We start from the raw sequence: 57,671 nt of genomic DNA, 5'->3' as shown, positions 1-57,671 counted from the left end.
GCCCGGGCCACACGGTCCTCGCGGCCGCCGACACCTATGGCGCGCGAGGGCTGCGCGTGCTGCTGCTCGTCCGCTGCTCGCGGCCGCTCGCCGACCTCCTGCGGGACCCCTCCGCGGTGCCGGACGCGGTGGTGCCCTGCGCGCTCGTCACCATCAGGCAGCGCGTCCGCGAGGAAGTCCCGGGCGCCCTGCGGTACTTCGCCGAGCAGGGCGTCACGACGAAGGTGCTGTCCGGCGACAGCGCGGTCTCCGTCGGCGCGGTCGCCACCGCACTCGACCTGCCGGGCGCCCACCACCCGGTCGACGCCCGCTATCTGCCGGAGGCCCCGGCCGAACTGGCCGATGCCGTCGGGCGCGGCACCGTGTTCGGGCGGGTCGGCCCGCGCCAGAAGCGGGACATGGTCAAGGCGTTGCAGGCCAAGGGGCACACGGTGGCGATGACCGGCGACGGCGTCAACGACGTGCTGGCCGTCGGGGACGCCGACATCGGTGTGGCGCTGGGCTCCGGCTCCCCCGCGACCCGGTCGGCCGCCCGGATCGTGCTGCTCGACAACAGCTTCGCGGCGCTGCCCCCGGTCGTCGCCGAGGGCCGCCGCATCATCGGCAACATCGAGCGCGTCGCCCATCTCTTCCTCACCAAGACCGTCTACTCGGTGCTCCTTGCGATCGCCGTCGTCTGTGCGCGGGCGCCCTATCCGTTCCTGCCCCGGCACATCACGCTGGTCGGCACGCTGACCATCGGCGTCCCCGCGTTCTTCCTCGCGCTCGCGCCGGGCAAGGAGCGTGCGCGGCCGGACTTCGTGGGCCGGGTGCTGCGCTTCGCGGTCCCCGCGGGCACGCTCGCCGCCGTCGCGACATCCGTCGCGTATCTCGCCGCGCGGCGGATGTACGACGGCGACCTGGACGCGCAGACGTCCGCAGCGACGCTCGCGCTGTTCCTCGTCGCGCTGTGGGCGCTCGCCATCATCGCCCGCCCCTACACGTGGTGGCGGATCCTGCTGGTCCTCACGATGGCGGCCGGCTTCGTCCTGGTCCTCGTCGTGCCCCGGCTGCAGGAGTTCTTCCAGCTGCGCCTCGTCGGCGCCGCCGCACCGTGGACCTCGGTCGGCTGCGCGGCGGTCGCGGGACTCGCCCTCGAACTCGTCTGGGCGTACGGCAGGCGCACCCGGGCCGCGGTGCGCACCCTCTGAACCATCTGAAGCAGGAGCGGTCCCCCCGTGCCGCTCCGAAAGGGAAGGGCCGTCCGGCACAGCGCCGGACGGCCCTTCTCCTGTGCGCCCGCTTCCCGCGGGCGCGCGTTCAGTCCTCCTGCGTTCAGTTCTCCTGGCAGGCGCGCCGCACCTGGTCGAGGTAGGGCAGCGCGTCGAGCGTCACGGGGCCGGGCGCCCCGAAGTCGATCAGCGAGGCCACCTCGGTGACGCCCGCGTCCCGCAGGTCGCGGACGAAGTCGGTGCACTTGCCGACGGAGCCGAGCAGCGCCGACGTACGGAAGTAGCGTTCGAAGGCGTAGCTCAGGAGCTTGTCGCCGGAGAAGCGGCCGAGGTCCTGCCAGTGGTCCTTCCACAGGTCCACGGAGGATTCCAGATACTCCAGGAACGGCTCGCGGACCGTCTCGCGGACCGCCTCGTCGCTCTCCCCCACGAAGGTGTGCACCATGACGGTGACCTTGCCGGTGTCGGGGTCGTGGCCCGCCTTCTCGCGCGCCTCGCGGTACGCCTGGATGCGCGGCGCCAGGTCGTCGACGCGCTGGAAGAGCAGTGCGGTCAGGACGTTGAGGCCGAGCGCGCCCGCCTCGGCGAAGCCCGCGGGGTTGGCGGCGCAGGTGAGCCACATGTCCAGGTCGGGCTGCACGGGGCGCGGGTAGGTGCCGACCTCGACGTCGGCGCCCTTGCCGCTGCGCCGCGTGACGGTCTTGCCCGCCCACAGGTCGCGCAGGACCGGCACGTTGTCCATGGTGTACGCGCGGCGGTCCGCGTAGCGGTCGGGCGCGAGCGTGAAGTCGTTGGCGTTCCAGCCGGTGGCCAGGGCCAGGTCGACGCGGCCGCGCGAGAGGTTGTCGACGAACGCCCAGTCCTCGACGACGGTCAGCGGGTCGTGCAGCGGGAGCACCACGCTGCCCGCGCGCAGCCTGAGGCGGCTCGTGCGGGTGGCGAGCGCGGCCGCGGCGAGCGCCGGGTTGGGGTAGGCGCCGCCGAAGGGGTGGAAGTGCCGCTCGGGCAGCCACACCGCGGTGAAGCCGTGCTCGTCGGCGAACCGGGCCGCGTCGAAGAGCAGGTCGTACTCGGCGGGCGGGTCGTCGACCTTGCGGTTGGCGAAGTACAACAGGCTGAAGTCCATGGTCAGTTCACCGTCCCGAAGAACTCGATGACGCGCTTGTTGACCTCTTCGGGCCGCTCCAGATAGCCGTAGTGCCCGCAGTCGGGGACCACGTCGAAGCTCGCGCCGGGTATCGCGTCGGCGACCTCGCGGCACAGCTGCGGCGGGGTGAGCAGGTCGTCCTGGAAGGCGACGACGAGGCAGGGCACGGCGATGTCCCGGTAGGCCGTGAGGCGGTCCTGCTCGGAGTTGAGGCCGAGCTGGGCCCGGTGGCCCGCGCCCGAACGGCGGGTGAGCTCGAAGACGTCCAGCCAGTCGCGCACCTGCTCGGGGTCGTTGAGGGTGCGCGGCGACAGGTTCTGCATCGCCTGGATGGCCGCTTCGTACGCGGCGGGCAGCTGGGCGCCCGAGTCGTACAGCTCGACCTCGGCGCGGCCGAGGGCGGCGCGCAGCACATCGGCGCGGCCGCGCGTCGCGAGCAGGACGGCGCGCTCGACGAGGCCGGGCCTGGCCAGCATCAGCTCCTGGGCGACGCGCGCGCCCAGCGAGGTGCCGACCAGCTTGCAGGGGCCGATGCCGAGCGCCTCGATGAGTCCTGCGGTGTCGCCGACGAGGTCGTCGATGGTGAAGCCCTCGCCGCACTCGTCGGTCGGCGGGATGCCGCGGTTGTCGAAGGTGATCACCCGGTATCCGGCGGCGGTCAGCGCGGGCACCTGGTGCAGGTGCCAGGCGCGGCCGCCGGATCCGCTGCCCATGACGAGCAGCACGGGAGGGGCCGAACTCGGCCCGGAGTCCTCGTAGTTGAGGTTGATGCCGTTCACCTTGACGAGAGGCATGAGGTAGTCCTTCGGGTGCGGGGCGGGCGGTTCAGAGCCGGTCGGCGAGGGTGTCGCCGATGCGGGCGAGTGCGGAGTCGGAGGCCAGCAGGTCGGCGTGGGCGGCGTCGACGTCGACGATCTCGATGTCGCCGCCGACGTAGGGCCGCCAGGCCGCCTCGCCGCGCGGGCGGTCGTCCCCCGGGCGGTCGGCCCGGGCCGCGGACGCGGCCGGGATCCGGGTCGCGGAGAACAGCAGCACGCCGTCGTCGGTGGGTTCGGGCCGGTGGGCGCGGAGCAGCTGCACGTTGTTGGCGTACACCCGTGACACGGCGGTCAGTTCGCGCTCGTCGAGTTCGCCGAGCGGGTCGCCGCGCTCCGCGAGGTGCGCCTTGTAGCGGGCCGCGGGGAAGCCGCTGTCGAGGAGTTCGGCGGCGTCGACGTCGAAGCCGTCGGCGCGCAGGTTGCGGGCGAGGAGTCCGGCGCGGTCGCGCTCGTCCAGGGCCGCGGGCGCGGTGGTGTCCGCGGCGCCGGAGCTCGGGTAGGCGTCGAGGAGCGCGAGGAGTTCGACGCGCTCCCCCTTGGCCCGCAGCAGCGAGGCCATGGCGTAGGCCACGTTGCCGCCGAGCGACCAGCCGAGCAGCCGGTAGGGGCCCTCCGGGCAGACCGCCCTGATCTCGTCGACGTAGTCGGCGGCCATCCGCTCGATGGAGTCGGGCAGCAGGTCGCCGTCGGCGAAGCCGCGCGCCTGCAGTCCGTACACCGGCACGTCGGCCGGTATGCGGCGCAGGAGTCCCGCGTAGCTCCAGCTCAGGCCGAGGCCCGGGTGGACGCAGAACAGCGGGGCCGCGCTGCCGCGCGGGCGCAGCGGGAGCAGCACGCCCAGCGGGTCGTGGCTCGCGCCGTCGCCCGCGACGCGGTCGGCGAGGGCCGCGACGGTGGGCGAGCCGAACACGTCACGGACCGCGAGGCGCACCCCGAAGGCCGTGCGGATGCGTTCCGCGAGCCGGGGCGCGAGCAGCGAATGCCCGCCCAGGTCGAAGAAGTTGTCGTCGATGCCGACCTTGTCGATGCCGAGGACCTCGCGGAAGAGGCCGCACAGCACGTCCTCGACGGGTCCGCGCGGGCCGCGCCCGCCGGCCGTGTCGTAGACGGGGGCGGGCAGCGCCTTCTTGTCGACCTTGCCGTTCGGGGTGAGCGGCAGCGCGTCGACGGGGGTGATCGCCACGGGCACCATGTAGTCGGGCAGTGTCTGAGCGGCGTACGCGCGCAGTGCCGCGGCGTCGACCGGGGTGTCGGGCTCCGCGGCGACCACGTGGGCGACCAGGCGCTTGTCGCCGGGCTGCGGCTCGTGCACGGTGACCACGGCGTGCGCCACCGCGTCGTGCCGGGTCAGGACGGTCTCGATCTCGCCGGGTTCGATGCGGAAGCCGCGGATCTTGACCTGCTGGTCGCTGCGGCCGATGAACTCGATCCGCCCCTCGGCGTTCCACCGCACCAGGTCGCCGGTGCGGTACATGCGCTCGCCGGGTCCGGCGAACGGCACGGCGACGAACCGCTCGGCGGTCAGGGCGGCGCGGCCCAGATAGCCGCGGGCGAGGCCGGACGCCGCGAGGTAGAGCTCGCCGGGGACGCCGGGCGGCACGGGCCGCAGCCGGTCGTCGAGCACATAGGCACGGGTGTTGGCCATCGGCCCGCCGATCGGCACGGTGCCCTCGATGGGCTCCTCGCCGTCCAGCGCGTGGAAGGTGGCGAACGTCGTCGTCTCGGTGGGGCCGTAGACGTGGGTCACGACGGTGTCGGGGCATGCGGCGACGGCCCGCCGCATGGCGTCGGGCGAGACGCCCTCGCCGCCGGTCCACACCTGCTGGAGTCCGCGGAGCGCCTCGACGCGTTCCTGGACGAGGAAGTTGAACAGCGCGGTCGTCAGGAACACGCAGGTGACGTCGTTCTCCTGGATGACCTGTTCCAGTTCGGGCGCGCCGAGTTCGCCGGGCGGTGCGACGACGACGGTGCGGCCCGAGAGCAGGGGCACCCACAGTTCGTACGTGGCGGCGTCGAAGGAGTGCGGCGAGTGGGCCAGGACCCGCTGCTGCGCCGCGCCCTCCCAGCACGGGTCGAAGGCCAGGCCGACGATGTTCTCGTGGCTGACCGCGACGCCCTTGGGGCGGCCCGTGGAGCCGGAGGTGAACATGACGTACGCGAGCTGCCCCGGCCGCACGGGCCCGCGGGCCGTGCCGCCGCCGCCCGCGGGTGCGGTGTCGGACACCGCGACGACCTGCGCGGAGGGCGCGTACGCGAGCAGGCTCTCGGCGCGCTCCCGTTCGGCGTCGTCCGTGAGGAACACGGCGGGCGTGGTCTCGCCGATGACCTGCTCCATGCGGCGCTGGGGGTAGCGCGGGTCGAGCGGCACATAGGCGGCGCCGGTCTTGAGCACGGCGAGCAGCGCCACGACGAGGTCGGCGGAGCGTTGCATCAGGACGGCCACCAGGGCCTCGGGGCCCGCCCCCTCGGCGGCGAGGCGGTCCGCCAGCTCCTCGGCGCGCGCGTCGAGTTCGGCGTACGTGAGCGGGGTGCCCGCGAAGAGCACGGCGGTGGCGTCCGGGGTGCGCCGGGCCTGCTCGGCGAAGAGTTCGGGGACGCTCGCGCCCGGTGCGGGGCGCGCGGTGTCGTTCCACTCGGTGAGCACGCGCCCGCGCTCGCCCTCGTCCCACAGGTCGAAGCCGCTGACCGTGGTGGTGGGGCTCGCGACGGCCTGGGCGAGCAGGCGGGTGTAGCGGCGGGCGATGGTCTCGACCGTGCCGGCGTCGAGGACGTCGGTGGAGAAGTCGACGGCGCCGACGAGGCCTGCCGGGGTGCCGTCCTCGGTGTAGCGCTCGGTGAGGCTGAAGCCGAGGTCGAACTTGTTGGACCCGTCGGTGACCTGCACGGTGTTCGCGGTGAGGCCCGGCAGGTCGAGGGTGGAGCGCGCGGTGTTCTGCAGGACCAGGGTCACCTGGAACAGGGGGTGCGTGGCGGCGGACCGGACCGGGTTGAGGACCTCGACGAGCCGCTCGAAGGGCACGTCCTGGTGGCCGTAGGCGGCCAGGTCCGTCTCCCGTGTGCGGCGCAGGAGTTCGCGGAAGGCCGGGTCGCCGGAGACGTCGTTGCGCAGCACCAGGGTGTTGACGAAGAAGCCGACGAGGTTGTCGAGCGCCTCGTCGCCGCGGCCCGCGACCGGCGAGCCGATCGGGATGTCGTCGCCCGCGCCGAGCCGGTTGAGGAGCGCGGCGAGACCCGCCTGGAGCACCATGAACAGGCTGGCGCCCGACTCCCGCGCCAGGGCGAGGAGTTGGCGGTGCTGCTCGGCGTCGACGGTCAGGTGCACCTGGGCGCCGCGCTGCGACGAGGCCGCGGTGCGCGGCCGGTCAAGGGGCAGGTCGATCTGCTCGGGAAGACCGGCGAGCGCCTCGCGCCAGTGGGCGAGCTGCCGGGAGATCAGGCTGTCCGCCGCGCCCTCGGAGCCGAGCAGCTCGCGCTGCCACAGGGCGTAGTCGGCGTACTGGACGGGCAGCGCCGTCCAGGTGGGCGCCCGGCCCTCGGCGCGCGCGGTGTAGGCGGCGCCCAGGTCGCGGGCGAGCGGGCCGCGCGACCAGGCGTCGCTGGCGATGTGGTGCACGAGCAGCAGCAGAACGTGATCGTGGCAGTCGTCGCCGCCCGCCGCCCCTTCGGCCCCGACCTCGAACAGGCGGGCCCGCAGCGGCGGTTGCTCGGCGAGGTCGAAGAATGCGCGGGACGCCTCGGCGAGGACCTCGGGCAGCGCGTCCTCGCGCACCCGGTCGGGGCGCAGGTCGAACGGCACGGTGTCGAGGACCCGCTGGTAGGGCTCGCCGTCGGCGGCGGGGAAGACGGTGCGCAGGCTCTCGTGCCGCTCGACGACGTCGGTGAGGGCCGCGGCGAGCGCGTCCCGGTCGAGGCGGCCGCGCAGCCGCAGCGCGATGGGGATGTTGTAGGTGTGGCCGGGGCCCGAGAGCTGGGCGAGGAACCAGAGCCTGCGCTGCGCGAAGGAGAGCGGAAGGCGCTCGGGGCGTTCGTCGCCCCTGCGGATCGCGGGCCGCGCGTCCGGCGCGCTCGCGTCGAGCCGCTCCACGAGCGCGGCGACCGTCGGGGCCTCGAAGAGGCTGCGGATGCCGAGGTCCACGCCGAGCGCCGAGCGGACCCGGCCGACCAGGCGCATCACGAGCAGCGAATGGCCGCCCAGGTCGAAGAAGTTGTCGTCGATGCCGACCCGGCGGCTGGTGCCGAGCACATCGGCGAAGAGCCCGCACAGGATCTCCTCGCGCGGGGTGCGCGGCTCGCGCCCGGCCGTCTGCGCGCCGTAGTCGGGGGCGGGCAGCGCCGCGCGGTCGATCTTGCCGTTGGGGGTGAGCGGGAGCGCGTCCAGGGTGACGTACGCGGCGGGCAGCATGTACTCGGGCAGCACGCCCGCGACATGGCGGCGGGCCACGGACTGGTCCCAGCCGTCGGCGCCCGGCACGACGTACGCGACGATGCGCTGGTCGCCCGGCTCGTCCTCGCGGACGATCACCGAGGTCTGGGTGACGCCCTGGTGGCCGGTCAACGCGGTCTGGATCTCGCCGAGTTCGACGCGGAAGCCGCGGACCTTGACCTGCTCGTCGACGCGGCCCACGTACTCGATGTCGCCGTCGGCGTTGCGGCGCACCAGGTCTCCGGTGCGGTACATGCGGGCGCCGGGGGCCTCGTACGGGCAGGCGACGAAGCGTTCGCCGGTCATCGCGGGGCGGCCGAGATAGCCGCGGGCGAGCTGGGAGCCCGCGATGTACAGCTCGCCGGGCGCGCCGTCCGGCACCTGCCGGAGGGCCGTATCCAGCACGTACAGGCGGGTGTTGGCGTTCGGGCGGCCGATCGGGATGGGGCCCTTGGGGGTCTCCTGGCCGGGCGAGATGCGGTGGTCGACGCAGTGCACGGTGGCCTCGGTGGGCGCGTACACGTTGAAGATGGTGGTGCCAGGGTGGCGCTCGCGCCAGGGGGCGAGGACCTCGCCGCGCAGCTGCTCGCCGCCGAAGGTGATGCTGCCGGTCGGCGACACCTCGTCGGGCAGCTCGTCCAGGAGCGCCAGGTGGGAGGGGCTCGCCTTCATGAACGTGGCCCGTGCCGCGCCGGGCCCGGGGCCCGGCACCGCGCGCTCGTCCAGTTCGGCGAGGCGCACCTGTCCGCCGCTGATCAGCGGGACGTACAGGGCGCCGACGCTCTGGTCGAAGGAGATCGAGGAGTGCAGCAGGCCGACGCCGTCGACGCCCGGGTACTCCTCGCGGCAGCGCTGGGCGTAGGCGGCGAGCGAACGGTGCTCGACGACGACTCCCTTGGGGCGCCCGGTGGATCCCGAGGTGTAGATGACGTACGCGGGGTGGCGCGGCGAGGCGGGCGCGGTCCTGTCGGCATCGGTGACCGGGGCCGCGTCCTGCCGGGCGACGCGCTCGCGCTGCTCGGGGCCGTCGACGGCGACGACCGGCACACCGAGGCCGTCGAGCCGGTCCGCGGCCTCCGCGACGGTCAGCGCGAGGACGGGCGCCGAGTCGTCGATCATGCGCGTGATGCGCTCGTCCGGGTAGCCGAGGTCGACGGGCACGTAGGCGGCGCCCGCCTTGAGGACGGCGAGCATCGCGACGACGAGGTCGTTGACGCGCGGCATGGCGACGGCGACGTACGACTCGGGGCCGACGCCGCGGCCGATCAGGTCGCGCGCCAACCGGTTGGCGCGGGCGTCGAGTTCGCCGTAACCGAGCAGTGCGTCGGGGTCGGAGAGCGCGGGCGCTTCGGGGGTACGGGCGGCCTGCTCCTCGAAGAGGTCGCGGCAGGTCGTCTCGGGCAGCGCGGGGGCGTGCTCCGTACCGGCGTGCCCTGTGCCCGCCGTGCCCGCGAGGGACCGCGCGCCGTCGTCGACGCGTCCCACCGGCAGGTCGGGGTCGGCGAGTACGGCGTCGATGACGTGCCGCAGGCGGTCGGCGACGCGCTCCACCTCCTCGCGCTCGAAGAGGTCGGGCCGGTAGCCGAGCGAGAACCGCATGGGCGGGCGCGGCAGGACGAGCAGGCCGAGCGGGTAGTGCATGGCGTCACTGGAGTGGATCTTCACGACGCGCGGCGCCTCCGCGGCGGGGGCGTCGTCGCCGCCCTGGCCTGCGCCCACCCGGGACGGGAAGTTCTCGAAGACCATCGCGGTGTCGAACAGACGCTTGGAACCGACCCAGTTCTGGATCTCGGCGAGCCCCGCCCACTGGTGGTCGAGGAGCCGCGCCTGCTGGTCCTGGAGCCTGCGCAGGAGCGCGCCGACCGGCTCGGCCGGGTCCAGCCTGGCGCGGACCGGCAGCGTGTTCATGAACAGGCCGACCATGTTCTCCACGCCCGGCAGATCGGTCGGCCGCCCGGAGACGGTCGCGCCGAACACCACGTCGCCGCTGCCCGTGAGGCGGCCGAGGACGACGGCCCACAGGCCCTGCACGACCGTGTTCAGGGTCAGGCCCTGGGAGCGGGCGTACTGGGCGAGTGCGGCGTGCGAGGCGTCCGACAGGGAGAATCCGACGCGCTCCGGGCGCACCGTGAGCGGTCCGGGGTCGGGCGCGGCCAGCGTGGGCCGCTCAAGGCCGTCGAGCGCGGCACGCCAGGCGTCGCGGGCCCCTTCGCGGTCGCGGGCCGCGAGCCAGGCCAGGTAGTCGCGGTACGGGCGCACCGGGGGCAGCGCGGTGACGTCGCCGCGCGAGATGTACAGCGTCATGAGTTCGCGCAGCAGGACCGGCATCGACCAGCCGTCGAGCAGGATGTGATGGCACGTCATGATCAGGCGGTACCGCTCGGGCGCAAGCCGGATCAGCGTGAACCGCACGAGCGGCGGGCGCGCCAGGTCGAAGCGCTGCCAGCGGTCCTGGGCGGCGACGGCCTCGGCCTGCGGCTCGCGGTCCGCGTCCGGCGCCGTGGTCAGGTCCTTCTCGCGCAGTACGGCCGAGACCGTGCGCGGGATGAACTGCACGGGCCGCTTGACGCCCTGGAAACGGAACCCGGCACGCAGGTTCGGGTGGCGCAGGAGCAGCGCGTCCGCGGCGGTGCGCAGCGCCGCCACGTCGACGTGGCCCTCCAGCTCCAGGAACACCTGGACGGTGTACACGTCCAGGGCGTCGTCGGCGTCCGCGTCGTACGCGTGATGGAAGAGCATCCCCTCCTGCAACGGGGTGAGCGGGAGAATGTCTTGCAGGCCGGAGCGTGTGGTCGTCACAGGGACGCCTCCCAATCGGATTCCAAAAGCGCGATCTCGTCGGCGCTGATGGAGCTGAGCGCGACGTCGGACTCGGTGAGGCTGCCGGCGTCGGGCCGGCGGGCGTACTCCACCAGGGCTTCAAGGGCACGGAACCAGGCGTCGGCGAGCCGCTGCACGTCGGCCTCCGCGTGCAGCCTGCGCGCGAAGGTCCATTCGGCGCGCAGCCGCGGGTTGCCGTCCTCGTCGTCGTGCGCGCCCGCCGTCAGTTCGACGGCGTGCGCGACCGGCGCCTGCGGATCCTGCCCGGCGAGACCCCGGCTGACGGCGGCCCAGTCGGCCGCCTCCTGCGCGGTGTCCGAACCGGTGAAGTGACCCAGGTAGTTGAAGCCGAACTCGGGCGCCGGGGTGGCGGCCAGGTCCTGGCGGGTGCGGGGGTTGAGATGGCGGAGCTGGCCGTGGCCCACCCCGTGGTCGGGCACGGCCCGCACCTGCTCCTTGACGTGCTTGACGAGCACGCCGGGGGTGGCGCGTCCGGTGCCCTCCGGGTCGGTGGCGAGGCGCAGCGGGTGCAGCGTGGTGAACCAGCCGACGGTGCGCGACAGATCGGTGCCGGGGTGCAGCTCCTCGTGCCGCCCGTGGTTCTCCAGGTCGAGCAGGACGGCACCCGACGCGCGGCCGCGCGAGCGCTGCCAGGCCCCGGCCGCCTCGGCGAACGCGGCGAGCAGCAGATCCGTGACGCCCGCGTGCAGTTCGCCGGGCACCCAGGTGAGCAGCTCCTTGGTGGTCTCGGGCGACAGGCTCACGGCGAGGCGTCCGGTGTCCTCGCGGGTGTCCTTCAGCGGGTCGGTGCCGGGGTGCCGTGCGCCGTCGAACATGCCCTGCCACAGCGGCAGTTCGGCCTCACGGGCGGGATCGGCCGCGCCCTCGTGGAGGGTGCGGGCCCAGTGCCGCCAGGGCGTGCCCACGGGGGCGAGCGCGGGCTCTTCGCCGCGCGCCGCCGCGTGCCACGCCTCGGCGAGGTCGGGCAGCAGGATGCGCCAGGACACGGCGTCGACGCTGAAGTGGTGGGCGACCAGGACGAGCAGGCCGCGCCGGTCGGTGTCGTCGGCCGGGTCGGTGGGGGTGCCGCGCTCGGCATCGGCGGGGGTGCAGGGCGCGGCGCCGACGGAGGTGCCGGACGCGGCATCCGCGGGGGTACCGGTCGCGGCGCCGACGGAGGTGCCGCGCCCGGCGCCAGCGGGGGTGCACGGCGCGGCATCCGCGGAGGTGCCGCGCTCGGCATCGGCGGGGGTGCCGGTCGCGGCGTCGGCAGCCGCGCCGGACACCTCCTGCGCAGCGGTGCCGTCGGCGGCCTCGGCCACCCTGCCGGTCACCGCGTCAGCCGCCGCGCCGCCCGCCGCGCCCCGGTCCAGCCACACCGCCTCGACCATGCGGCCTTCGGCCGGGGCGAGGCGTCCGCGGGCCTCCTCGGCGGCCGTGCGCAGCGCCCCGGGCAGCTCGTCGGTGCCGAGGCCCGAGACGTCCACGCGGCGCACGTGGTCGGCGGCCCGCACGGCTCCGACGGGCAGGATCTCCACGCCGTCGTCCGTGCCGGTGTCGGTGACCCGCATGCGCAGCGCGTCGTGGTGGTCGAGCACGGCCTGGAGCGCGGCCGTCAGCGTCGGCAGGTCGACATCGGCGGGCACGCGGACGGCGACGGACTGGTTGAACGGGGCGACGGGGCCGCCCTGTTCGGTGAACCAGCGCATGATCGGCGTGGCGGGCAGGGTGCCCGTCCGCTCGCCCGCGCCCGCCGCGGGCCCCTCGTCGCCCGCCTCGGCGACGAACTCCGCGAGCGCCGCGACCGTCTGGTGCTCGAAGACGTTCCGCACGGTGAGGTGCAGTCCGGCCGCGCGGGCCCTGCCGACGAGCTGGATGGAGAGGATGCTGTCGCCGCCGAGGTCGAAGAACCCGTCGTCGACGCCGACCTGGTCCAGGCCGAGCACCTCGGCGAAGAGGTCGGCGAGCGCCTTCTGCCGGGGCGTGTCCGCGGCCCGGCCGGTGGCGAGTGCCTGGTAGTCGGGGGCGGGCAGGGCCTTGCGGTCGACCTTGCCGTTGCCGGTCAGGGGCAGTGCGTCGAGGACGACGACGGCCGCGGGCACCATGTAGTCGGGCAGCCGCTCGCGCAGCCACCGCACCAGGTCGGCGCCCTGCGGGACACCGTCCTCCGCGCACTCCGCGTAGCCGACGAGGCGGCGGTCGCCCGGGCGGTCCTCGCGCACCACGACGGCGGTCTGGGCGACCTGCGGGTGCTGGTCGAGCACGGCCTCGATCTCGCCGGGCTCGATGCGGAAGCCGCGCAGCTTGACCTGGTCGTCGGTGCGGCCGAGGTATTCGAGGAGGCCGTCCTTGTTCCAGCGGGCGAGGTCGCCGCTGCGGTACATGCGCGCGCCGGGCCCGCCGAACGGGTCGGCGACGAAGCGCTGCGCGGTGAGCGGGGCGCGGCCGAGGTAGCCGCGCGCGAGCTGGGTGCCCGCGATGTACAGCTCGCCGGGGACGCCGTCGGGCACCGGGCGCAGGCCCTCGTCGAGGACGTAGAGCCGGGTGTCGGGGAACGGCGAGCCGATGGGCAGCGAGCCGTCGGGCACCTCGTCGGAGGCGGTGACGCGCCACTCGGTGCAGCCCACGACCGCCTCGGTGGGCCCGTACTCGTTGACGACGGTCACGCCGGGGTGGGCGCGCAGGAGTTCACGGACCGGGCCCGCGGTGAGGTTCTCGCCGCCGAGGACGAGTTCGCCGCGCGGCACGTCCTGCCCGGCCATGCCCTGGATGAGCGGCAGATGGCTGGGCGTGGCCTTGAGGAAGCCGGTCTGCGGGGCGTCGACGGAGGCGCCGTGCAGCTCCTTGAGGTCGCCGACGCGGACGGTGCCGCCGGTCAGGAGCGGCGTGTACAGGCCGGTGACCGTCAGGTCGAAGGCGAGCGGCGAGTGCAGGAGCGCGGTGCGGGCCGCGCCCGCGTAGCGGTCCTTGGCGGTGGTCAAGTACCGCACGAGCGGCAGGTGTTCGACGACGACGCCCTTGGGCAGGCCGGTGGAGCCCGATGTGTAGATCACGTACGCGGCGTTGCCGGGGGTGAGCGGCGCGGTGCGCCCGGCGTCCGTCACCGCGCTTGCGTCGTACGCGGCGAGCGCGTCCCGTGTCTGCGGTGCGTCGAGGTCGACGACGTCGGGCAGGCCGACCGCGTACGGGTCCGTGTCGTCGGGCAACAGCCCCGCGGGAGTGGCGGATGTGGTCAGGACGCAGTGCGGGGCGGCGTCGCGCAGCAGGTGGGCGACGCGGTCGGCCGGGGTCTCCGGGTCGATCGGCAGGTAGGCGGCGCCGGATTTGAGGACGCCGAGGACGGACACGACCGTGTGGGCGGAGAGCGGCATGGCGATGGCCACGACGCTCTCGGGCCCGGCGCCGCGCGCGACGAGGAGGCGCGCCAACCTGCTGGCCCGCGCGTCGAGTTCGGCGTAGGTGAGGGCCGTGTCGCCCGCGAGCACGGCGGTGCTCGCGGGGGTGGCCGCCGCCTGCGCGGCGAACAGGTCGAGCACGGTGGTGGGCGGCAGGTCCCGCACCGGGCCGCCGCGCCCCGCGACGATCCGCTCGCGTTCCGCGGGGTCGAGGATGTCGATGGCGCCGATGGGCCGTTCCGGGTCGTCGACGGCCGCGGCGAGGACGCGGAGGAGCCGGTCGACCAGGGCATCGGCCGTCGCCGCGTCGAACAGTTCGGTGCGGTACTCCAGCCAGCCGTGCAGCCCGTCAGGCTCGCCCGCGCCGTCGCGCCGCTCGCTGAACGTCAGCGACAGGTCGAACTTGGCGGAGGCGGTGCTGGTCTCCATGCGGCTGGCGTCGAGCGCGGTGTCCGGGCCCGCGGCGCCGCCTTCCTGCCGGTCGTTGTTGAAGGTGAGCAGGGTCTGGAAGAGCGGGTGCCTGCCCAGTGAGCGGACCGGGTTGAGGACTTCCACGAGCCGCTCGAAGGGCAGGTCCTGGTGGGCGTACGCCTCCAGGTCGGTGCGCCGCACCCGGTCGAGGAGTTCGCGGAACGTCGGGTCACCTGCTGTGTCGGTGCGCAGGACCAGCGTGTTCACGAAGAAGCCGACGAGGTCGTCGAGCGCGCTGTCGGTGCGTCCGGCGATCGGCGTGCCGATCGGGATGTCGGTGCCCGCGCCAAGCCGGTTCAGGAGGGTGGCGAGCGCGGCCTGCGTCACCATGAACACGCTGGTGCGGCTGGTGCGGGCGAGCGCGCCGAGCCGCTCGTACAGCTCGTTCGGCACGGTGAAGGTGACCCGGTCGCCCTGGTTGCCCGAGACCGCGGGGCGCGGCCGGTCGGTGGGCAGCTCCAACTGCTCGGGCAGACCGGCGAGTTGCCCGCTCCAGTAGGCGAGCTGACGGGCCAGCGGGCTGTCCGCGTCGTTCTCGTCGCCGAGCACCTCGCGCTGCCACAGGGCGTAGTCGGCGTACTGCACGGGCAGCGGAGCCCAGTCGGGCGCGGTGCCGCGCGCACGGGCCGCGTACGCGGTGGTGAGGTCGCGGCCCAGCGGCGCCATGGACCAGCCGTCGCCCGCGATGTGGTGGACGAGGAGCAGCAGGGCGTGCTCGTCGGGGGCGATGCGGAACAGGTGGGCGTGCAGCGGGAGTTCGGCGGTGATGTCGAAGCAGTGCCCGGCCGCGTCGCGCAGGGCGCCCGGCAGGTCGGCCTCGGTGGTGTCCGTGACGTCGAGCCCGGGCACGGCGGCCGCGGCGGCGACGACCACCTGGTGCGGGCCTTCGCCGTCCTCGGCGAAGACGGTGCGCAGGCTCTCGTGCCGGGCCACCACGTCGGCGAGCGCGGCGCGCAGCGCGGTCTCGTCGAGCGCACCCTTCAGACGCAGGGCCGTCGGGATGTTGTACGTCGCGGACGGGCCCTCCAGGTGGTGCAGGAACCACAGCCTGCGCTGGGCGTACGACAGCGGGAGGCGCTCGGGGCGGGGGCGGGCGCGCAGTGCGGCGCGGGCCCGGTCGGCGCGGCCGAGGGCGGCGACGAGGCCCGCCACGGTCGGCGTCTCGAAGAGCCCGCGGACGGCCAGTTCGAGGCCCATGACGTCACGGACGCGGCTGACCAGGCGCGTGGCGCGCAGCGAGTGACCGCCGAGTGCGAAGAAGTCGTCGTCGATGCCGACGCCGTCCACGCCGAGCACCTCGCCGAACAGCGTGCAGAGGATCTCCTCCTGCGGGGTGCGCGGCGTCCGGCCCGCGGGGCGCCCGGAGTGGTCGGGGGCGGGCAGCGCCTTGCGGTCGAGCTTTCCGTTGGGGGTGAGCGGCATCGCGTCGAGGGTGACGAGGGCCGACGGGATCATGTACTCGGGCAGGAAAGCGGCGAGCCGCTCGCGCACCTCGTGCAGTGCGAGGACGGCGCCGTCCTCGGGCACGGCGTACGCGACGAGGAGCTGGTCGCCCGGCTGGTCCTCGCGGACGAGGGCCGCGGCCTTGGCGATGCCGGGGTGGCGGCCGAGCGCGTCCTCGATCTCGCCCAGTTCGATGCGGAAGCCACGCAGCTTGACCTGGTGGTCGGTGCGGCCGAGGTAGTCGAGCTGTCCGTCGCCGCGCCAGCGCGCCAGGTCGCCGGTGCGGTACATCCGCTCCCCCGGCGCCCCGAACGGATCGGCGGTGAACCGCTCGGCGGTCAGGCCCGCACGGCCCAGGTAGCCGCGGGCCAGCTGGGCGCCCGCGATGTACAGCTCCCCGGGCACGCCGGGCGGCACCGGGCGCAGGCCCGCGTCGAGGACGTACATCCGGGTGTTGGCGAGCGGCACACCGATCGGCGGGGCGCCGGTGAGCCCGGTGTCCAGCGGGGACGCGCTGGCCCAGATGGTGGCCTCGGTGGGGCCGTAGACGTTCACGGCGGAGGCGCACGACTCGGCGAGCCTGCGGGCGAGTTCGGCGGGCAGCGCCTCGCCGCCGACCAGGGCGCGCACGCCGCGCAGCGCGTCGGGGACCGTGTCGAGGAGGCCGTGCCAAAGGTTCGGCGTGGCCTGTACGACGGTGGTGCCGCTGTCGACGAGGAGGGCGCCGAGCGCGCTCGGGTCCTGGACGGTGTCCTTGTCGGCGAGCACGAGCGTCGCGCCGTCCAGGAGCGGCAGGAACACCTCAAGACCCGCGATGTCGAAGCCGATGGTGGTGACGGCGAGCAGCCGGTCGGCCGCGCCGACGGGGACGCGTCCGCGCATGTCGCCGAGGAAGTTGGCGAGGCTGCCCCGGCTGACGACGACGCCCTTGGGCCGTCCGGTCGACCCGGAGGTGTAGATGACGTAGGCCGGGTGCCCGGCCGACGCCTCTTCCCGGCCGACCGGTGCGGTGGCGGCCGTCTCCACGGCGTCCGTGTCGAGCAGCAGCCACTCCAGGTCCGAGGCGGTGTCCAGGTCCCGGGCCGTCCCGGTGGTGCCGATGGCCAGCATCGGCCGGCTGTCCGCCAGCATGTACGCGATGCGCTCGCCGGGGTGCCCGGGGTCGATCGGCAGATACGCGGCACCGCTCTTGAGGACGGCGAGCAGGCTCACGATCAGGTCGGCGCCGCGCGGCAGGACCAGCGCGACGAACCGCTCGGGCCCGGCCCCCTTGGACCGCAGCAGGGCCGCCAACTGCTCGGCGCGCGCGTCCAGTTCGGCGTACGTGAGGGTGGTGTCGCCCGCGATCAGCGCGGGGTGTTCCGGGGTGCGGGCGGCCTGCGCGCGGAACGCGTCGGCGACCGACTCGTCGGGGAAGGCGCGCACGGTGGCGCCGTCCCTGCCGAGCAGCCGGTCGCGCTCGGCGGGCGCGAGCAGGTCGACGGCGCCGATGCGCCCGTCCGGGTCCGCCACCGCGGCGCCGAACACCCGCTCAAGACGGGCGACGAGCGCCTCGGCCGTGCCCCGGTCGAAGAGGTCCGTGCTGTAGGTCACCGAGCCGTGCAGGCCCGCGGGCACCCGGCCCTCGGTGAACTGCTCCGTGAACGCGAACGACAGGTCGAAGCGCGCCGCGCCGTCCCCGCCGCCCACCACCGTGACGTCCAGGCCGGGCAGCCCGCCGATCGCGTCGGCGGCCGCGCCCTCGTCGGCGTTGTGCACGGTGAGCAGGATCTGGAAGAGCGGGTGACGGCCCAGCGAACGGGCCGGGTTGAGGACCTCCACGAGCTGCTCGAAGGGCAGGTCCTGGTGGGCGTAGGCGGCCAGGTCGGTGGCGCGCACCCCGGCGAGCAGGTCGCGGAACGTCGGGTCGCCCGCCGTGTCGGTGCGCAGGACCAGCGTGTTCATGAAGAAGCCGACGAGATCGTCGAGCGCGGCGTCGGTGCGGCCCGCGATCGGCGTGCCGATCGGGATGTCGGTGCCCGCGCCGAGCCGGTTCAGGAGCGCCGCGACGGCGGTCTGCGCGACCATGAACACGCTGGTGTGCGTGGACCTGGCCAGCTCGGCGAGCCCCTGGTGCAGTTCGGCGGGCAGCGTGAAGGCCACCCGCTCGCCCCGGTGCGACGCCACGGCGGGCCGCGGCCGGTCGGCGGGCAGCGCAAGCTCCTCCGGCAGATCGGCCAACTGCTGCTTCCAGTAGGTGAGTTGCGTGGCGAGCGCGCTGTCGGCGTCGTCCGCGCTGCCGAGCGTCTCGTACTGCCACAGCGTGTAGTCCGCGTACGCCACGTCGGGCAGCGCCCAGTCCGGCGCGAGCCCCCCGGTGCGCGCGGCGTAGGCGGCGCTCAGGTCACGGGCGAGCGGCGTCATCGACCAGGCGTCACCGGCGATGTGATGCAGCAGCAGAAGCAGCACGTGCTCGTCGGGCGCGACCTTGAACAGCGTGGCCCGCAGCGGGAGTTCGGCGGCCAGGTCGAAGCAGTGCCGGGCCGCATCGCCGAGCGCACGGGCCACGTTCTCCCGGTCGCTGGGCACGAGCTCGACCACGGGCCGCGCCTCCTCGGCCGCGAGGACGATCTGGCGGGGCCCCTCGTCGTCCTCGGCGAAGACGGTCCGCAGGCTCTCGTGCCGGGCCACCACGTCCGTGAGCGCGGCACGCAGCGCGGCCTCGTCGAGCGCACCCGTCAGGCGCAGCGCGGTCGGCATGTTGTACGTCGCCGACGGACCCTCCAACTGGTGCAGGAACCACAGCCTGCGCTGGGCGTACGACAGCGGGACGCGCTCCGGACGGGGCCGCGCGACCAGCGCCGCACGCCCGCGCCCCGCCGTGGCCACGGCCGCCGCGACACCCGCCACCGTCGGCGTCTCGAACAGCTGCCGGATGGGCAGCTCCACGTCGAGCGTCCTGCGGATCCGGCTGACGAGCCGGGTGGCCCGCAGCGAGTGCCCGCCGAGCGTGAAGAAGTCGTCGTCGATGCCGACCCTCTCCAGGCCGAGCACCTCGGCGAAGAGCGAGCAGAGGATCTCCTCCTGCGGCGTCCGCGGACCACGACCGCCCACCGGCCGGTCGGCATGGGCGGGCGCGGGCAGCGCGGCCCGGTCCAGCTTGCCGTTCACCGTCAACGGCAGCGCGTCCAGGACGACGACCGCCGACGGCACCATGTAGTCCGGCAGCCGCCCGCCCAACTCGGCGAGGATGTCGGCCTGTTGTGCCGCACGGCCTTCGGCGGCCACGACGTAGGCCACCAACTGGTGGTCGCCGGGCTCGTCCTCACGCAGGACGAGGGCCGCCTGGGCGACGGCGGGGTGTGCGAGGACGGCGGACTCGATCTCGCCCAGCTCGATGCGGTGACCGCGCAGCTTGACCTGGTGGTCGGTGCGGCCGACGTACTCCAGCTGACCGTCCTGGTTCCAGCGCGCGAGGTCACCCGAGCGATACATCCGGGCGCCGGGCTCGCCGTACGGGTCGGCGGTGAACCGCTCGGCCGTCAGACCGGGACGGCCCCAGTACCCGCGCGCCAACTGCGGACCCGCCAGATAGAGCTCTCCCGCGACACCCACCGGAGCGGGCCGCAGCGCACCATCCAAGACATACATCCGCAAGTGCCCGAAGGGACGCCCGATCGGCACCGGACCGGAACCGACCTCCTGACCCGGCTCGATCACGAACTGGGCGCAGTTCACGGTCGATTCAGTCGGACCATACGCATTGATCACGCGCACGGACGGATGACGCTCACGCCACGCGACAAGCGCCTCACCGGTCAGCTGCTCACCACCGATGATCAGCGTCCCACTCGGGCTCACCGACTCCGGCAGCTCCTGGAGCAGGGGCAGGTGGCTCGGGGTCACCTTCATCAACGACGGCTGCGCACGCGTCACATGATCGTCGCCGTCCAGCGCGGCGAGGTGCACGTGCCCGCCGAGGGTCAGCGGCGTCCACAAAGCGGTGACCGTCAGGTCGAAGGACAGCGGCGAATGCAGCACCGTCGCGCCCCCGGCGTCCGGGTAGGCCGCACCCGCGTGCGCCAAGTACGCGGCCACCGCGCGGTGTTCGACCACCACACCCTTGGGGCGACCGGTCGAACCCGACGTATAGATCACATACGCGGGATCACCCGGCGCGGGAGACGCCAACTCGGCGCCACCATCGGGCAGTTCAAGACCATCGAGTACGACAACCGGGGCCTGCGTCTCCGGCAGCTTGCCCGCCACATCGCGGGACGCGAGCACCAGCACCGGCGCCGCATCCTCCACCATGTACGCGATCCGCTCCACCGGATAGTCCGGATCCACCGGAACATACGCCGCACCGGACTTCACCACCGCGAGCAGGGCCACCACGGCCTCCACCCCACGAGGCATCGCCACGGCGACGAACCGCTCGGCGCCCGCGCCCTGTGCCACGAGATACCGCGCAAGCCGGTCCGCACGCGCGTCCAACTCCGCGTACGACACAGCGGAGTTCTCGTCACTCACAGCCGGTGCGTCCGGCGCGATCCGCGCCCGCGCGGAGACCAGCTCCGGCAGCGACACCGAAGCGACCTCGCCGCCCGTGACCCCGTTCCACTCCCCAAGGACCCGCTCACGCTCGGCCGCACCCAGCAGCCCGATCCGCCCCACCGGCACGTCCGCGTCCGCGACGAACGCCGCGAGGACCCGGGCGACCCGTTCCGCGACCTCGCGGACCTGTTCGTCGGAGAGGAGGTCGGGGCGGTAGTCCACGCGGACGTTGAGGGCGGTGCCGCGCAGGTCGGCGATGAGCTGCAGGGTGAAGTGGCCGCCGCCGCGGATCGCGGCGCTGTCGACGGTGAGTCCTGCGGAGCCGAGTCCGGCGTCCAGCTTGGCGGCGTTGACGGGGTAGTTCTCGAAGACCATGCCGGTGTCGAACAGGCCGGTGGAACCCGCCCAGCTCTGCGCCTCGGCGAGGCTCACCCACTGGTGGTCGAGGAGCTTGGTCTGCTCCGCCTGGAGGCGGCGCAGGTACTGGCCGGCCGACTCGGCGGGGTCGATGCGGGCGCGCAGCGGCACGGTGTTCATGAAGAGGCCGACCATGCTCTCCACGCCGGGGAGTTCGGCGGGACGGCCGGAGACCGTGACGCCGAAGACGGCCTCCGACGCGCCGGTCAGCTGGGCGAGGACCAGGGCCCAGGCGCCCTGGACCATCGTGTTGACGGTGAGTCCCTGGGCGCGGGCCCGGTCGACGAGCGCGGTGCTGACCTCCGGGTCGAGCGGCACGGGCATCTGGCGCGGCAGTTCGCTGATGGGGCCCGCGTCGGGTGCCACGACGGTCGGCGACTCGATGCCGGCGAGGGCCTCGGTCCACGCGGCGCGTGCCGCGTCCTTGTCGCGTTCGCCGAGCCAGGCCAGGTACTCGCGGAAGGGCCGCGGTCGGGGCAGGGCCGCACCGGCCGTACCCGTGTAGAGGGCGGTCAGTTCGCGCAGCAGGATGGGCAGGGACCAGCCGTCGAACAGCATGTGGTGGTTGGTCATGACCAGGCGGTGGCGGTTCTTCGCCAGCTGGATGAGCGTGAAGCGGATCAGCGGCGGGCGCGCGGGGTCGAAGCGGCGCAGCCGGTCCTCCTCGACGGTGCGCCGTGCCTCCTCGTCGCGCTTGTCCGCGTCGAGCGCGGTGAGGTCGACGACCGTCCAGGGCACCCGGACGCCGCGCATGACGATCTGCACCCAGTCGCCGTTCTTGCGCTGGCGGAACGCGGCCCGCAGCGTGGCGTGCCGGTCGATGAGCTGCTGTGCGGCGGCGTGCATGGCCCCCGCGTCGAGCTCGCCGTCCAGGTCGAGGACGAACTGGCGGATGTAGACGTCGAGTCCGGCCTTGTCGAAGAGGCTGAGGAAGAGAAAGCCCTCTTGCAGCGAGGACAGCGGCTGGATGTCCTCGATCTGTGGGGTCTGCTTGCTCACTACTGGTTCTCCCAATCGGACATGAGGTCTTCCTCGAACTCGTCGATCTCTGCCTGGCTCAGCGACGCGTGCGTGATGTCGGACGGTGTGAGGCCCGACGCGTCGGGCCTGCGCGCGTGCTCCACCAGGGCCTCCAGGGCCGTGAACCACAGTTCGGCGAGGCGTCGGATGCCGTCGGCGTCGTACAGGCCGCCCGCGTACGTCCAGTGGGCGGTCAGGAGCGGCCCGTCGGGGCCGTCCTGCGCGGCGCAGTTGATCTCGACGGCGTGGGTGAGCGGTGTCCCCTCGGGGCGGCCCGCGACGCCGCCCGCGACGCGGTCCCAGTCGCCGGGGTCCCCGGCGACGGCTCCGCGGCCCAGGTAGTTGAAGCCGTACTCGGGTGCGGGGAACGCGGCGAGCGCGGTCGCCGTGCGCGGGTTGAGGTGGCGGAGGAGGCCGTAGCCCATGCCGCTGTCGGGGAACGCGCGCAGCTGCTCCTTGACGTGCCGGATCGCGCGGCCCATGGCGGGCCCGCCCTCCCACAGGTCGCCGTCGTTGCGCGGGGCGAGCCGGACGGGGTGGACGCTGGTGAACCAGCCGACGGTGCGGGAGAGTTCGGCGCCGCGCACCGCGTCCTCGTGCCGTCCGTGGCTCTCCAGGTCGACGACGACGGGGCCTTCCTGCTCGCCGCGTTCGCGCCGCCACTCGGCGACGGCGACGGCGAACCCGGTGAGCAGCACGTCGTTGACGCCGCCGGTGAAGACGCCGGGCACCCGGCTCAGGAGCGGCTCGGTGACGTCGGCGGGCAGCGTCAGGGAGAGCGTGCCCGCGTCGTCGTGGCTGCCGTACGCCCGGTCGGGCGCGGTCCTGTCGAGGATGGCGCGCCAGATGTCCAGTTCGCTCTCGCGTTCCGGCGTGGTGGCCATGTCCCGCAGGGTGTGCGCCCACTGCCGCCAGGACGTGCCGACCGGCGCGAGCCGTGCGGCGGTCCCGTCGTGGGCGGCCCGCCAGGCGTCGGCGAGGTCCGGCAGCAGGGTGCGCCAGGAGACCGCGTCGACGGCGAGGTGGTTGGCGACCAGGACGAGCAGGCCGGAGCGTGCGCCGCGGTCCAGCCAGACGGCCTGCAGCATGACGCCGCGGGCCGGGGCGAGCCGGGTGCGGGCGCTCTCGGCCTCGCGCCGTACCGCGTCGTGCAGGGCGTCCTGCGCCAGGTCCGCCACATCCACGCGGACCAGGCAGGCGGCGGCGTCGACGGTGCCGGGCGGCAGGACGTCGAGGTCGGTGTCGGGGGTGAGCCCGCCGACCCGCAGGCGCAGCGCGTCGTGGTGGTCGAGCACCGCCTGCAGGGCCGCGCCGAGCGTGTCGAGCCTGGCCTCCACGGGCACCTGGACCACCGCGGACTGGTTGAACTCGGCGACGGGGCCGCCGGATTCGCCGTACGCGCTGATGACGGGGGTCGCGGGCAGCGGGCCCGTGGGGGCGACGTCCGCCGCGGCCGCTCCGGTGTCGGCCGTCAGGTCGAGTCCGGCGAGCCTCGCCAGCCCTGCGATGGTCTGGTGCTCGAAGACGTCGCGCACGGTGAGCGCGAGGCCCGCCGCGCGGGCGCGGCTGACGAGCTGGATGGAGAGGATGCTGTCGCCGCCGAGGTCGAAGAACCCGTCGTCGACGCCGACCCGCTCCAGGCCGAGCACGTCGGCGAAGAGCGCGGCGAGGCTCTTCTCAAGCACGGTGCCCGCGTCGCGCCCGGTGGCGAGGGCCTGGAAGTCGGGCGCGGGCAGCGCCTTGCGGTCCAGCTTGCCGTTGGTGGTCAGCGGCAGCGCGGGCAGCGTCAGCACGGCCGCGGGGACCATGTAGTCGGGCAGCCGCTCGCGCAGCAGGGCGGTCAGTTCGCCGGGGTCGAGGTCGCCGTCGCTCTGGTCGGACGGCACCGCGTAGGCGACGAGGCGGCGGTCGCCGGGGCGGTCCTCGCGGACCAGGGCCGCGGCCTGCGCCACGCCGGGGATCCGCGCGAGCACGGCCTCGATCTCGCCGAGTTCGATGCGGTAGCCGCGCAGCTTGACCTGGTCGTCGCCGCGGCCGAGGTATTCGAGCTGCCCGGCACGGTTGAACCTGGCCAGGTCGCCGGTGCGGTACATCCGCTCCCCCGGCGCGCCGTGCGGGGCGGCGGTGAAGCGCTCGGCGGTGAGCGCGGCACGGCCGAGGTAGCCGCGGGTGACCTGGGCGCCCGCGACGTACAGCTCGCCGACGACGCCGTCGGGCACCGGCTGCAGCGCGGCGTCGAGCACGTACAGGCGGGTGTGGTCGAGCGGCCTGCCGAGCGGCAGCCGGGCACCGGGCTCGTACGGCGCGGTGACCCCGTGGTGCGCGACGCACAGCGTGGTCTCCGTCGGCCCGTACAGCTGGCGCACCGTGAGGTGCGGCGCGTGCTCGATGACGCGGGCCACGGCGTTCGGCGCGACGACGTCGCCGCCGGTCAGCACCTCCTGGACACCGGCGAAGCAGCCGGGTGCCTCCTCGGCGACGACCCGGAAGAACCCGGCCGTCAGGTGCACCCCTGTGATGCGGTGCCGGTCGAGCAGCTCGCCGAGCGCGGCGGCGTCGAGGGTGCCGGGCGGGGCCACGACGACGGTGCCGCCGGAGAGCAGCGGGACCCACATCTCGTAGTTCGACACGTCGAAGGCGTGCGGCGCGTGCAGCAGCACGCGTGCGCGCGCGGCCGGCGACCAGCAGCCGTCGAGGGCCAGGTCGGCGACGCCGCCGTGGGTGGCGGCGACGCCCTTGGGCACACCGGTCGAGCCCGAGGTGTACATCACGTACGCGAGGTCGGTGGGCGCGAGCGCCACCTCCAGCGCCTCGTGCGGGCCGGAGTGCCCCTCGGTGTCCTCGTCGGCCCTGACGACGGTGAGGCCTTCACCCAACTCGGCCGCGCGGTGCGCCTCTTCGGCGTCGGTGAGCACCAGGCGCGCCGCGGAGTCCTCGACGACGAAGCGCATGCGCTCCACCGGGTACGACTCGTGCAGCGGGACGTAGGCGCCGCCCGCCTTGGCGACGGCGAGCGTCGCCACGATCAGCTCCACCGAGCGGCGCATGAGGAGCACCACGGGGGTGCCGCGCCGCACGCCGTGCGCGCGCAGCCGGTGCGCGAGCCGGTCGGCGCGCGCGTCGAGGTCGGCGTACGACAGGGTCCGGTCGCCGTAGACGACGGCCGGTGCGTCCGGGGTCAGCACGGCCTGCCGCAGGAACAGCTCGGGCAGCGTGGCGGGCCCGGTCGGCCGTCCGGTGTCGTTGCGGCGTACGAGGATGTCGTGGCGCTCGGCGGCGTCGAGGACGTCGACGGCGCCGATCCGCAGGTCGGGGTCGGCGGCGACGGCTTCGAGCAGTCGCAGGAACCGGTCGACGACGGACACCGCGGTGGAGCGGTCGAACAGTGCGGTGGCGAAGTCGAGGATGCCCGAGAGCCCGGCGGGCGTGCCGTCGGAGGACCGCGCGGTGGCGAGCGCCAGGGCGAGGTCCACCTTGGCCGCCGCGGTGCCGAGCCGGTACGGGGCGACGTCGAGGCCCGTGAGACCGGCCTGTTCGACCGGGTCGTCGTCGACGGTGCTGACGCTCAGGAGGACCTGGAAGAGCGGGTGCCTGCCGAGGGACCTGACCGGGTTGACCGCCTCCACCAGCTGCTCGAAGGGCAGGTCCTGGTGGGCGTAGGCCTCCAGGTCGGTGCGCCGCACCCGGTCGAGCAGTTCGCGGAACGTCGGGTCGCCCGCCGTGTCGGTGCGCAGGACCAGGTTGTTGATGAAGAACCCGACGAGGTCGTCGAGTGCGCTGTCGGTGCGTCCGGCGATCGGCGTGCCGATCGGGATGTCGGTGCCCGCGCCGAGCCGGTCGAGCAGCGAGGCGAGCGCGGCCTGGACGACCATGAAGACGCTGGTGTGCGTCTCCCGGGCGAGCCCGGCGAGCCGCCCGTGCAGGTCGGCGGGCACGGTGAAGGTGACCCGGTCGCCCTGGTGTCCGCTCACCGTCGGCCGCGGCCGGTCGGCGGGCAGCTGCAACTCATCGGGCAGATCGGCCAGTTGCTCCGTCCAGTACGCCTGCTGGCGGGCGAGCACGCTGTCCGCGTCGTCGACGCCGCCGAGCGTGTCCCGCTGCCACAGCGCGTAGTCGGCGTAACTCACCGCGAGCGGCGCCCAGTCGGGCTCGGCCCCTCGGGTCCTCGCCCGGTAGGCGGTGCCCAGGTCGCGGGCGAGCGGCCCGGTGGACCAGCCGTCGGTGGCGATGTGGTGGACGAGCAGGAGCAGCACGTGCTCGTCGGGCGCCGTCCTGAACAGCGTGGCCCGCAGCGGCAGGTCGCAGCGCAGGTCGAAGGCGTGCCCGGCGGCGCGCACGACGGCGTCGTCGAGTTCGTCCGCCGCCACGTCCACGACGGTGAGGCCGGGCACGGCGGCATCGGGCGCCAGGACGATCTGCCGGGGCCCGTCCTCGTACTCGGCGAAGACGGTCCGCAGGGTCTCGTGCCGCACGACGACGTCGGCGACCGCCGAACGCAGCGCCTCGACGTCGAGCGTCCCGGACATCCGCAGGGCGGTCGGGATGTTGTACGTCGCCGACGGGCCCTCCAGCTGGTGCAGGAACCACAGCCTGCGCTGGGCGTACGACAGCGGGACGCGCTCGGGACGCGGCCGCGGGGCCAGCGGGGTACGGGCCGCGGCGGCGCCCGTCAGCGCCTCGGCGAGGCCCGCCACGGTCGGCAGGTCGAAGACCTGCCGGATGGAGACCTCCACGTCGAGCGCCTGCCGGATCCGGCTGACGAGCCGGGTGGCCCGCAGCGAGTGCCCGCCGATCGCGAAGAAGTCCTCGTCGATGCCCACCGCCTCGACGCCGAGCACCTCGGCGAAGAGCGAGCAGAGGATCTCCTCCTGCGGCGTCCGCGGCAGCCTGCGCGCCTGCGCGCCGCCGCCGAACTCCGGCGCGGGCAGCGCGGCCCGGTCCAGCTTGCCGTTCACGGTGAGCGGCAGCGCGTCGAGCAGGACGACCGCCGACGGCACCATGTAGTCCGGCAGTTCACCCCGCAGCCGCGCCTGTACGTCGGCGATCGCGAGGTCGGCCCCGTCGACCGGCACGACGTACGCGACGAGCAGCTGGTCGCCCGGCTCGTCCTCGCGCACGACGACGGTGGCCGCGGAGATCCCCGGCTGTGCGAGGACGGCCGACTCGATCTCGCCGAGTTCGATGCGGTGACCGCGCAGCTTGACCTGGTGGTCGGTGCGGCCGAGGTACTGGAGCTGACCGTCGCGGTTCCAGCGGGCGAGGTCACCCGTGCGGTACATGCGCGCACCGGGCTCGCCGTACGGGTCGGCGGTGAACCGCTCGGCCGTCAGACCGGCCCGGCCCCAGTAGCCCCGCGCCAACTGCGGACCCGCGAGGTACAGCTCACCGGCCACGGAGGGCGGCACGGGCTGCAGGGCGGCGTCCAGGACGTACATCCGCAGATGCCCGAAGGGACGCCCGATCGGCACGGGACCGGAGCCGATCTCCTGGCCCGGCTCGATCTCGAACTGGGCGCAGTTGACCGTCGATTCGGTCGGTCCGTACGCGTTGATGACCCGCACGGAGGGGTGCCGCTCCCGCCACGCGGCAAGCGCCTCACCGGTCAGCTGCTCGCCACCGATGATCAGCGTGCCGCTCGGGCTCGCGGAGTCGGGCAGCTCCTGGAGCAGCGGCAGGTGGCTCGGCGTCACCTTCATCAGGGAGGGCTGCGTTCGGGCCGCCACGTCACCCTCGTCGAGGGCGGTCAGGTGGACGTGTCCACCCACCGTCAGCGGCGTCCAGAGCGCGGTCACCGTCAGGTCGAAGGACAGCGGCGAATGCAGCACCGTCGTGCCCGCGGCGTCCGGGTAGGCCGCACCGGCGTGCGCCAAGTACCCGGCCACGGCGCGGTGTTCGACCACCACACCCTTGGGGCGACCGGTCGAACCCGACGTATAGATCACATACGCGGGATCACCCGGCGCAGGAGACGCCAACTCGGCGCCACCGTCCGGCAGTTCAAGACCGTCGAGTACGACGACGGGAACCTGCGACTCGGGCAGCCTCCCCGCCACCTCCGCAGAGGCCAGCACCAGCACCGGCGCCGCATCCTCCACCATGTACGCGACCCGCTCCACCGGATAGTCCGGATCCACCGGCACGTACGCGGCACCGGACTTGGCCACCGCGAGCAGGGCCACCACGGCCTCCACCCCACGAGGCATCGCCACGGCGACGAACCGCTCGGCGCCCGCGCCCAGCGTGATCAGGTGCTGGGCGAGCCGGTCCGCACGCGAGACCAACTGGCCATACGTGAGCGTCGAGTTGTCGTCGCTCACGGCCACCGCGTCCGGCGCGATCCGCGCCCGCGCGGAGACCAGCTCCGGCAGGGACGACGCCGACACCTCGCCACCGGTGACACCGTTCCACTCCACGAGCACCCGCTCGCGGTCCTCCACACCCAGCAGATCGACGCGGCTCAGCGGCCGGTCCGGGTGGGTGACGGCGTCGGTGAGGACGCGCAGGAGACGCTGGGCGAGTTCCTCGGCCGTCGCGGCGTCGAAGAGGTCCGTGCGGTAGTCGAGCGCGCCCATCATGCCGACGGGCTCGCCCTCCTCCGTGCGCTCCTCGGCGAGGCTGAAGGCGAGGTCGAACTTGGCCCCCGTCACCTCGGCGTGCTCGAAGGTCACGTCGAGCCCGGGCAGCCGGGCGACGGAGCCCGCGTCGACGTGGGTGACGTTGAGCGTCACCTGGACGAGCGGGTGACGGCCCGGCGTACGCACGGGGTTGACGATCTCCGCCAACTGCTCGAAGGGCAGGTCCTGGTGGGCGTACGCCTCCAGGTCGGTGCGCCGCACCCGGTCCAGGAGTTCCCGGAAGGTCGGGTCGCCGCTCGTGTCGGTGCGCAGGACGAGGGTGTTGATGAAGTAGCCGACGAGGTCGTCGAGCGCGCTGTCGGTGCGGCCCGCGACCGGGGTGCCGATCGGGATGTCGTCGCCCGCGCCGATCCGGTTCAGGAGCGCGGCGAGCGCGGCCTGGACGACCATGAAGACACTGCTGCCGGACTCCCGCGCGAGCGCGCCCAGCCGCTGGTGCACGTCGCCGGGCACGGTGAAGACGGTCCGGTCGCCCCGCTGGCCGCCGACGGCGGGCCGCGGCCGGTCGGCGGGCAGCCGCAACTCGTCGGGCAGGCCCGCAAGTTGGGTGGCCCAGTAGTCCTGCTGCCGGGCGAGCACGCTGTCCGCGTCGTCCACACTGCCGAGCGCGTCACGCTGCCACAGCGCGTAGTCCACGTAACTCACGGGCAGCGGGGCGAACTCGGGGGCCGAGCCGGCCGCGCGCGCCGTGTAGGCGGCGGTCAGGTCACGGGCCAGCGGGACACGCGACCAGGCGTCGCTCGCGATGTGGTGCACGAGCAGAAGCAGCACGTGCTCGTCGGGAGCGACCTTGAACAGCGTGGCACGCAACGGGAGTTCGGCGGACAGGTCGAAGACGTGCCGCATCGCGTCCGCGAGGCGGTCGGCCACCTGCTCCCTGGCGCACTCCACGACCGGCAGCGCGGGCCGCGCCTCGTCGGCGGCCAGGACGAGCTGGTAGTCGCCCTCCTTGTCCTCCGTGTAGACGGTGCGCAGGCTCTCGTGCCGGGCCACGACGTCCGCGAGCGCGGCGCGCAGCGCCCCGGTGTCGAGGTCGCCCGCCATCCGCAGGGTGGTGGGGATGTTGTACGCCGTCGACTCCGGCTCCAGCTTGTGCAGGAGCCACATGCTGCGCTGGCTGTACGACAGCGGGAGCCGCCCGGGACGCGGCCGCGGCGCGAGCGGCGCCCGCGCCCGGCCCGACGCCGTCAGCGCCTCGGCGAGCCCGGCCACCGTCGGCCGGTCGAAGACCTGCCGGATCGACACCTCCGCGTCGAGGCCCTGCCGGATCCGGCCGACCAGACGCGTGGCGAGCAGTGAGTGCCCGCCGAGCGCGAAGAAGTCGTCGTCGATGCCGACCCGGTCGAGACCGAGCACCTCCGCGAAGAGCGAGCAGAGGATCTCTTCCTGCGGCGTCCGCGGACCACGGCCCGCGGGACGGTCGGCGTAGGCGGGCGCGGGCAGCGCGGCCCGGTCCAGCTTGCCGTTCACCGTCAGCGGCAACGCGTCGAGCACGACGACCGCCGACGGCACCATGTAGTCCGGGAGTTCACCCCGCAGCCGCGCCTGTACGTCGACGGTCGCGAGGTCGGCCCCTTCGACCGGCACGACGTACGCGACGAGCCGCTGGTCACCGGGCTCGTCCTCACGCAGGACGAGGGCCGCCTGGGCGACGGCGGGCTGTGCGAGGACGGCGGACTCGATCTCGCCCAGCTCGATGCGGTGACCGCGCAGCTTGACCTGGTGATCGGTGCGGCCGACGTACTCCAGCTGACCGTCCTGGTTCCAACGCGCGAGGTCACCCGAGCGATACATCCGGGCGCCGGGACCACCGTACGGGTCGGCGGTGAACCGCTCGGCCGTCAGACCGGGACGACCCCAGTAACCGCGCGCCAACTGCGGACCCGCCAGATAGAGCTCTCCCGCGACACCCACCGGAGCGGGCCGCAGCGCACCATCCAGGACGTACATCCGCAGGTGCCCGAAGGGACGCCCGATCGGCACCGGACCCGAGGCGACCTCCTGACCCGGCGCAATCTCGAACTGGGCGCAGTTCACGGTCGATTCAGTCGGACCATACGCATTGATCACGCGCACGGACGGATGACGCTCACGCCACGCGACAAGCGCCTCACCGGTCAGCTGCTCACCACCGATGATCAGCGTCCCACTCGGGCTCACCGACTCCGGCAACTCCTGCAACATCGGCAGGTGGCTCGGCGTCACCTTCATCAGGGAGGGCTGCGGACGGGCCGCCACGTCACCCTCGTCGAGCGCGGTCAGGTGCACGTGACCGCCCACCGTCAGCGGCGTCCACAAAGCGGTCACCGTCAGGTCGAAGGACAGCGGCGAATGCAGCACCGTCCCGCCCGCGGCGTCCGGATAGGCGGCACCGGCATGCGCCAAGTAGGCCGCCACCGCGCGGTGTTCGACCACCACACCCTTCGGCCGACCGGTCGAACCCGACGTATAGATCACATACGCGGGATCACCCGGCGCGGGAGACGCCAACTCGGCGCCAGCGTCCGGCAGTTCAAGACCATCAAGTACGACGATCGGCACCCGCGACTCCGGCAGCCTCCCCGCCACCTCCGCAGAGGCCAGCACCAGCACCGGCGCCGCATCCTCCACCATGTACGCGATCCGCTCCGCCGGATAGTCCGGGTCCACCGGCACGTACGCCGCACCGGACTTCACCACCGCGAGCAGGGCCACCACGGCCTCCACCCCACGAGGCATCGCGACCGCGACGAACCGCTCGGCGCCCACGCCCCGGGTGGCCAGGTACCGGGCGAGCCGGTCCGCACGCGCGACCAACTCGCCATACGTCAGCGTCGAGTTGTCGTCGCTCACGGCCACCGCGTCCGGCGCGACCCGCGCCCGCGCGGAGACCAGCTCCGGCAGCGACACGGACGCGACCTCGCCGCCCGTGACACCGTTCCACTCCCCAAGGACCCGCTCACGCTCGGCCGCGCCCAGCAGCCCGATCCGCCCCACCGGCACGTCCGCGTCCGCGACGAACGCCGCGAGGACCCGGCCGAAGCGGTCGGCGATCTCGCGGACCTGCTCCTCGGTCAGGACGTCGGAGCGGTGGTCGAAGCGGACGTTGAGTTCGGAGTCGCGCAGGTCGGCGACGAGGTTGAGGGCGAAGTGGGTGCTGTCGGCGGTCTGGATGCCGGCGACGGCGAGGCCCGCGGCGTTCAGGGTCTCGTCGAGGGCGTTGCCGTCGAGCGGGTAGTTCTCGAAGACCATGGCGGTGTCGAACAGGCCGGTGGAACCCGCCCAGTTCTGGACCTCGGCCAGGCCCACCCACTGGTGGTCGAGGAGCTGGGTCTGCTCCTCCTGGAGTCGGCGCAGGTACTGACCGACGGGCTCGGCGGGGTCGATGTGCGCCCGCCGCGGCACGGTGTTGATGAACAGGCCGACCATGCTCTCCACGCCGGGGAGTTCGGCGGGGCGGCCGGAGACCGTGACGCCGAAGACGGCGTCCGGGGCGCCGGTCAGCTGGGCGAGGACGAGGGCCCAGGCGCCCTGCACCACCGTGTTGACGGTGAGGCCGTGGGCGCGGGCGAACCGGGTGAGGTCCTCGCTGAGCGCGCGGCCCGCCTGGAAGGGGACCTGGCCGGGGGCCGTGACGACCGGACCGGCGTCCGGCGCGAGGAGCGAGCCCGCCGCGAGGTCGGCGAGGGACCGGGTCCAGGCGTCGCGGGCCGCGTCCTTGTCCTGACGGCCGAGCCAGGCCAAGTGGTCCCGGAAGTCCCGCGCCTTGGGCAGGGCGCGGCTCCGGCCGGAGCCGTCGCGGCGCGCGTACAGGGTGAGCAGGTCGCGGAAGACGACGGGCAGGGACCAGCCGTCGAACAGGATGTGATGGTTCGTCATGACCAGGCGGTGGTGCGTGTCGCCCAGCTTGATCAGGGTGAAGCGGAGCAGCGGCGGGCGGGCCAGGTCGAACTCGGCCCAGCGGTCCTCCTGCGCGATCCGCCCGGCGGCGCCCTCCGCGATCCGTCCCCCGGCCTCGTCCGCGATCCGTCCCGCGGCCCCGTCCGCCTCGGGCGCGGCTTCGGCCGTCAAGTCGACGTGGCGCCACGGGACTTCGGTGGTGCGCGGGACGACCTGGACCCAGGCCCCGTCGCCGCGCTGGTGGAAGCCCGCGCGGAGGTTGGGGTGCCGGTCGAGGAGCTGCTGTGCGGCCGTGCGCAGGCCCTCCGCGTCGACGTCGCCTTCGAGGTCGAGGACGATCTGGCCGACGTACACGTCGAGCGCGGTGTCGTCCGCCAGGTTCAGGAAGACGAAGCCCTCCTGGAGCGGGGTGAGCGGGAGCACGTCGGCGAGCGGGGCCGCCGCGGCCTTCTCCAGGTGGTCGATGTCGGCCCGGGTGATGTCGGGCAGGGTGACGTCGGAGGGGACGAGCGCGCCCGCGTCGGGGCGGCCCGCGTACGCGACGAGGTCCCCGAGCGCCCGGAACCAGCCGTCGGCGAGGCTCCTGACGTCGTCCTCGGTGTACAGGCCGGGGGCGTACGTCCACGCCACGCGCAGGCGCGGCCCTTCGTCGCCGTCCTCGGTGGCGGCGTTCAGCGCCACGGGGTGGTCGAGCGGCATCGCCGGGTCGGTGCCCGCGACGTCGCGCAGGGCGACGCCCCACGCCTCGCCCTCGCCGGATCCGGTGACCCGGCCCAGGTAGTTGAAGAGGAACTCGGGGGCGGTGTGTGCCGCCAACGCGCCCTGGGCGTAGCGGAGTCGGCCGTATCCCGCGCCCTGTCCCGGCACCGCGCGGGTGCACTCCTTGACGTCGCGCACCAGCTCGCCGAGCGTGCCGCGGCCGCGGTCCGTGGTGCCGGTGGGCAGCCGCAGCGGGTACAGCGCGGTGAACCAGCCGAGGGTGCGGGTGAGGTCCACGCCGGTTGCCTCGTCACGTCCGTGCTGCTCGACGTCGACCAGGACGGGGCCGCCGCGCAGTCCGCGCGTGCGCCGCCAGTCGCCGATCGCCGAGCCGAAGGCGGTGAGCAGCACGTCCGAGATGCCCGTGTGCAGGGCGCCGGGCACCCAGGTCAGCAGGTCCCTGGTGAGGTCGGCGGGCAGGCTGAGCTCGATGCGGCCCGCGTTCTCCTGGGTGTCGCGCGCGGGGTCGAGCCGCGGCGTTCCGCGGTCGTCGGCGCCCGCCACGACGCCCTGCCAGTAGGCGAGTTCTGCGGCGTCGTCGGCGGCCGCGTCGGCCTGGGCGCGGGCCCACTGGGTCCACGGGGTGCCGACGGGCGCCAGGATCGTGTAGCTGCCGTGTTCGGCGGCCTCCCACGCCTCGGCGAGGTCCTGGAGCAGGATGCGCCAGGAGACGCCGTCGACGGCGAAGTGGTGGGCGACCAGGGCGAGCAGGCCGTCCTGTCCGCCGCGGTCGAACCAGACGGCGCGCAGCATGCGGCCCGCGGCCGGGTCGAGGAGCGTGCGCTCCTGACCTGCCTCGCGGCGCACCGCTTCGTCGAGTCCGGCGCCTTCGAGACCGGTGGCGTCGAAGCGGCGCACGAGGTCGGTCGCCCGGACCGTGCCCTCGGGCTGGATCTCCACGTCGCCGGGGACGGTGCCGGTGCGCATGCGCAGCGTGTCGTGGTGGTCGACGACGGCCTGGACGGCGGTCGTCACGGCGTCGAGTTCCGCACCGGCCGGGACCTGTACGGCCACGGACTGGTTGAACGGGGCGACGGGCGCGCCGAGTCCGGAGAACCAGCGCATGATCGGCGTCCACTGCGCGGGCCGCGCCGTGTCCGTGCCGTCCGCCGGTGCGGCGGCGGCCTCGGCGGCCGTGGCGGAGCCCGTCGGCTCCGGGGTGCCGGCGGCCGCGAGCGCCTCCTCGACGGACTGTGCGAGCGCGGCGACCGTCTGGCGCTCGAAGACGTCGCGCACGGTGAGCCTGATGTCCTCGGCCCTGGCCCGGCTGATCAGCTGGATGGAGAGGATGCTGTCGCCGCCGAGGTCGAAGAAGCCGTCGTCGACGCCGATCCTGTCGAGTCCGAGGATGTCGGCGAAGAGCGCGCAGAGCACCTCCTCGACGCGGCTCTGCGGTCCGCGGTCGCCGGTGCCCGCGTCCGCCTGGAAGTCCGGGGCGGGCAGGGCCTTCTTGTCGAGCTTGCCGGTGGAGGTCAGCGGCAGCGCGTCGAGGACGACGAGCGCGACGGGGACCATGTACTCGGGCAGCACGTCGCGCAGGTACGCGCGCAGTTCGGCGGCGTCGGGGGCGGTGGCGCCCGGTGTGACGTAGCCGACGAGGCGGCGGTCGCCGGGGCGGTCCTCGCGGACCAGGACGGCGGCCTGGGCCACGGCCTGGTGGCCCTCCAGGACGGTGGCGATCTCGCTGAGCTCGACGCGCAGGCCGTGGATCTTGACCTGGTTGTCGGCGCGGCCCAGGTATTCGAGCGTGCCGTCGGCGCGCCAGCGCACCAGGTCGCCGGTGCGGTACATGCGCTCGCCCGCCGTCCCGAAGGGGTTGGCGACGAAGCGTTCCGAGGTGAGCGCGGGCCGGTCGAAGTAGCCGCGGGCCAGGCCCGCGCCCGCGACGCACAGTTCACCGGGGACGCCGGGCGGCACGGGCTGCAGGCGCTCGTCCAGGACGTACACCTGGGTGGCGGCGATGGGGCGGCCGATCGGCGGCACGGCGCGGCCCGCGAGCGGGGCGCTGATGGTGGCGCAGACGGTGGTCTCGGTCGGGCCGTACGCGTTGAGCATCACGCGCCCCGCCGACCAGCGCTCCACGAGTTCCGGCGAGCACGCCTCGGCGGCCACGACGAGCGTCATCCGCTCGGGCAGCGCCCCTTCGGGGATGAGGGCGAGGACGGCGGGCGGCAGCGTGGCGTGGGTGGCCCCGTGGCGGCGCGCGTACGCGGCGAGGTCGGGGCCCGGTGCGACGGAGGACGGGGCGACGACGAGGGCGGCGCCGGTGAGCAGGCCCATGCACACCTCCCAGAACGCGCCGTCGAAGGCGGGCGCCAGGTTGTGCAGGACGCGGCTCTCCGGGGTGACGCCGACGCTGTCGACGTGGGTGGCCGTCAGGTAGGGCACGCCCGCGTGGGAGACGACAACTCCCTTGGGGCGTCCGGTGGTTCCCGAGGTGTAGATCATGTACGCGGCGTGGTCGGGGCGCACCGGTGCGCCCCGCTCGGCGTCGCCGATGGCGTCCGAGGGCTGCGCGGCGAGCGCGGCGGCCGTCGCCGCGTCGTCGAGCAGGACGCTCGCGCAGCGCGCGTCGGGCAGCCGGGCCGCGGTGTCGGTGGTGGTGACCAGGACGGCGGGGCGTGCGTCGGTGAGCAGGTAGGCGACGCGGTCGTCGGGCTGGTCGGGGTCGACGGGCAGATAGGCGGCGCCCGCCTTGAGCGCGGCGAGCGCGCCGACGACGAGGTCGGCGGAGCGGGGCATGGCGACGGCGACGAACCGCTCGGAGCCCGCGCCGCGCTCGATGAGCAGCCGGGCGAGGCGGTTGGCGCGCGCGTCGAGTTCGGCGTACGTGAGGGTCTGTGCGTCGTCGATGATCGCGGGCCGCTCGGCGTGCGCGGCCGCGACCTGCTCGAACAGCGCGGCGACGGTCGGCTGTGCCGTCGGCGCCGTGGTGCGGTTCCACTCGACGAGCAGCCGCTCGCGCTCGTCGCCGTCGAGCAGGTCGACGGCGCCGACGGGCCCGTCGGGGTCGGCGGTGGCGGCGTCGATGAACCGTACGAGGCGGTCGACGAGGGAGCGGACGGTGGCCGCGTCGAACAGGTCGGTGCTGTACTCGACGGTTCCTTCGAGGCCCGCGGCGGTGCCGTCGTCGGCGCGGTGCTGCTTCAGCTCGAAGGCGAGGTCGAAGCGTGAACTGCCCTGGTCCACCTGGTGGGTGGCGACGGTGATGCCGGGCAGCGCGCCGAGCGCGGCCAGCGCGTCGCGCTGGGTGTCGTGGACGGTCAGCCACACCTGGAACAGCGGGTGCCGGTTGAGCGAGCGCACCGGGTTGAGGACCTCGACGAGCCGTTCGAAGGGCAGGTCCTGGTGGGTGTAGGCGGCCAGGTCCGTCGCGCGGACGCGGTCCACGAGTTCGCGGAACGTCGGGTCGCCGCCGGTGTCGGTGCGCAGCACGAGGCTGTTGATGAAGAACCCGACGAGGTCGTCGAGTGCGCTGTCGGTGCGTCCGGCGATCGGCGAGCCGATCGGGATGTCGTCGCCCGCGCCGAGCCGCGAGAACACGGCGGCGAGGGCGGCCTGGGTGACCATGAAGACGCTGGAGCGGGTGTCCGCGGCGAGCGCGTCCAGGCGGGCGTGCAGATGCGCGGGGACGGTGAAGGTGAGGGTGTCGCCGTCCTGGGTGGCCTGGGCGGGGCGCGGCCTGTCGGTGGGCAGCCGCAGCTGCTCGGGCAGGTCGGCCAAGTGTGCGCGCCAGTACTCCAGTTGGCGGGCGAGGGCGCTGTCCGCGTCGTCCTCGTCGCCGAGCATGTCGTGCTGCCACAGCGCGTAGTCCGCGTACTGGACGGGAAGCGCGTCCCACTCGGGCGCACCACCGGCGAGCCGCGCGGTGTAGGCGGTCGCCAGGTCGCGGGCCAGCGGGCCCATCGACCAGCCGTCACCCGCGATGTGGTGCAGCAGGAGCAGCAGCACATGCTCGTCGTCAGCCGTCTCGAACAGCCAGGTACGCAGCGGGATGTCGGCGGTCAGGTCGATGATGTGGCGTGCGGCGCGGGCCACTTCACCGGCCAGGTCCGCCTCGTCGGTGCGGACGAGGGTCAGTTCGGGGCGCGCGTTCTCGGCGGCCGCGTCCAGGATCACCTGGTGCGGGCCTTCCGCGTCGTCGACGAAGACGGTGCGCAGGCTCTCGTGCCGGGCGACGACGTCGCCGAGCGCCGACTCCAGCGCGGCCACGTCGAGTTCGCCGGTGAGCCGGAGCGCCGCCGGGATGTTGTACGTCGCCGAGGGCCCTTCGAGGCGGTTGAGGAACCACAGGCGGCGCTGCGCGTGGGAGAGCGGAAGCCGCTCGGGCCTGGTCCGGGCGGTGAGCGCCGTCCGCGCCGTGCCCGCGTCGTCCAGGGCGGCGGCGAGGCCCGCCACGGTGGGGGTGTCGAAGAGCTGGCGTACGGGGAGTTCGGCGCCGAGGGCGGAACGGACCCGGCCGACCAGGCGGGTGGCGAGCAGCGAGTGGCCGCCGAGGTCGAAGAAGCTGTCGTCGATGCCGACCTGCTCGACGCCGAGCGCGTCGGCGAACAGACGGCACAGGGCTTCCTCGTTCGGGGTGCGCGGCGCGCGTCCGGCGCCCTGCGGGCCGTACTCGGGCGCGGGCAGCGCCTTGCGGTCCAGCTTGCCGTTGGCGGTCAGCGGCAGCCGGTCCAGGAGGACGACGGCGGACGGCACCATGTGCGAGGGCAGCGCGGCGGCGGCGTGCTCGCGCAGCTCCGCGGGCGTGGTCGTGCCGGTGCGTACGACGGCGTAGGCGGCCAGGCGCTGGTCGCCGGGGGTGTCCTCACGGACGAGGACCGCGGCGTCGGCGACGTCGGGGTGCGCGGCCAACGCGGCCTCGATCTCGCCGAGTTCGATGCGGAAGCCGCGCAGCTTGACCTGCTGGTCGGCGCGGCCCGCGTACTCCAGGACGCCGTCGGCGCCGAGGCGCGCGAGGTCACCGGTGCGGTACATGCGGGTGCCGTGCTCGCCGTAGGCGGCGGCGAACGGGTCGGCGACGAACCGTTCGGCGCTCAGTCCTGGGCGCCCCAGGTAGCCGCGTGCGACACCGGCGCCCGCGACGTACATCTCGCCGACGGATCCGGCGGGCAGCGGCTGCAGGTAGGCGTCGAGGACGTACACCCGCAGGTCGGGGATGCCGGTGCCGATGAGCCCCGCGGGGCCCGTGACGGCGGCCCGGTCGAGGGCGAGGTGGGTGACGTGCACGGTCGTCTCGGTGATGCCGTACATGTTCACCAGGACGGGCGCGTCGTCGGCGTGCCGCGCGTACCAGTCCTGGAGTCGGGTGACGTCGAGGGCCTCGCCGCCGAACACGACGTAACGCAGGGCGAGTTCACGGCCCGAGCGGTCCGAGCGGTCCTCGCGGTCCACGCGGTCGGCCGCGACGAGCTGGTAGAAGGCGGACGGCGTCTGGTTGAGGACGGTGACGCCCTCGTCGGCGAGCAGCGTCCGGAAGGCGCCCGGGTCGCGGCTGACGCGGTGCGGCACGACGACGAGACGCCCGCCGTGCAGCAGCGCGCCCCACAGCTCCCAGACCGAGAAGTCGAAGGCGTAGGAGTGGAAGAGCGTCCACACGTCGCTCTCGTCGAAGCCGAACCAGTGGTCGGTGGCGGAGAACAGCCGCGTCACGTTCTGGTGCGGGATCAGGACGCCCTTGGGCCGGCCCGTCGACCCGGAGGTGTAGATGATGTACGCCGTGTCCAGCGGGTGCACGGCCCTGGTCCGCTCGTGCGGGGCCAGGTCGTGGTCCGGCAGGCCGTCGGCCTCCGGGGTGTCGACGGTGAACTCCACGGCGGTGCGCACCGGGAGCGTCTCGGCCGTCGCGGTGTCGGTGAGGACGGCGGCAGGCGCGGCGTCCGCCAGCATGTACGCGATGCGGTCGGCCGGGTAGTCCGGATCGAGCGGCAGATAGGCCGCGCCGGACTTGACGACGGCGAGCAGCGCCACGACGAGGTCGGCCGAGCGGGGCAGGGCGAGCGCGACGACGGAGCCGGGGCCGATGCCGCGGCCCGCGAGGAGCCGGGCGAGCCGGTTGGCGCGGGCGTTGATCTCCGCGTACGTCAGTGAGCTGCCGTCGAAGGTCAGCGCGGCCCGCGTGGGCGTGCTGCGCGCCTGCGTCTCGAACAGGTCGATGAGCGTGCCGGGGCGGGCGTGCCGCGCCGGGCCCTCCTGGCGGGGCAGGACCTGGTCGCGCTCGGCGGCGTCGAGGATGTCGATGGCGCCGATGCGCAGTTCGGGGTCCCCGGCGACGGCGGCGAGGACCCGCAGGAGGCGTTCGACGAGCGTCTCCACGGTGTGCCGGTCGAACAGGTCGGCGCTGTACTCCAGGAGTCCGCCGAGCCCGTCGGGGCGGCCTTCGTCGTCGGTGCGCTCGTCGAAGGAGAAGGACAGGTCGAACTTGGCGCTGGTGGCGTCGGCCTGCTCCACGGTGACGTCGAGTCCGGGCAGCCCGGCGAGCCCTTCGGCCGCGTCGTGGTGGGTGGACGCGAAGGTCAACAGCGTCTGGAACAGAGGGTGGTGGCCCGCGGAGCGCGCCGGGTTGAGGGCCTCGACGAGCCGCTCGAAGGGCAGGTCCTGGTGGCTGTAGGCGGCCAGGTCGCGGCCGCGCACCTGGTGCAGGAGTTCGCGGAACGTCGGGTTGCCGCTGGTGTCGGTGCGCAGCACGAGGCTGTTGATGAAGAACCCGACGAGGTCGTCGAGCGCCTTGTCGGTGCGTCCGGCGATCGGCGTGCCGATCGGGATGTCGTCGCCCGCGCCGAGCCGGTGCAGGAGGGTGGCGAGGGCGGCCTGGGTGACCATGAAGAGGCTGGAGTGGGTCCCCCGCGCCAGGTCGGTGAGGGCGCCGTGCAGCTCGCGGTCGACGGTGAAGGCCACCGAACCGGCGCGCTGCGTGGGCGAGTCGGGGCGCGGCCTGTCGGTGGGCAGCCGCAGCTGCTCGGGCAGGTCGGCCAAGTGCGCGCGCCAGTAGTCGAGTTGGCGGGCGATCGGGCTGTCCGCGTCGTTCTCGTCGCCGAGCATGTCGTGCTGCCACAGCGCGTAGTCCGCGTACTGCACCGGGAGCGCGTCCCACTCGGGCGCGCCGCCCGCGAGCCGGGCCGTGTACGCCGTCGCCAGGTCACGGGCCAGCGGGCCCATCGACCAGCCGTCACCCGCGATGTGGTGGACGAGCAGCAGCAGGACGTGCTGGTCGTCGGCCGTCTCGAACAGCCAGGCGCGCAGCGGGATGTCGGAGGTCAGGTCGAAGGTGTGCCGGGCGGCCCGCTCGACGCGCTCGTCGACGAGGTGTGCGTCGGTGCGCTCGGTCACGAGCACGGGCCGGGCGTCGGCCGCGGGGAGCACGATCTGGTGCGCGCCGGACTCGTCCTCGGCGAAGACCGTGCGCAGCGTCTCGTGCCGGGCGGCGACGTCGCCGAGCGCCGACTCCAGCGCGGCCGCGTCGAGTTCGCCGTCCAGACGGAGCACGGCGGGCATGTTGTACGTCGCCGAGGGGCCTTCGAGGCGGTGCAGGAACCACAGGCGCTGCTGGGCGGGCGACAGCGGGAGCCGCGCGGGCCGCTCCCCCGCCGTGAGCCGGGCGCGCGCGGTGCCCGCCCGGTCCAGGGCGGCGGAGAGCCCGGCGATGGTGGGCGTGTCGAAGAGCTGGCGGATCGGCACGTCGAAGCCGAGGGCCTCACGGATGTGGCTGCTGAGCCGGGTGGCGAGCAGCGAGTGGCCGCCGAGGTCGAAGAAGCTGTCGTCGATGCCGACCCTGTCGAGGCCGAGCGCGTCGGCGAACAGCTGGCACAGGACCTCTTCGCGCGGGGTGCGCGGCGCGCGTCCCGCGCCCTGCGGGCCGTACTCGGGCGCGGGCAGCGCCGTGCGGTCCAGCTTGCCGTTGGCGGTCAGCGGCAGCCGGTCCAGGACGACGAACGCGGACGGCACCATGTGCGCGGGCAGGTCGTCGGCGAGGGCGAGCGCGAGCCGTTCGGCGTCGGGGGACGCGCCGGGCGCCGCGACGACGTAGGCGACCAGGCGCTGGTCGCCGGGGCGGTCCTCGCGGACCAGGACGGTGGCGTGCGCGACGTCCGCCTCGCGGGCGATCCGCGACTCGATCTCGCCGAGTTCGATGCGGAAGCCACGCAGCTTGACCTGGTGGTCGGTGCGGCCGAGGTAGCCGAGCGTGCCGTCGGTGTTCCAGCGGGCCAGGTCGCCGGTGCGGTAGAGGCGTTCGCCGCCGGTCGAGAAGGGGTCGGCGACGAACCGCTCTGCGGTCAGGGCGCTGCGGCCGAGGTAGCCGCGGGCGAGCTGGACGCCCGCGAGGTAGAGCTCGCCGGGGACGCCCGGCGGCACCGGGCGCAGGGCGGCGTCCAGGACGTAGCAGCGGGTGTTCCACACGGGGCGGCCGATCGGCACGGGCCCGTGCGTGGGCTCGGTGGAGCCGTCCCAGTAGGTGACGTCGACGGCGGCCTCGGTGGGGCCGTACAGGTTGTGCAGCGGCACGTTCCAGGTGGTCTGGAACTCGGCGAGCAGTTCGCGCGGCAGCGCCTCGCCGCTGCAGAACACCCGGCGCAGCGCGCCCTGTCGGGGTTCGGGGTTGGCCCGCAGGAAGGCGTGCAGCATGGACGGCACGAAGTGCAGCGTGGTGACGCGCTCGCGGCGGATCAGCTCGGCGAGGTAGACCGGGTCGCGGTGCCCTTCGGGGCGGGCCACGACGAGGGTGGCGCCGACGATCAGCGGCCAGAAGAACTCCCACACCGACACGTCGAAGCCGGACGGCGTCTTCTGCAGGACCCGGTCGGATTCGTCGAGATCGTAGGTGTCCTGCATCCAGTGCAGGCGGTTCACGATGGCGCCGTGCGAGACGACGGTGCCCTTGGGCCGGCCCGTGGAGCCCGAGGTGTAGATGACGTACGCGGGGTGGCGCAGGTCGGGCGGGCAGGTGCGGGCGGCGGCGGCCGGGTGCGGGTTCTCGCCGTCGGCCGCGGCGCAGTCGCCCGGGGTGTCGGCGCCGAGCACGAGGTGCGGCACGCCCTCGGTGCGCGGCAGCAGGTCCGCGACGTCGGCGCTGGTGAGAAGCAGCGCGGGCGAGGCGTCCTGGAGCATGTACGCGATGCGGTCGGCCGGGTAGTCGGGGTCGACCGGCAGATAGGCGGCGCCCGTCTTGAGGACGGCGAGCAGGCTGACGACGAGGTCGACGGAGCGCGGCACGGCGACGGCGACGAAACGCTCGGGGCCCGCACCGTGCAGCGTCAGGTGCCGGGCGAGCCGGGTGGCGCGGGCGTCGAGTTCGGCGTATGTGAGGGTGGTGTCCTCGAAGGTGAGGGCGGGCCTGTTCGGGGTGCGCGCGGCCTGCCACTCGAAGAGCTCGGGCAGGGTGGCGGCGGACACCTCGTGGGCGGTGTCGTTCCAGGTGGCCAGGACCGCTTCGCGCTCGCTCGGCGCGAGGAGTTCGGGCTCGGACACCGGGCGGTCCGGGTCGTCGGCCAGCGCGCCGAGCAGCCGCAGGAAGCGCTCCTGGTGGGCGTCGGTCTCCTGCTGCGTGTAGAGGCGCGGGTTGGCCTCGAAGTCGACGCGCATGCCGCCGTGCGGGCCGCCGTAGACGGTGACGATGAGGTCGCGCACGCGGCCGCCGGAGAGCGGGCGGATGGTCGCCTCGCTGCCCGCGAAGGACGGGACGCGCACATAGGAGAGGATGTCGACCATCGGGCCCACCAGGCCCGACTCGCCGCCGGACAGGCCCAGTTCGCGGTGCAGGTCCTCGCCGCGGTAGCGGTGGTGCTTGAGCACCTGGCCGACCTCGCGCGAGACCTGCCGGACGAGCTCGGCGAAGGTCGTGCCGGGCGTCACGCGCAGCCGCAGCGGCAGTTCGTTGGCGAGCATGCCGGGCGTGGACAGGGCGGTGCGGCCCGCGCGGGCGCTGACGGGCAGCGCGAGGACGACGTCCTCGGCGGCGGTCATCCGGTGCACATAGGCGGCCATCGCGGCGATCAGCAGCGCCGAGCGGGGCCCGCCCGCGGACTCGGCGGCGCGGGTGAGCAGGTCGGCCCGCTCCTCGGAGAGCGGCACGCTGCCGCGCAGTGCGGTGGGCGCGGCGGGCGCCGACCGGCCCGCGAGGGTCGCGGGTTCGGTGACCTCGGCGAACTGCTCGAGCCAGAAGGCGCGGTCGGCGGCGAAGGCGGCCGACTCGCGGTAGGCGGCGTCCTCGCCGACCAGGTGCTCCAGGGCGCCGAAGGTGCTCGTCGGGTACTCCTCGCCCGCGACGAGCGCGGAGTACACCTCGGCGAGGCGGCGCACGTAGAGCATCAGGCCGAAGCCGTCGAGCAGGATGTGGTGGTAGCGGATGTAGCAGAGGTGGCGTGCCGGGCCCGTGGCGATCAGGGCGTGTGTGAACAGCGGTGCGCGGCGCAGGTCGAGCGGGGTGGTGAGGTCGTGCCGCATCCATGCCTCGGCGGCGGCCCGCGGGTCCTGCTCGTCCGTCATGTCCAGGACGTGGCAGGGGATGTCGCAGTCCGGGGTGAGGACCTGGAAGGGACCGTTCGCGTCGGTGTCGAAGCGGACCCGCAGCGACTCGGTCTCGGCGGCCACCAGGCGCACCGCCTCCGGGAAGCGCTCCGTGTCGACGGGTCCTTCGATCTCCAGGCAGACGCCGACGTTGTAGCGGGAGCTGGCGGGCTCCAGCTGTTGCGCCAGCCATACCCCCAGCTGAGCGCCGGACAAATCGTGCCGCATGGCTGCAACGTCGGACACCTGTCTCCTCGCAATCCTCTTCAAGCTGTGCTGTGCCGCCGGGGCTGGATCTGTGGGGCGCCCGGGCGCGCCCGGGCCGGATCTCCGGGAACGCTCAGGCGCCGGCGAGCTTGCCGGTGAGCAGTTCGCCCAGGGCCGCGGGCGTGGGGTGGTTCCACATCTCCTCGGCGTCGATCTCGACGCCGAAGTGGTCCTCGATGTCGACGGCGAGCGACATGGCGCCCACCGAGTCGAGGCCGTAGTCGGCAAACGGACGCTGCGGATCGATCTCGTCCACGGAGCGCCGCGCGTAACCCGCGAACCTCTCGGTCAGCCAGGCCGTAATGGATTCAACAGAATGCTCGGCGGAAATTGGACGCATGGCGACCCCCCTGTGTCGACAACCCGATACATCCCGCGATAGAACCTGTCGATACAGTTCCCCGACAGTCTTCAGGATGCTCAAGGATTGGATTCGAGCGAGACCGTAGCAGCCACTCGAAGAGAGCGTCAAGATTATTCAAGACCTGGTCATCCTCGCAGGTCAGGGCCCTAATATGGCTTCAATAACGAGGGTATAAACCAAGCTCGTAAAGTAGCTTCCAGGGGCATTAGCGGGATCCTTGAAAAGGCGTATCGATGACCGCCCGCCATGCCAGGAATTTCGCATCGGTAAGCCATCCGCTTGGAGCTGGTATGTCACCAACCACCATTGCCTACTCGGAGCTGTACACCGCGCGCGAGGACGCGGCGACCAGCTATTTCACCGACCGCTTCGGCTTCCGTCTCATCGCCACGGCGGGGCCCGCGACCGGAACGCCCGACCGCCGTTCGTGGGCGCTGCGCAACGGCGCGGTCACCCTGGTCGTCACCGCCCCGGTCGGCGACGACGGCGAGGTCTCCCGCTATCTCGACGCGCACGGCGACTCCTTCGCCGACCTCGCCTTCGTCTGCGAGGACCTCGCCGAGGACTACGCGCGGGCCACCGGCGCGGGCGCCACCGCGCTGCGCGAGCCGAGCGCCGCCGTCGACCCGGCGCGCGAGGACCGCTTCGCGGTCGTCTCGGGCTTCGGCGACCTGCGCCACACCCTGGTCCAGCCGTCCGGCTCGCCCGCGGGGACGCTGCCCCCCGACCGCCGCTGGACCCTCGTCGAACCCGCCGCCGACGCCCCGGCCGCCGCCACCGTCCTCGGCGGGGTCGACCACATCGCGGCCTGCCTGCCCGTCGACACCCTCAAGCAGACCGTCGACTTCTACGACCAGGCGTTCAACCTGCACTACTTCTCCGAGGAGTACATCCTCGTCGGAGACCAGGCCATGGACTCCAAGGTGGTGCGCAATGAATCCGGCGGCATCACCTTCACGCTCATCGAGCCCGACCCGACCCGCAACCCGGGCCAGATCGACCAGTTCCTGAACGCGCACTCCGGCGCGGGCGTGCAGCACCTGGCCTTCCTCGTCGAGGACATCATCGGCTCGGTGCGCGAACTGAACGCCAGCGGCGTGGAGTTCCTCAACACCCCCTCGACGTACTACGACGTGATCCGCGAGCGCGTCGGGGACCTGGAGGAGCACATCGCGGACCTGCGCGACACCAACGTCCTCGTGGACCGCGACGAGTGGGGCCACCTGCTGCAGATCTTCACCCGCTCCCCCTACGAGCGCCGCACCGTCTTCTACGAGCTGATCCAGCGCAACGGCGCCCAGGGCTTCGGCAGTTCGAACATCAAGGCGCTGTACGAGGCCGTCGAGCGCGCCCGGGAGACGGCGAACCGGTGACCTTCCCCGCAGCCACGGCAGGACCACCGCCGCTGACCCTCGACGACTACGCCACGCTCGCCCGCCGCCAACTGCCCCGGCAGGACTGGGACTTCATCGCGGGCGGCGCGGGCAGGGAGCGCACCCTCGCGGCCAACGAGGCGTCGTTCGACACGGTGTCCCTGCGCCCCAGGGCCCTCCCCGGCCGCACCGAGCCCGACACCCAGGTCCGGATCCTCGGCAGCCGGTGGGCCGCGCCGCTCGGCGTGGCCCCCGTCGCGTACCACGAACTGGCGCACGGCGACGGCGAGAGCGGCACGGCCAAGGCCGCGGGCGCGCTCGGCCTCCCGGTGGTGGTGTCCACCTTCGCGAGCCAGACCCTGGAACGGGTCGCCCGCAACGCCGCGGCGCCGCTGTGGCTGCAGATGTACTGCTTCCGCGACCAGGAGGTGACGCGCTCGCTCGCCCGGCGCGCCGCCGACGCGGGCTACGAGGCCCTCGTCGTCACCGTCGACACCCCGTTCATGGGGCGGCGCCTGCGCGATCTGCGCAACGGATTCCAGGTGCCGCCCCACATCGTGCCCGCCAATCTGGTCGACGACCTGGCGGACGGCGCACAGGCGCGCGACGCGGCATCGCCCGCCGCGCACAGCCGCACCGCCTTCGACCCGGCGCTCGACTGGTCGGTGGTCGCCCGGCTGCGCGAGTGGAGCGGGCTGCCCGTCGTCGCCAAGGGCGTGCTGAGCGCCGAGGACGCGCGGGCCGCGCTCGACGCCGGGGTCGCGGGCATCATCGTCTCCAACCACGGCGGGCGCCAACTCGACGGCGCGCCCGCCACGTTGGAGGCGCTCCCCGAGGTGGTGGCCGCGGTCGAAGGGCGCTGCCCCGTCCTCATGGACGGCGGGATCAGACGCGGCTCCGACATCGTCGTCGCGCTCGCGTTCGGCGCCACCGCCGTCCTCGTCGGACGCCCCGTGCTGTACGGCCTCGCGGTCGACGGCACGGCGGGTGTGCACGCCGTACTCTCCATCCTGCTGCGGGAGCTGGCCGACACGATGGCGCTCACCGGACGCGCCACCGTCGACGCCGTCGACCTCTCGGTCCTCGCACCCCGCGCGGCGCACCTGCGCCACCTCCCGCACCCCCTCTGACGTACCTTCAGGTATCTCCGAGCACCACTGAGGAGCAGCGCTGATGACCCGTTCCACAGCCGGGGACCCGGCGCCCGACGCACCCGCCGTGGTGCTCGACGCGGGCACCCTGCACGCCAGCGTGACCAGCCCGGTCCTGACGACCATGACGTTCCTGAACGAGATCACGTTCCGCTATCCGGACGCGATCTCGTTCGCCCCGGGCCGCCCCTACGAGGGGTTCTTCGACGCGGACGACATCCCGCGCCTCGTCCAGGCGTACATCGACCATCTGCGGGACTCCGGCAGCAGCGAGGACGAGATCCGTACCGCGCTGTTCCAGTACGGCCACACCGCGGGCCAGATCCGTGAGCTGGTCGCCGGGATGCTGCGGGTCGACGAGGACATCGACGTACCCCCGGAGTCGGTGGTGGTGACCGTCGGCTGCCAGGAGGCCGTCCTCCTGGTACTGCGGGCGCTGTGCCGGGACCCCGACGACGTCATCCTCGTCGACAGCCCCTGCTACGTCGGCGTCACGGGCGCCGCCCGGCTCCTGGAGATCCCCGTGGTGGCGGTGCCCGGCACCGGCAGCGGCGTGGACCTCGACGCCCTGGAGCGCACCGTCGCGGAGCTGACCGCGCGGGGCAAGCGGGTGCGGGCGCTGTACGTCGTGCCCGACTGCTCCAACCCGACCGGCGTCAGCATGGAGCGCGCCGACCGCGAGGCGCTGCTCGCCGCGGCCGCCCGCCTGGACCTGCTGCTCCTCGAGGACAATCCGTACGGCCTCTTCAGCGGGCGGCGCAGGCCCACCCTCAAGTCGCTCGACGAGCGCCAACAGGTCATCTATCTCGGCTCGTTCGCCAAGAGCGCCTTCCCCGGCGCGCGCGTCGGCTATGTGGTGGCGGACCAGCGGGTCACCGGCCTCGCCGCCGACTCGGGACCGGCCGGTGACGGGCTGCTCGCGGCCGAGCTCGCCAAGATCAAGAGCATGATCACGGTCAACACCCCGAGCGTCTCGCAGGCGGTGATCGGTGCCATGCTGCTGGCGGGCGACGGCGGCCTGCGCGAGGCGAACGCCGTGGCGGCCAAGCACTACCAGGACATGATGGGACGCATCAGGGACGGCCTGGAGCGCGAGTTCCCCGCCGCGGAGCGGCCCCGCTCCCAGGTCTCCTGGAACCACCCCGACGGCGGCTTCTTCCTCACCCTGGACGTCCCCTTCGACGCGGACGACACCGCCCTCGACATCTCGGCCCGCGAGTTCGGCGTCCTGTGGACCCCGATGCGCTACTTCCACCTGGGCCACGACGGCGACCGCCAGATCCGCCTCTCCTGCAGCTACCTGACGGAGACTCAGGTGGACGAGGGAATCAGACGCCTGGCGGCGATGATCCGCCACCTGTCGACGTGAGACAGTCCCCGCGCCCCTTCAGGGGCGCGGGGAACTGCGCGCCCGGCCACAACGGACCCGCACCCGAGAACGCCCCGTCACCGGCTCCCGGTACGGCTCACAAGCCCCGCCTCGTACGCGAGAATCGCGGCCTGCACACGGTTCCGCACATCGAGCCGATTCAAAATCGCGCTCACGTAACTCTTCACCGTGCCCTCAACAAGGTTCATCCGCCGCCCGATCTCCGCATTGGACATCCCGGACCCGAGCAGCGTGAGCACCTCCCGCTCCCGCTCGGTCAGCAGGGCGACCCGGCTGCGCGCGGGCCCCGCAGGCGTGAGCCCGGTCTCCTGGAGCTTGGTGATGACGCGCCGGGCGACCCGCGGCGACAAATAGGCGGCGCCCTCCGCCACCGCGTGGACCGCGGCGATGAGTTCGCGCGGGTCGGACGCCTTGAGCAGGAAGCCGTTGGCGCCCTCGCTGAGCGCCCGCGTGATGAACTCGTCCTCGCCGAACGTGGTCAGCATCAGGACCGCGGTGCCCGGCACGGCGGCCTTGATCTGCGTGGCGGCGGCGAGCCCGTCGAGCTCGGGCATGCGGATGTCGACGAGTGCGACGTCCGGGCGGTGCAGCCGGCACTGCTCGACGGCCTCCTTGCCGTTCCTGGCCTCCGCGATCACCTCGATGTCCGGGTCGGCGGACAGGATCGAGCTGACTCCGGCCCTGATCATCGCCTCGTCGTCGGCGAGCATTACGCGAATCATTGTCTCCGCTTTCCTTGGTACGGCCTTGGTACGGCAGTTTCACCGCTGCGGCAACGCCTGCAGCCTGTCCTTGGACACCAGCACCCCGTCGTCGAAGCAGAGCCGGAACAGATCGCGGTTGGCGTCGAGCACATTGCGACTCGTCCCGTAGTACTGGCACGTCGAGCCCTCCGGTGCGGGCAGTTGCTCCGCCCGGCCGTCGGACGGCTTGTCCAGCGACGAATCGGGCAGCAGGTCGGCGAGTTCCTCGTGGGTCTCGCCGATCTCCATCCGCTCGAAGGTCTCCGCCGAGATGGCGGTCGTCATGACCGTGTACGTCCGTACGCCGATCAGCGCAAGGCCGGTGCCGACGGCCAGGACGACCGGCACCATCGCCATCCGCTTGAGCTGCCTGCGCAGCCCGTGCCTGGCCTTGCGCAGCTGGTGGGCGGATTCCGAATCCGCCGCGTCCGAGGGTGATTTCGCGTCATCCGCGTCGTCGGACAGCGGACTGTGCCGGGGCAGTCGCGCGGTCGCCGAGAAGACCCCGCCCGTCGAGTCGATCCGCAGCTTGCCGCCCGCCAGACGCACCCGCTCCTGGAGGCCGAGCAGTCCGCGGCCGCCGCTGGGCAGCCCGCTGTGCGCGCCGCTCTCGGGCAGTTCGTTGGAGACGGTCACATCCAGCTCGTCGGGGTTGCTCACCAGGTGCACGAGCACCGGCATGCCGGGGGCGTGCTTCATGGCGTTGGTGAGCATCTCCTGCACGACGCGGTAGGCCGCGCGGTCGGTCATCTGCGGCAGGCCCTCCAGCGTGCCGTCGCAGCGCAGCGTCACCGGCACCCCGGAGTCCTTGGCGCGCCCCACCAGCTCCGCGACGGACTCGGAAGCGGGCTCCAGGCGGGCCGGCTCGTCGTCGGTGTCGTCGCGCAGCAGCCCGATGACGTCGTGCAGCAGCTCGGTGGCGGTGATCGCGGTGGCGCGCAGCTGGGCGGCGCCCGCGCGGTGCCGCTCGGTGAGGTCGGGGGCCATTTCCAGGGCGCCCGCCTGGAGGGCGAGCAGGCTCAGCTCGTGGCCGAGCGAGTCGTGCATGTCCTGGGCGATGCGGGCGCGTTCGCGCAGCCTGACCTGTTCGGCGATGATCTGCTGTTCGCGCTCCAGATGGTCGGCGCGCTCCCAGCCCGCCCGGAAGACCTGGGCCCGCATCCGGCTGTAGTGGCCCGCCCACCACGGCAGGATGGCGAGCAGCTCGATGAGGGTCACGAACGGCCAGGACCACACATTGCCGAAGGCCGCGGCGAGGGCGAGGCCGAGGAGCGCGACGACGGCGAATCCGATGGTCGCGGGGCGCGCCTCGGGCATCCGGTGCCCGGCGAGCCAGCCGAGCACCACCATGGCCACCGCGGGCGACATCCCCAGCGGGATCGTGTCGATCGCAACGTAAAGCGGAGCAAAAGCAGTGACGGCCATGAGGGAAACGAAAGGTGCACGTCTACTCGTCGCGACGCCCACGGCGATGAGCGTCACTGACGCCGCCGACTCGACGGCGCCCTGTCGCGAGAAGGCCATCGTGACCGCGGGTGCCACCATGAGCAGGACGAAAAGGAGTGCGTCAGCGGCGGCTGTTCGCGAATGCAGATATTCGCCCACCCGCTGCCGACTCTTCGCCCAGACGGTCCCCGGGTCACTCGCCGATTCCACCACCCGCGCAACGTTACAAGGTCAACAGGCCTCTTGGCACGGCGAGTCGGCCCCGCACCTCCTTCGCTTTCCGGCACACGACGAAGGTCGGGGGGCGACCCTTCCTAAGGGCTATTGCGAAATTTCGAACGGCACCACAGTCGTGACGCACCGCATCCATGACCACCCGGGGCGGAGACTTTGATCACTACGCGCACATATGCGCCACCCAAACAGGGTCGAACCGGGCGCAGTTGAGCACTGTTTCGGCCAAGTGGCGCGAAGGGTGCGCCTGGACACTCGACTAAAGTAAGGCCGATTATTGACGATGGGCGACTGCGACGGTCGACCATAGTCCGTATGATTTCGAACTACGGGGGCGGAGGGATCGAGACCCTCCCTTGGCGGAACTCTTCCGTGCCGTGATGACGACCGAGCACCAGAGGAAGGTTCTGCGATCGACGGAGAGTCGGACCTCATGTCCTGTCAAATCTGTCCTGACGCAAAGGGGTAACTCCGCCTCGCTGCGGTGCTCCACTCGTTCGTAATCCGGCGCGGGCTCCATCGCCCTCGCGCGGCCGTGCACTGTCTCCCTTCGAGCCGCCATAAATACCGCAAGGTAATACCTGGGGGTAACTTCATGGAGTCGATTTTCTCGCCCAGCCCACCCCGACTGACGTCGGAAAGCTCTGACCGCACCACCGTCGATTACGTACCCAGTCCGCGAAGACAGGCCGCCAAGCAAGGCCTCGACTTTCGAATACTGGGTCCGTTGGAGGTCCGTGCGCGGTCGGAGAGCATCGCGGTGGGTGGGCCGCGCCAGCGTGCCGTCCTTGCGGCCCTGCTGCTCTCGCCCGACCAGGTGGTCTCCGTCGACTCCCTGATCGAGCAGGTGTGGAGCGGCAGCCCGCCCAGCACGGGCCGTACCCAAGTCGCCATCTGTGTGGCCGCGTTGCGCAAGGTGTTCCGCGCCGCGGGCTGCGAGCAGACGGTGATCGCCACCGTCACCCCCGGCTATGTGTTCCGCTCCGACTCCCACACGCTCGACACGGTCACCTTCGCGCGCCTGGTGCGCGCGGGCGAGGAGCAGGCCCGCCGCGGCCGGCTCGCCGACGCCGCCGACCTGATGCGTGACGCGCTCGCGCTGTGGCGCGGCCCCGCGCTCAGCGACGTCACGTCGAACTTCGCCGAGGTGGAGGTGATGCGCCTGGACGAGGAGCGCATGCACGCCATCGAACGGCAGATGGCGCTCCGCCTCGAACTGGGTGAACACGACGCACTCCTCGGCGAGTTGACCGCCCTCGTGCAGGCCCGCCCGCTGCGCGACCGCATGCGCGCCTATCTGATGCTGGCCCAGTACCGGTCGGGACGACGCGCCGAGGCGCTCGAGACCTTCCGCGAGGGCAGCCAGATCTCCGTCGAGGAGCTCGGCATCGGCCTGAGCACCGAACTGCAGGAGCTGCACCAGCTGATCCTCCAGGACGAGGCCCTCGACCTGGCCGCCCCCGCGCCCGCGACGACCGCCCCCGCACCGGACGACACCTGGTCGACCCCCGCCCAGCTGCCGCCCGGCATCCACGGCTTCGTCGGCCGCGCCACCGAACTGGCCTCGCTCGACCAGGCGTTGCTCGGCCGCACCGAGCACGCGCCGCTGCCCGTCGGCTGCATCACCGGCAGCCCCGGCATCGGCAAGACCGGCCTCGCGCTGAACTGGGCGCACCGCGCCGCGCCGCACTTCCCCGACGGCCAGCTCTTCATCGACCTCCAGGAGAACGGTCTCCCGCTGCACCCCCGCGAGGTCCTGCACCGCTTCCTGCGGGCCCTCGGCACCCCCGCCGACCGCATCCCGGTCGGCGTCGAGGAGTGCGCGGCGCTCTACCGCAGCAAGCTCGACGGCCGTCGCGTCCTCATCACGCTGGACAACGCTGTCTCCTTCGCCCAGGTGCGGCTCCTGCTGCCCGGCAGCGGTCTGTGCGGCGTCCTGGTCACCGGCAGGGACGGCCTCAACGACCTCCTTGAGAGCTCCGACACGCTGCGCGTGCGGCTCGGCGCCCTGTCCCCCGACGAGTCCGTCACGATGCTGCGGTCGATCACCCGCAACAGCCTCAAGACCACGGACCCGGAGACCCTGCGCACCCTCGCCGCGCTCTGCGACCACATCCCGCTGGCCCTGCGCGCGGCCGGCATCCGGCTGCAGAGCAGGCAGCACTGGTCGGCGGACGACCTGGTGGCGCGCCTCCAGGACCCCGAGCAGCGGCTCGCCGAGCTGAGCCACGGGGAGAACTCGCTGCGCAACCGGTTCGACCGCTGCTTCCAGAACCTGAGCACCCGGGTGGCCGCCGCCTACCACCGGCTCGGTTCGATCGACACCCCGGAGTTCGACCTCTCGACCGGCGCCAAGACGCTCTCCACGACGTCGGCGGAGGCGGAGGACCTGATCGAACGCCTGGTGGACGCCCATCTCCTGGAGGTCGTGGGACGCGACGCCTGGGGCGGCTTCCGCTATCGCTGGAAGGAACTCCTTCGCTTCCACGCGCGCGCGGCCGGCTGACCGGTCCGCGCGAAGAAGGCCGGGGCCCGTCCACGGAGCCCCGGCCGGTCCGTCAGTCCTGCCAGTCGGCGTACAGCGGCTGCAGGGCGTCGGCGAGGAACAGCTCCCGCATCGCCACCCGCTGGATCTTCCCGCTCGTCGTACGCCGGACGCTGCCCCTGCGCAGCAGCGCGACGCCGCGTACCGCGAGCCCGAACTCGCGGCTGACCGTCTGCTTCATGTCGGCCGCGAGGCGCGCGTACTCCTCGTCGGACAGCTGCCCGGTGATCTCCTGCGTCACCACGAGGGCCTCCTCGTGACGGTCGCCGCGCCGCCGCACGACCGTGAAGGCGGCACCGGGCAGGGTCGCCAACTCGGCATGCTGGGTGCGCAGTTCGTGCTCGACGTCCTGCGGGTACAGGTTGCGGCCGTTGATCATCAGGGTCTCCTTCATCCGGCCCGTGATGAAGAGTTCGCCGTCGAGCAGCGCCCCGAGGTCGCCCGTGCGCAGATACCGCTCGCCCTCCAGGGTGGCACCGAAGATCTCCTCGGTGGCGCCCTCGTTGTCCCAGTAGCCCTTGGCGACGCTGGGGCCGTTCAGCCAGATCTCGCCGACCTGCCCCTCCTCCAGGGCCGCGCCGGTCGCGGGGTCGACGATCCGGCAGGCCAGATCGTGCAGTTCGCCGCAGCTGACCAGCTCGCGGGTCGCGGGGTCCGTGACGCGGGTCCCCTTCGCCGGGGCGAGCACGTTCTTCTCCAGCAGCTCGGCGTCGGCCACCAGCGTGACGGGCTCGCGCCGCACCGAGCCCGAGACGTACAGGGTCGCCTCCGCCATGCCGTAGCAGGGCACCAGCGCGTCCGGACGGAACCCGTAGGGTGCGAACCGCTCGGTGAACTCCCGCAGCGTCGCCGCGTGCACGGGCTCCGAGCCGTTGATCGCATACTGCCAGCGCGACAGGTCGAGCCCCTCGATCTGTTCGTCCGTGATGCGCTGCACACACAACTCGTACGCGAAGTTGGGGGCGTTGGAGTGCCCGATGTCGAACCGGTCGATGGCGCGCAGCCATTGGTGCGGGCGGCGCACGAACGTGATCGGGTTGAGCGTGACCACGCCCCTGCCGAGCAGGACCCCGGTGAGCAGATGACCGATGAGGCCCATGTCGTGGTAGAGCGGGATCCATCCGCCGTGCCGGGTGCCGGGCGCGATGTGGAAGCTCTCCCCCATGGCCGCGACGTTGTGCAGCAGATTGCCGTGGGTGATCACCACGCCCTTGGGCTCGGAGGTCGAGCCCGAGGTGTACTGGATCAGGGCGGGGGTCTCGGGGTGCGCCGTCTCACCGGGCAGGGTCACCGCATCGTCGTACGAAACCGCGTCGTCGTACGAAACCGCGTCGTCGGCGGAAGGACCCTCGCCCCCCGTCACCAGCAGCGGCACGTCGTCGAGTGATTCCGTGAGCGCCCACTCGGACACCGCAGGGTGGTTGGCCTCGTCGGTGAGGATCGCGCGGATGCCTCCCTGGCGCACGATGCCCTTGACCCGCTGGCGCTCGCGCCGGTTGCGTCCCGGCAGCGGGGCAGGGACCGTGATCAGCCCCGCGTACAGGCAGCCGAAGAAGGCGACGGGGAACTCCGTGCCCGACGGGTACTGCAGGAGCACCCGGTCACCCGCCACCAGGCCGAGTTCCGCACGCAGCCGGCCGGCCAGCCCCCGGGCCGCCCGGTCGAGCCGGGCGTACGTCAGCGTGTCGTATCCGTCGTCGGTGTCCGGGACGCGGATGTGGATCACCGCCGCCTCGTCGGGCCGCGAGCGGGCGTGCCCGCGCAGGACCTGGGACAGGCTGGACGCCTTGCGTACGTCGGTCATCGTTCTCCACGTCGTCCGGGGCCGGCGGGCGGCGCGCGGCCGAGGGTGCGCTTGCCGAAGAGGCGCTTCTGACACTGCCGGACGACGGTAGGGAACTCCCTTATGCACCGAGTATCGAGCAGCCATTCCCCGGCAGCGGCCACCGGATAACAGGGCGATACACACCGCATATCCCGCGATCCGAGACTGGTCACGCTCGACTGGAGGGCCGCCGAAAACCCCGCGCCCCGCAGCCCCGAGCCGCAGAGCGTGGATCCCCGTCCAAGGAGTGCCGGATGACAAGAGCGGGCACGAGCACGGCAGTGATCACCGGAGTGGGCGCCTATCTGCCGCCGAACACGGTGTCCAACCACGAGTTGGTCGAGCGCCTGGACACGACGGACGAATGGATCCGGTCCCGTACCGGCATCGCCCGGCGGCACGTCATCTCCCCCGGCACGACCACCGCCGACCTGGCGGTCGAGGCCGGCCGGCGCGCGCTGAAGTCGGCGGGCCACGACCGGGTCGACGCGGTCGTCCTCGCCACCACCACGCCCGACAGGCCCTGCCCCGCGACGGCGCCCGAGGTGGCGTCGCGGCTCGGTCTGACCGGGGTCGCCGCGTTCGACGTGTCGGCCGTGTGCACCGGCTTCCTGTACGGCCTCGCGACCGGCGCGGGACTCATCGCGGCGGGCACGGCGCAGCACGTCCTCGTGATCGCCGCGGAGGCGTTCACCACCCTGATCGACCCCGAGGACCGCGCGACGGCCCCCATCTTCGGCGACGGCGCGGGCGCGGTGGTGCTGCGCGCGGGCCGTGCGGACGAGCCCGGCGCCGTCGGCCCCACGCTGCTCGGCAGCGACGGCGAGAACGCCGACCTCGTCGCCGTCGGCACCAGCGGCGGAGCACGCCGCGCGGACGGCGGCCCGCTGCCCCGCGAGGAGCGGTACTTCCGGATGGCGGGGCGCCAGGTCTTCCGGCACGCGGTGACGCGGATGTCCGTCGTCTGCGCGGACGCCCTCACCGCCGCCGACTGGACCGCGGCCGACGTCGACCTGCTCGTCGCCCACCAGGCCAACGCCCGCATCACCTCTGCCGTGGCCGACTTCGTGGGCATCCCGCCCGAGCGGCGCGCCTCGAACATCGAACTGGTCGGCAACACCGCGGGCGCCTCGGTCCCCGTCCTGCTCGCCGACGCCGCGGCCGACGGCACCCTGCGCCCCGGCCACCGGGTGCTGCTCACCGCCTTCGGCGGGGGCCTCACCTGGGGTGCCGCCACCCTCGTCTGGCCCGATGTGTCCCCCGTCCTGTGAACCGCACCTGAATCGCTTGGAGATCCGCATGTTCGACAAACTGCTCGCCATCCTCGGTGACCAGCTGCACGTCCCGGTCGACGGCCTCACGCAGGAGACCTCGCTCGCCGACGCCGAGCTGGACTCGCTCGCCCTCGTCGAGCTGAGCCTGATCCTGGAGAAGTCGCTCGGCTTCGAGATCCCGGAGGACTCCCTCACCGGCGTCACCACCCTCGGCGACGTCGTGGGCCTCATGGAGAACGCGGGCACGAGGGCCTGATGGAGCGTCACGACATCGCCGTCACCGGCCTCGGTCTCGTCACTCCCGCCGGCATCGGCGTGGCGGCCAACTGGCAGACGGTGTGCGCAGGGCGGCCCACGGCGGCCCTGGACGAGACCCTGGCGGACAACCCGGTGCGGATCTCCAGCCGGGTGCCCGGGTTCGACGCCGCCGCGCTGCTCGGCGCCCGCCGCGCGCACCGTCTCGACCGCTTCGTCCAGTACGCCCTCGTCGCCCTGCACGAGGCCCTCGCGGACGCCGGGCTCGACGCCACCGCGTGGGACGCCCCGCGCGTCGGTGTCGTGCTCGGCACCGCCCAGGGCGGGCAGTCCACCGTCGAGCGCCAGCACCAGGTGCTCACCGAGGAGGGGGCGGGCCGCGTATCGCCACTGCTGCTGCCCATGCAGCTGCCCAACATGCTGGCCGGGCAGGTCGCCATGGAGTGCGGGGCGCGCGGCCCGAACCTGGTCGTCGCCACGGCCTGCGCCTCGGGCAACACGGCGATCGGCACCGCCCGCGACCTGCTGCTGCTCGACCGCTGCGACATCGTCATCACCGGCGGCAGCGACGCGATGGTGACGCCGCTGATCATGGCGGGCTTCGCGCAGATGGGCGCGCTCTCCCGCCGTCAGGACGACCCGGGCGCGGCGTCCAGGCCGTTCGACGCGGACCGGGACGGCTTCGTGGGCGGCGAGGGCGCGGGCATCCTCGTCCTGGAGCGCCTGACGGACGCCAGGGCCAGGTCGGCGCGGGTGCACGCGCGCGTCGCCGGGTACGGCGCCTCCGCGGACGCCCACCACCTCAGCGCCCCCGACCCGCAGGGCCGCGGCGTCGAGGCGGCCGTCCGCGCGGCACTCGCGGACGCCGGTGCGGGCACGGCGGACGTGCGGCACATCAACGCCCATGGCACGTCGACCCCGTTGAACGACAGGGTCGAGGCCGAGGCGATCGAGCGCATCTTCGCCGGCACCGGTGACCCGCTCGTCACCTCGACCAAGGGCGTCACCGGTCACCTCCTGGGTGCGGCGGGAGCGGTCGAGAGCATCTACACGATCCTCGCCCTCGAACGCGGCGTGGTGCCCCCGACGGCGAACCTCACCACCCTCGACCCCGCCGTCCACCTGGACGTGGCCACCCGGGCCACCGAACGCAAGGTGGACTTCGCCCTCAACCACTCCATGGGCTTCGGCGGCCAGAACGCGGTCCTCGCCTTCCAGGCGGCCTGAGCGGCACCCCACCGGCCCCCCACAGGCGAGGCAAGGGGCCCCACCCCCGCCCGGGGGGGGGGCCGCCGGCGTGGCGGGGGCCCCAAAACCCCCGGGCGGG

Annotated in this window: 17 protein-coding genes (1 of these 17 running past the window's edge); 8 read left to right on the top strand and 9 right to left on the bottom strand. The window is 73.3% G+C overall.

Translation table 11 applies throughout. The annotated features are described in order from the left end of the window. Positions 1-1,190: the 3' end of a cation-translocating P-type ATPase gene (locus ACFWZ2_RS33430; protein ID WP_384552128.1), read on the top strand. The gene continues 1,288 nt to the left of window position 1, outside the view; 1,190 of the gene's 2,478 nt are visible here — the last part of the coding sequence; its start codon lies beyond the left edge, outside the window; its stop codon occupies positions 1,188-1,190. 124 nt (positions 1,191-1,314) lie between these two features. On the opposite strand, the gene ACFWZ2_RS33425 is transcribed toward ACFWZ2_RS33430, so the two are convergent. The 6 genes from ACFWZ2_RS33425 to ACFWZ2_RS33400 form a co-directional block, all read right to left on the bottom strand. Beyond that, entirely contained in the window at positions 1,315-2,337 is a 1,023-nt protein-coding gene (locus tag ACFWZ2_RS33425; protein WP_384552126.1) for a MupA/Atu3671 family FMN-dependent luciferase-like monooxygenase, read from the bottom strand. Positions 2,338-2,339: 2 nt separating this feature from the next. Further along, a complete protein-coding gene (locus tag ACFWZ2_RS33420; protein WP_384552124.1) occupies positions 2,340-3,152 on the bottom strand; it encodes an alpha/beta fold hydrolase in 813 nt (270 codons plus the stop codon). Positions 3,153-3,183: 31 nt separating this feature from the next. Further along, positions 3,184-10,398, bottom strand: a complete 7,215-nt coding sequence (locus ACFWZ2_RS33415) for an amino acid adenylation domain-containing protein (protein WP_384552122.1) — start codon at positions 10,396-10,398, stop codon at positions 3,184-3,186. Continuing rightward, positions 10,395-21,680 (bottom strand): amino acid adenylation domain-containing protein, encoded by an 11,286-nt coding sequence (locus tag ACFWZ2_RS33410; protein ID WP_384552120.1) that lies wholly within the window; start codon positions 21,678-21,680, stop codon positions 10,395-10,397. Before ACFWZ2_RS33410 ends, ACFWZ2_RS33415 begins: the two co-directional genes overlap by 4 nt. Beyond that, positions 21,680-43,705 carry a non-ribosomal peptide synthase/polyketide synthase gene (locus tag ACFWZ2_RS33405; protein WP_384552119.1) on the bottom strand — a complete coding sequence of 7,342 codons (22,026 nt, stop codon included), beginning with the start codon at positions 43,703-43,705 and terminating at the stop codon, positions 21,680-21,682. The genes ACFWZ2_RS33410 and ACFWZ2_RS33405 overlap by 1 nt, the downstream gene beginning before the upstream one ends. A gap of 112 nt (positions 43,706-43,817) precedes the next feature. Beyond that, the gene (locus tag ACFWZ2_RS33400; protein WP_384552117.1) at positions 43,818-44,084 is read right to left on the bottom strand and encodes an acyl carrier protein; all 267 of its coding nucleotides are present in this window, start codon (positions 44,082-44,084) and stop codon (positions 43,818-43,820) included. A 314-nt stretch (positions 44,085-44,398) separates the two neighbouring features. Here ACFWZ2_RS33400 and hppD point away from each other — a divergent pair, with 314 nt between their 5' ends. From hppD to ACFWZ2_RS33385, 3 genes are read left to right on the top strand one after another with little or no spacing between them, the layout of a single operon-like run. Beyond that, positions 44,399-45,481, top strand: coding sequence for a 4-hydroxyphenylpyruvate dioxygenase (gene hppD / locus ACFWZ2_RS33395; RefSeq protein ID WP_384552115.1), 1,083 nt, complete (start codon positions 44,399-44,401; stop codon positions 45,479-45,481). Beyond that, complete coding sequence (locus tag ACFWZ2_RS33390) at positions 45,478-46,611, top strand: alpha-hydroxy acid oxidase (RefSeq protein WP_384552113.1); 1,134 nt, start codon at positions 45,478-45,480, stop codon at positions 46,609-46,611. Before hppD ends, ACFWZ2_RS33390 begins: the two co-directional genes overlap by 4 nt. A 43-nt stretch (positions 46,612-46,654) precedes the next feature. Beyond that, a complete protein-coding gene (locus ACFWZ2_RS33385; protein WP_384552111.1) occupies positions 46,655-48,001 on the top strand; it encodes a PLP-dependent aminotransferase family protein in 1,347 nt (448 codons plus the stop codon). 77 nt (positions 48,002-48,078) lie between these two features. Here ACFWZ2_RS33385 and ACFWZ2_RS33380 read toward each other — a convergent pair whose 3' ends face one another. Next, a complete protein-coding gene (locus ACFWZ2_RS33380; protein WP_384552109.1) occupies positions 48,079-48,744 on the bottom strand; it encodes a response regulator in 666 nt (221 codons plus the stop codon). A 39-nt stretch (positions 48,745-48,783) separates the two neighbouring features. Next, positions 48,784-50,133, bottom strand: coding sequence for a sensor histidine kinase (locus tag ACFWZ2_RS33375; protein WP_384552107.1), 1,350 nt, complete (start codon positions 50,131-50,133; stop codon positions 48,784-48,786). Between the two features lie 1,039 nt (positions 50,134-51,172). Between ACFWZ2_RS33375 and ACFWZ2_RS33370 the strand changes: the two genes are divergently transcribed. Then, positions 51,173-52,951, top strand: coding sequence for a BTAD domain-containing putative transcriptional regulator (locus tag ACFWZ2_RS33370; protein ID WP_384552105.1), 1,779 nt, complete (start codon positions 51,173-51,175; stop codon positions 52,949-52,951). A 52-nt stretch (positions 52,952-53,003) separates the two neighbouring features. Here ACFWZ2_RS33370 and ACFWZ2_RS33365 read toward each other — a convergent pair whose 3' ends face one another. After that, on the bottom strand, positions 53,004-54,794 hold the full coding sequence (locus tag ACFWZ2_RS33365) for a fatty acyl-AMP ligase (protein WP_384552102.1): 1,791 nt from the start codon (positions 54,792-54,794) through the stop codon (positions 53,004-53,006). Positions 54,795-55,069: 275 nt separating this feature from the next. On the opposite strand from ACFWZ2_RS33365, the gene ACFWZ2_RS33360 reads away from it, so the two are divergent. From ACFWZ2_RS33360 to ACFWZ2_RS33350, 3 genes are read left to right on the top strand one after another with little or no spacing between them, the layout of a single operon-like run. After that, positions 55,070-56,086, top strand: a complete 1,017-nt coding sequence (locus ACFWZ2_RS33360; protein WP_384552101.1) for a beta-ketoacyl-ACP synthase III — start codon at positions 55,070-55,072, stop codon at positions 56,084-56,086. A gap of 28 nt (positions 56,087-56,114) precedes the next feature. Continuing rightward, complete coding sequence (locus ACFWZ2_RS33355) at positions 56,115-56,345, top strand: acyl carrier protein (RefSeq protein ID WP_384552099.1); 231 nt, start codon at positions 56,115-56,117, stop codon at positions 56,343-56,345. Next, positions 56,345-57,571, top strand: coding sequence for a beta-ketoacyl-[acyl-carrier-protein] synthase family protein (locus tag ACFWZ2_RS33350; RefSeq protein ID WP_384552097.1), 1,227 nt, complete (start codon positions 56,345-56,347; stop codon positions 57,569-57,571). Before ACFWZ2_RS33355 ends, ACFWZ2_RS33350 begins: the two co-directional genes overlap by 1 nt. Positions 57,572-57,671: the final 100 nt, after the last annotated feature.

The organism is Streptomyces sp. NPDC059002 (assembly GCF_042740435.1).
Classification (GTDB): domain Bacteria; phylum Actinomycetota; class Actinomycetes; order Streptomycetales; family Streptomycetaceae; genus Streptomyces.
The sequence above is the reverse complement of the archived record's forward strand: the minus strand, read 5'-3'. Positions and strand labels throughout refer to the sequence as shown.

What these genes read in the sequence shown, in the direction of transcription:
- ACFWZ2_RS33360 (WP_384552101.1), top strand. Translation starts at nt 55,070, where the DNA reads ATGACAAGAGCGGGCACGAGCACGGCAGTGATCACCGGAGTGGGCGCC.
- ACFWZ2_RS33375 (WP_384552107.1), bottom strand. Translation starts at nt 50,133, where the DNA reads ATGTCGCCCGCGGTGGCCATGGTGGTGCTCGGCTGGCTCGCCGGGCAC.
- ACFWZ2_RS33385 (WP_384552111.1), top strand. Translation starts at nt 46,655, where the DNA reads ATGACCCGTTCCACAGCCGGGGACCCGGCGCCCGACGCACCCGCCGTG.
- ACFWZ2_RS33420 (WP_384552124.1), bottom strand. Translation starts at nt 3,152, where the DNA reads ATGCCTCTCGTCAAGGTGAACGGCATCAACCTCAACTACGAGGACTCC.
- ACFWZ2_RS33400 (WP_384552117.1), bottom strand. Translation starts at nt 44,084, where the DNA reads ATGCGTCCAATTTCCGCCGAGCATTCTGTTGAATCCATTACGGCCTGG.
- ACFWZ2_RS33365 (WP_384552102.1), bottom strand. Translation starts at nt 54,794, where the DNA reads ATGACCGACGTACGCAAGGCGTCCAGCCTGTCCCAGGTCCTGCGCGGG.
- ACFWZ2_RS33355 (WP_384552099.1), top strand. Translation starts at nt 56,115, where the DNA reads ATGTTCGACAAACTGCTCGCCATCCTCGGTGACCAGCTGCACGTCCCG.
- ACFWZ2_RS33380 (WP_384552109.1), bottom strand. Translation starts at nt 48,744, where the DNA reads ATGATTCGCGTAATGCTCGCCGACGACGAGGCGATGATCAGGGCCGGA.
- ACFWZ2_RS33425 (WP_384552126.1), bottom strand. Translation starts at nt 2,337, where the DNA reads ATGGACTTCAGCCTGTTGTACTTCGCCAACCGCAAGGTCGACGACCCG.
- ACFWZ2_RS33350 (WP_384552097.1), top strand. Translation starts at nt 56,345, where the DNA reads ATGGAGCGTCACGACATCGCCGTCACCGGCCTCGGTCTCGTCACTCCC.
- hppD (WP_384552115.1), top strand. Translation starts at nt 44,399, where the DNA reads ATGTCACCAACCACCATTGCCTACTCGGAGCTGTACACCGCGCGCGAG.
- ACFWZ2_RS33405 (WP_384552119.1), bottom strand. Translation starts at nt 43,705, where the DNA reads ATGCGGCACGATTTGTCCGGCGCTCAGCTGGGGGTATGGCTGGCGCAA.